At 72.5% G+C, this 55,997-nt stretch carries 54 protein-coding genes and 3 tRNA genes (2 of these 57 cut by a window edge); 27 read left to right on the top strand and 30 right to left on the bottom strand.

From position 1 onward, the window contains the following. The 3 genes in view from rph to TPA0908_RS07970 are tightly spaced (at most 10 nt apart) and all read left to right on the top strand, a layout consistent with a single transcriptional unit that may run on beyond the window. On the top strand, positions 1–453 hold the 3' portion of the coding sequence (gene rph, locus TPA0908_RS07980) for a ribonuclease PH (RefSeq protein WP_107162398.1). 276 nt of this gene lie to the left of the window's left edge; only the last 453 of its 729 coding nucleotides appear in the window; its start codon lies off the left edge, out of view; it ends in the stop codon at positions 451–453. Beyond that, positions 450–1,073 (top strand): RdgB/HAM1 family non-canonical purine NTP pyrophosphatase, encoded by a 624-nt coding sequence (gene rdgB / locus TPA0908_RS07975; protein WP_281936088.1) that lies wholly within the window; start codon positions 450–452, stop codon positions 1,071–1,073. Before rph ends, rdgB begins: the two co-directional genes overlap by 4 nt. Positions 1,074–1,083: 10 nt before the next feature. Further along, positions 1,084–2,307, top strand: a complete 1,224-nt coding sequence (locus TPA0908_RS07970) for a hypothetical protein (RefSeq protein WP_281936087.1) — start codon at positions 1,084–1,086, stop codon at positions 2,305–2,307. Positions 2,308–2,381: 74 nt separating this feature from the next. Here the strand turns inward: TPA0908_RS07970 and hutH are convergent, their stop codons facing one another. Genes hutH through TPA0908_RS07940 form a run of 6 tightly spaced genes read right to left on the bottom strand, consistent with a single transcriptional unit; the run spans position 2,382 to position 10,135 of the window. After that, the gene (hutH, locus tag TPA0908_RS07965; RefSeq protein ID WP_281936085.1) at positions 2,382–3,920 is read right to left on the bottom strand and encodes a histidine ammonia-lyase; all 1,539 of its coding nucleotides are present in this window, start codon (positions 3,918–3,920) and stop codon (positions 2,382–2,384) included. Then, positions 3,917–5,083 (bottom strand): imidazolonepropionase, encoded by a 1,167-nt coding sequence (gene hutI / locus TPA0908_RS07960; protein WP_281936083.1) that lies wholly within the window; start codon positions 5,081–5,083, stop codon positions 3,917–3,919. Before hutI ends, hutH begins: the two co-directional genes overlap by 4 nt. Continuing rightward, a complete protein-coding gene (locus tag TPA0908_RS07955) occupies positions 5,080–6,426 on the bottom strand; it encodes a formimidoylglutamate deiminase (RefSeq protein ID WP_281936293.1) in 1,347 nt (448 codons plus the stop codon). Before TPA0908_RS07955 ends, hutI begins: the two co-directional genes overlap by 4 nt. Then, on the bottom strand, positions 6,423–7,622 hold the full coding sequence (locus TPA0908_RS07950) for an allantoate amidohydrolase (RefSeq protein WP_281936081.1): 1,200 nt from the start codon (positions 7,620–7,622) through the stop codon (positions 6,423–6,425). The genes TPA0908_RS07955 and TPA0908_RS07950 overlap by 4 nt, the downstream gene beginning before the upstream one ends. After that, positions 7,619–9,274 carry a urocanate hydratase gene (gene hutU / locus TPA0908_RS07945; RefSeq protein WP_281936078.1) on the bottom strand — a complete coding sequence of 552 codons (1,656 nt, stop codon included), beginning with the start codon at positions 9,272–9,274 and terminating at the stop codon, positions 7,619–7,621. Before hutU ends, TPA0908_RS07950 begins: the two co-directional genes overlap by 4 nt. Before the next feature lie 12 nt (positions 9,275–9,286). Further along, positions 9,287–10,135: a MurR/RpiR family transcriptional regulator gene (locus TPA0908_RS07940; protein ID WP_281936076.1), complete on the bottom strand. Its 849-nt coding sequence runs from the start codon at positions 10,133–10,135 to the stop codon at positions 9,287–9,289. A 175-nt stretch (positions 10,136–10,310) separates the two neighbouring features. Here TPA0908_RS07940 and TPA0908_RS07935 point away from each other — a divergent pair, with 175 nt between their 5' ends. From TPA0908_RS07935 to TPA0908_RS07925, 3 genes are all read left to right on the top strand, one after another. Continuing rightward, complete coding sequence (locus tag TPA0908_RS07935; RefSeq protein WP_281936073.1) at positions 10,311–14,462, top strand: polymorphic toxin-type HINT domain-containing protein; 4,152 nt, start codon at positions 10,311–10,313, stop codon at positions 14,460–14,462. A gap of 127 nt (positions 14,463–14,589) precedes the next feature. Further along, positions 14,590–14,970: a hypothetical protein gene (locus tag TPA0908_RS07930; RefSeq protein ID WP_281936071.1), complete on the top strand. Its 381-nt coding sequence runs from the start codon at positions 14,590–14,592 to the stop codon at positions 14,968–14,970. Between the two features lie 137 nt (positions 14,971–15,107). Continuing rightward, on the top strand, positions 15,108–15,599 hold the full coding sequence (locus tag TPA0908_RS07925; protein WP_281936069.1) for a hypothetical protein: 492 nt from the start codon (positions 15,108–15,110) through the stop codon (positions 15,597–15,599). An 829-nt stretch (positions 15,600–16,428) separates the two neighbouring features. Here TPA0908_RS07925 and TPA0908_RS07920 read toward each other — a convergent pair. Continuing rightward, complete coding sequence (locus tag TPA0908_RS07920; RefSeq protein ID WP_281936067.1) at positions 16,429–17,037, bottom strand: dTDP-4-dehydrorhamnose 3,5-epimerase family protein; 609 nt, start codon at positions 17,035–17,037, stop codon at positions 16,429–16,431. Continuing rightward, entirely contained in the window at positions 17,034–17,924 is an 891-nt protein-coding gene (rfbA, locus tag TPA0908_RS07915; protein ID WP_281936065.1) for a glucose-1-phosphate thymidylyltransferase RfbA, read from the bottom strand. Before rfbA ends, TPA0908_RS07920 begins: the two co-directional genes overlap by 4 nt. A gap of 35 nt (positions 17,925–17,959) precedes the next feature. Between rfbA and rfbB the strand changes: the two genes are divergently transcribed. The 4 genes from rfbB (at position 17,960) to TPA0908_RS07895 (ending at position 21,359) form a co-directional block, all read left to right on the top strand. Further along, entirely contained in the window at positions 17,960–18,958 is a 999-nt protein-coding gene (gene rfbB, locus TPA0908_RS07910) for a dTDP-glucose 4,6-dehydratase (protein WP_281936063.1), read from the top strand. Then, positions 18,955–19,845: a dTDP-4-dehydrorhamnose reductase gene (gene rfbD / locus TPA0908_RS07905; protein ID WP_281936061.1), complete on the top strand. Its 891-nt coding sequence runs from the start codon at positions 18,955–18,957 to the stop codon at positions 19,843–19,845. The genes rfbB and rfbD overlap by 4 nt, the downstream gene beginning before the upstream one ends. A 119-nt stretch (positions 19,846–19,964) precedes the next feature. Beyond that, the gene (locus tag TPA0908_RS07900; RefSeq protein ID WP_107162727.1) at positions 19,965–20,261 is read left to right on the top strand and encodes a hypothetical protein; all 297 of its coding nucleotides are present in this window, start codon (positions 19,965–19,967) and stop codon (positions 20,259–20,261) included. 54 nt (positions 20,262–20,315) lie between these two features. Next, the gene (locus TPA0908_RS07895; RefSeq protein WP_281936057.1) at positions 20,316–21,359 is read left to right on the top strand and encodes an expansin EXLX1 family cellulose-binding protein; all 1,044 of its coding nucleotides are present in this window, start codon (positions 20,316–20,318) and stop codon (positions 21,357–21,359) included. Between the two features lie 54 nt (positions 21,360–21,413). On the opposite strand, the gene TPA0908_RS07890 is transcribed toward TPA0908_RS07895, so the two are convergent. From TPA0908_RS07890 to bcp, 4 genes are all read right to left on the bottom strand, one after another. Then, a complete protein-coding gene (locus tag TPA0908_RS07890) occupies positions 21,414–21,938 on the bottom strand; it encodes a GNAT family N-acetyltransferase (RefSeq protein WP_281936056.1) in 525 nt (174 codons plus the stop codon). 64 nt (positions 21,939–22,002) lie between these two features. Beyond that, positions 22,003–22,088: transfer RNA gene (locus TPA0908_RS07885), tRNA-Leu, on the bottom strand. After that, a complete protein-coding gene (locus tag TPA0908_RS07880; RefSeq protein ID WP_281936054.1) occupies positions 22,053–22,628 on the bottom strand; it encodes an HNH endonuclease signature motif containing protein in 576 nt (191 codons plus the stop codon). The genes TPA0908_RS07885 and TPA0908_RS07880 overlap by 36 nt, the downstream gene beginning before the upstream one ends. Positions 22,629–22,659: 31 nt before the next feature. Further along, positions 22,660–23,130 (bottom strand): thioredoxin-dependent thiol peroxidase, encoded by a 471-nt coding sequence (gene bcp / locus TPA0908_RS07875; protein ID WP_281936052.1) that lies wholly within the window; start codon positions 23,128–23,130, stop codon positions 22,660–22,662. Positions 23,131–23,254: 124 nt separating this feature from the next. Here bcp and TPA0908_RS07870 point away from each other — a divergent pair, with 124 nt between their 5' ends. The 4 genes from TPA0908_RS07870 to TPA0908_RS07855 are packed head-to-tail and all read left to right on the top strand — an operon-like array spanning position 23,255 to position 25,937. Continuing rightward, positions 23,255–23,977 (top strand): energy-coupling factor ABC transporter permease, encoded by a 723-nt coding sequence (locus tag TPA0908_RS07870; RefSeq protein WP_281936050.1) that lies wholly within the window; start codon positions 23,255–23,257, stop codon positions 23,975–23,977. After that, complete coding sequence (locus TPA0908_RS07865) at positions 23,974–24,387, top strand: PDGLE domain-containing protein (RefSeq protein ID WP_281936049.1); 414 nt, start codon at positions 23,974–23,976, stop codon at positions 24,385–24,387. Before TPA0908_RS07870 ends, TPA0908_RS07865 begins: the two co-directional genes overlap by 4 nt. A 15-nt stretch (positions 24,388–24,402) precedes the next feature. After that, a complete protein-coding gene (gene cbiQ, locus TPA0908_RS07860; RefSeq protein WP_281936047.1) occupies positions 24,403–25,173 on the top strand; it encodes a cobalt ECF transporter T component CbiQ in 771 nt (256 codons plus the stop codon). Next, positions 25,170–25,937: an energy-coupling factor ABC transporter ATP-binding protein gene (locus tag TPA0908_RS07855; protein ID WP_281936029.1), complete on the top strand. Its 768-nt coding sequence runs from the start codon at positions 25,170–25,172 to the stop codon at positions 25,935–25,937. Before cbiQ ends, TPA0908_RS07855 begins: the two co-directional genes overlap by 4 nt. Positions 25,938–26,045: 108 nt before the next feature. Here the strand turns inward: TPA0908_RS07855 and TPA0908_RS07850 are convergent, their stop codons facing one another. The 5 genes from TPA0908_RS07850 to TPA0908_RS07830 form a co-directional block, all read right to left on the bottom strand. After that, the gene (locus tag TPA0908_RS07850) at positions 26,046–27,110 is read right to left on the bottom strand and encodes an IS110 family RNA-guided transposase (RefSeq protein ID WP_281936026.1); all 1,065 of its coding nucleotides are present in this window, start codon (positions 27,108–27,110) and stop codon (positions 26,046–26,048) included. A 325-nt stretch (positions 27,111–27,435) separates the two neighbouring features. Next, positions 27,436–28,542 (bottom strand): hypothetical protein, encoded by a 1,107-nt coding sequence (locus TPA0908_RS07845; protein WP_281936024.1) that lies wholly within the window; start codon positions 28,540–28,542, stop codon positions 27,436–27,438. Continuing rightward, positions 28,539–29,255, bottom strand: a complete 717-nt coding sequence (locus tag TPA0908_RS07840) for a thioredoxin domain-containing protein (RefSeq protein WP_281936022.1) — start codon at positions 29,253–29,255, stop codon at positions 28,539–28,541. Before TPA0908_RS07840 ends, TPA0908_RS07845 begins: the two co-directional genes overlap by 4 nt. Then, positions 29,248–29,766, bottom strand: a complete 519-nt coding sequence (locus TPA0908_RS07835) for a MauE/DoxX family redox-associated membrane protein (protein WP_281936020.1) — start codon at positions 29,764–29,766, stop codon at positions 29,248–29,250. The genes TPA0908_RS07840 and TPA0908_RS07835 overlap by 8 nt, the downstream gene beginning before the upstream one ends. Before the next feature lie 30 nt (positions 29,767–29,796). Continuing rightward, positions 29,797–30,384, bottom strand: a complete 588-nt coding sequence (locus tag TPA0908_RS07830; RefSeq protein ID WP_281936018.1) for a sigma-70 family RNA polymerase sigma factor — start codon at positions 30,382–30,384, stop codon at positions 29,797–29,799. Between the two features lie 201 nt (positions 30,385–30,585). On the opposite strand from TPA0908_RS07830, the gene TPA0908_RS07825 reads away from it, so the two are divergent. The 3 genes from TPA0908_RS07825 (at position 30,586) to TPA0908_RS31765 (ending at position 34,050) form a co-directional block, all read left to right on the top strand. After that, positions 30,586–32,253: a copper resistance CopC/CopD family protein gene (locus TPA0908_RS07825; protein WP_281936015.1), complete on the top strand. Its 1,668-nt coding sequence runs from the start codon at positions 30,586–30,588 to the stop codon at positions 32,251–32,253. A 16-nt stretch (positions 32,254–32,269) separates the two neighbouring features. Continuing rightward, positions 32,270–32,998, top strand: coding sequence for a YcnI family copper-binding membrane protein (locus TPA0908_RS07820; RefSeq protein ID WP_281936013.1), 729 nt, complete (start codon positions 32,270–32,272; stop codon positions 32,996–32,998). A 143-nt stretch (positions 32,999–33,141) separates the two neighbouring features. Further along, complete coding sequence (locus TPA0908_RS31765; protein ID WP_281936011.1) at positions 33,142–34,050, top strand: hypothetical protein; 909 nt, start codon at positions 33,142–33,144, stop codon at positions 34,048–34,050. A gap of 106 nt (positions 34,051–34,156) precedes the next feature. Here the strand turns inward: TPA0908_RS31765 and TPA0908_RS07810 are convergent, their stop codons facing one another. Next, positions 34,157–35,440, bottom strand: coding sequence for a glycosyltransferase 87 family protein (locus TPA0908_RS07810; RefSeq protein ID WP_281936009.1), 1,284 nt, complete (start codon positions 35,438–35,440; stop codon positions 34,157–34,159). A gap of 73 nt (positions 35,441–35,513) precedes the next feature. Between TPA0908_RS07810 and orn the strand changes: the two genes are divergently transcribed. Next, positions 35,514–36,104 (top strand): oligoribonuclease, encoded by a 591-nt coding sequence (orn, locus tag TPA0908_RS07805; RefSeq protein WP_281936007.1) that lies wholly within the window; start codon positions 35,514–35,516, stop codon positions 36,102–36,104. Positions 36,105–36,194: 90 nt separating this feature from the next. Beyond that, a tRNA-His gene (locus tag TPA0908_RS07800) sits at positions 36,195–36,270 on the top strand. Between the two features lie 373 nt (positions 36,271–36,643). Here the strand turns inward: TPA0908_RS07800 and TPA0908_RS07795 are convergent. Further along, complete coding sequence (locus tag TPA0908_RS07795) at positions 36,644–36,958, bottom strand: hypothetical protein (protein WP_281936005.1); 315 nt, start codon at positions 36,956–36,958, stop codon at positions 36,644–36,646. A 347-nt stretch (positions 36,959–37,305) separates the two neighbouring features. Here TPA0908_RS07795 and TPA0908_RS07790 point away from each other — a divergent pair, with 347 nt between their 5' ends. Then, a complete protein-coding gene (locus TPA0908_RS07790; RefSeq protein ID WP_281936003.1) occupies positions 37,306–37,602 on the top strand; it encodes a hypothetical protein in 297 nt (98 codons plus the stop codon). After that, a complete protein-coding gene (locus TPA0908_RS07785) occupies positions 37,593–37,925 on the top strand; it encodes a tyrosine-type recombinase/integrase (protein ID WP_281936001.1) in 333 nt (110 codons plus the stop codon). Before TPA0908_RS07790 ends, TPA0908_RS07785 begins: the two co-directional genes overlap by 10 nt. A gap of 87 nt (positions 37,926–38,012) precedes the next feature. Here the strand turns inward: TPA0908_RS07785 and TPA0908_RS07780 are convergent, their stop codons facing one another. Together TPA0908_RS07780 and TPA0908_RS07775 are read right to left on the bottom strand one after the other, a co-directional pair. Next, positions 38,013–39,311 (bottom strand): L,D-transpeptidase, encoded by a 1,299-nt coding sequence (locus TPA0908_RS07780; RefSeq protein WP_281935999.1) that lies wholly within the window; start codon positions 39,309–39,311, stop codon positions 38,013–38,015. 191 nt (positions 39,312–39,502) lie between these two features. Next, complete coding sequence (locus TPA0908_RS07775) at positions 39,503–40,780, bottom strand: L,D-transpeptidase (RefSeq protein WP_281935997.1); 1,278 nt, start codon at positions 40,778–40,780, stop codon at positions 39,503–39,505. A gap of 187 nt (positions 40,781–40,967) precedes the next feature. On the opposite strand from TPA0908_RS07775, the gene TPA0908_RS07770 reads away from it, so the two are divergent. The 3 genes from TPA0908_RS07770 (at position 40,968) to TPA0908_RS07760 (ending at position 44,013) form a co-directional block, all read left to right on the top strand. Continuing rightward, positions 40,968–41,043 (top strand) — tRNA-Lys (locus TPA0908_RS07770). Positions 41,044–41,641: 598 nt separating this feature from the next. Then, positions 41,642–41,944: a hypothetical protein gene (locus TPA0908_RS07765; RefSeq protein ID WP_281935995.1), complete on the top strand. Its 303-nt coding sequence runs from the start codon at positions 41,642–41,644 to the stop codon at positions 41,942–41,944. Positions 41,945–42,357: 413 nt separating this feature from the next. Then, the gene (locus tag TPA0908_RS07760; RefSeq protein WP_281935993.1) at positions 42,358–44,013 is read left to right on the top strand and encodes a glycoside hydrolase family 44 protein; all 1,656 of its coding nucleotides are present in this window, start codon (positions 42,358–42,360) and stop codon (positions 44,011–44,013) included. A gap of 153 nt (positions 44,014–44,166) precedes the next feature. On the opposite strand, the gene TPA0908_RS07755 is transcribed toward TPA0908_RS07760, so the two are convergent. After that, positions 44,167–45,741, bottom strand: coding sequence for a cellulose binding domain-containing protein (locus TPA0908_RS07755; protein ID WP_281935991.1), 1,575 nt, complete (start codon positions 45,739–45,741; stop codon positions 44,167–44,169). 35 nt (positions 45,742–45,776) lie between these two features. After that, positions 45,777–46,898, bottom strand: coding sequence for a polysaccharide deacetylase family protein (locus TPA0908_RS07750; protein ID WP_281935990.1), 1,122 nt, complete (start codon positions 46,896–46,898; stop codon positions 45,777–45,779). Between the two features lie 131 nt (positions 46,899–47,029). Here TPA0908_RS07750 and TPA0908_RS07745 point away from each other — a divergent pair, with 131 nt between their 5' ends. Then, on the top strand, positions 47,030–47,785 hold the full coding sequence (locus TPA0908_RS07745) for a flavodoxin family protein (RefSeq protein WP_281935989.1): 756 nt from the start codon (positions 47,030–47,032) through the stop codon (positions 47,783–47,785). Here the strand turns inward: TPA0908_RS07745 and TPA0908_RS07740 are convergent. The 7 genes from TPA0908_RS07740 to TPA0908_RS07710 all read right to left on the bottom strand — a co-directional run bounded on the left by TPA0908_RS07740 (position 47,728) and on the right by TPA0908_RS07710 (position 53,887). After that, positions 47,728–48,261 (bottom strand): hypothetical protein, encoded by a 534-nt coding sequence (locus tag TPA0908_RS07740; protein WP_281935988.1) that lies wholly within the window; start codon positions 48,259–48,261, stop codon positions 47,728–47,730. The genes TPA0908_RS07745 and TPA0908_RS07740 overlap by 58 nt on opposite strands. Continuing rightward, positions 48,258–48,638, bottom strand: a complete 381-nt coding sequence (locus TPA0908_RS07735; protein WP_281935987.1) for a carboxymuconolactone decarboxylase family protein — start codon at positions 48,636–48,638, stop codon at positions 48,258–48,260. Before TPA0908_RS07735 ends, TPA0908_RS07740 begins: the two co-directional genes overlap by 4 nt. 2 nt (positions 48,639–48,640) lie before the next feature. Next, complete coding sequence (locus TPA0908_RS07730; protein WP_281935985.1) at positions 48,641–49,852, bottom strand: MFS transporter; 1,212 nt, start codon at positions 49,850–49,852, stop codon at positions 48,641–48,643. Between the two features lie 7 nt (positions 49,853–49,859). Next, positions 49,860–50,372 (bottom strand): aromatic-ring-hydroxylating dioxygenase subunit beta, encoded by a 513-nt coding sequence (locus tag TPA0908_RS07725; protein WP_281935983.1) that lies wholly within the window; start codon positions 50,370–50,372, stop codon positions 49,860–49,862. Then, positions 50,369–51,688 carry an aromatic ring-hydroxylating oxygenase subunit alpha gene (locus TPA0908_RS07720; RefSeq protein ID WP_281935981.1) on the bottom strand — a complete coding sequence of 440 codons (1,320 nt, stop codon included), beginning with the start codon at positions 51,686–51,688 and terminating at the stop codon, positions 50,369–50,371. The genes TPA0908_RS07725 and TPA0908_RS07720 overlap by 4 nt, the downstream gene beginning before the upstream one ends. After that, a complete protein-coding gene (locus TPA0908_RS07715) occupies positions 51,685–52,851 on the bottom strand; it encodes a glycosyltransferase (RefSeq protein ID WP_281935979.1) in 1,167 nt (388 codons plus the stop codon). The genes TPA0908_RS07720 and TPA0908_RS07715 overlap by 4 nt, the downstream gene beginning before the upstream one ends. A gap of 343 nt (positions 52,852–53,194) precedes the next feature. Next, positions 53,195–53,887 (bottom strand): winged helix-turn-helix transcriptional regulator, encoded by a 693-nt coding sequence (locus tag TPA0908_RS07710; RefSeq protein WP_281935978.1) that lies wholly within the window; start codon positions 53,885–53,887, stop codon positions 53,195–53,197. A gap of 95 nt (positions 53,888–53,982) precedes the next feature. Here TPA0908_RS07710 and TPA0908_RS07705 point away from each other — a divergent pair, with 95 nt between their 5' ends. Both TPA0908_RS07705 and TPA0908_RS07700 read left to right on the top strand, forming a co-directional pair. Next, complete coding sequence (locus TPA0908_RS07705; RefSeq protein ID WP_281935977.1) at positions 53,983–54,363, top strand: VOC family protein; 381 nt, start codon at positions 53,983–53,985, stop codon at positions 54,361–54,363. Positions 54,364–54,451: 88 nt separating this feature from the next. Further along, positions 54,452–55,997, top strand: the 5' portion of a protein-coding gene (locus tag TPA0908_RS07700) for a VWD domain-containing protein (protein ID WP_281935976.1). Its footprint extends 1,535 nt past the window's final position; only the first 1,546 of its 3,081 coding nucleotides appear in the window; it begins with the start codon at positions 54,452–54,454; its stop codon lies beyond the right edge, outside the window.

The following is a 55,997-nucleotide window of genomic DNA, read 5'->3' as shown; positions in this document are numbered from 1 at the left end:
CGGCTGATCGGTCGCAGCCTGCGCGCCTGCGTCGACCTCAAGGCGCTGGGCGAGAACTCCGTGGTGCTCGACTGCGACGTGCTCCAGGCCGACGGCGGCACCCGCACCGCCGCGATCACCGGTGCGTACGTCGCGCTGTACGACGCGGTGACCTGGCTGGCCGAGCGCAAGTCGCTGACCGGCAAGGTGGAGAAGGTGATGCACCGGTCGGTGTCCGCGGTCAGCGTCGGCGTGATCGGCGGCGAGCCGATGCTCGACCTCTGCTACGCCGAGGACGTGACCGCCGAGGTGGACATGAACGTGGTCTGCACCGGCGCCGGCGACTTCGTCGAGGTGCAGGGGACGGGCGAGGCCGGTGTCTTCGCCCGCGACCAGCTCGACGCGCTGCTCGACCTGGGCGTGGCGGGTTGTCTGGAACTGGCCGACGCACAGCGGAAGGCGCTGAACCTGTGACCGACAACAAGGTGCTGCTGGCCACCCGTAACCGCAAGAAGCTCGTCGAGTTGCAGCGGATCCTGGACGGCGCGCTCGGCGCCCACCGGGTCGCCCTGGTCGGCCTGGACGACGTGGCGGAATATCCGGAGCTGCCGGAGACCGGCCTGACGTTCGGCGAGAACGCGCTGATCAAGGCGCGGGAGGGCTGCCGGCGCACCGGCCTGCCGACCATCGCCGACGATTCGGGCATCGCGGTGGACGCGCTCAACGGCATGCCCGGCGTGTTCAGCGCCCGCTGGTCCGGCCGGCACGGCGACGACCGGGCCAACCTCCAGCTCCTGCTGGACCAGGTGGGCGACGTGCCGGACGAGCACCGGGGCGCGGCCTTCGTCTGCACGGTGGCGCTGGTGCTGCCGAGCGGCAAGGAGCACCTGGTCGACGGCCGGCAGCCGGGCCGGCTGCTGCGCGCGCCGCGCGGCGAGGGCGGGTTCGGCTACGACCCGATCTTCCTCGGCGACGGGCAGGAGCGGACCAACGCCGAGCTGACGCCGGCGGAGAAGGACGCGGTCAGCCACCGCGGCAAGGCGCTGCGGGAGCTGGCCAAGCTGGTCGCCAAGGTGCTCCCCGCGGCCGGCTGACGGCGTCCCCGTGACGGAGCGGACGACCGTGGACCTCGCGGGTCCAGGCGTGCTGTGGAGCCGGTGGGGGGTGCTCGGCGCGACTCTCGCCGCGCTCGGCCACGACGACGTCTGGTGGATCGACGCCGACGGGGCCCACCACGACGACCACGGGGGCAACTGGGGGCGGCTGGTCCTCCTCGCCGACGACCGGGCGGTGCTGTTCGGCTACGACCACGAGTACAGCGACACGGTGGACGCGAGTCCCCCGATCGACCTGCTCGCCGGCGCGCCCGCCTGGCTGCCCTGGGCGGAACTGGTCCGGCACGCCGACGACGACCAGCTCGGCTACGTCTACTGGCACGAGCACGGCGACTGGCACCGGGTCCGCTACCCGGACCGGGTCGCCGACGGCCTCCCGCAGACCGTCGGCGCCGTCCTCGACGCCGACCGCGCCCGCCGGGAACTGGCGGAGGTGGTCTTCGAGTGGGCCGGGCACGACGCCGACGGCGAGGCGGAACGGGCGGACGTGGCGACCCACGCCGACCGACTGCTCGCCGCCGCGGCCGGCCACGCGGTCGACGCGGCTGCGCTCACCGGTCTGCTCGGGCGGGTCCGGTCCGTTCCGGTCGATCTGGACGCCGCCCTCGCCTCGGCGGCGAGGGCCGGTCTCACCCCCGGCGCTGTCGTACCGGTCGTGCCGGCGAGTGCCGAGGTGCCGCACCGGCGGGTCCGGAAGCTCAGTGAGACGCAGCACGAACGGCTGGTCTGGGCGGCCATGGGTGAGGCGGCCGAGCTGCCCCGCCCGGAGCCGGCCGACACCGGGGCACTGGCGGCGCTGGTGGACTGGGCGCGCCTCCGGGCCCCGGGCGCGGACGGCCGGTCCTCCGTGGTCGTGGAGGCGCTGGACGGCGCGATGCGCCAGATCCCGGGCGAGTGCTGCCCGGTGGACCGGCCCGGGGACGGTTTCCGGGACCTCTTCACGCTGGTGAAGGAACTCCGGGCGGCCGAGGCCGACGCCCGGCACGGACGCTGGATCTTCCTGCGGGTGGCGACCACGTCGGACGGTTTCTCCGTCGAGCGCCGGTACGACTCCTGGCCGGACTGGATGGGGCCGCGGGACAGCGGCCCGTGGCTGTCCCACCTGCGCACCGAGATGCGGTCCCGGGCCGCCGAGTTCCGGCCCACCTGGACCGCGCTGCTCGACCCGGACGTCGCCTACCTCACCACCCCACCCCCGGACCCCGGCCGCTGATTCCCGGAAAGCGTGGCCATTCGACGTCGAACAGCCACGCTTTCCGTCAATCAGCGCGAAAGCAAGGGGAGGGCTCAGGCGAGGGGGCCGGTTGCGCGCTCGATGGCGGCGCGCAGGTCGGGGCCGGCGACGACGGATCGGGCCGCCTCCATCAGCGGGGCGAGGAAGACGTCCGGACCGGGGTCGCCGATCGTGTCGCCGAGCGCGTCCAACGCGGCCCGGCCGGCCGGGGACGGCTCCAGCGGCGCGCGGAGCTGGAGCCCGCGTACCGCCGCCAGCAGCTCCACCGCGAGCAGGCTGGCCAGGTTGTCCAGCACGGTGCGCAACTTCTTGGTGGCCGCCCAGCCCATCGAGACGTGGTCCTCCTGCATGCCGCTGGTGGGCAGCGAGTCGACCGAGGCGGGGGCCGCCAGCCGGCGGTTCTCCGCGACGATGCCGGCGGCGGTGTACTGCGCGATCATCAGCCCGGAGTTCACCCCGGCGTCGGGGGAGAGGAACGCCGGCAGGTCCCGGTTACGGGCCACGTCCAGCAGCCGGTCCACCCGCCGTTCGGCGATCGCGCCCACCTCGGCGGCGGCGATGGCCAGGTAGTCGGCGGCGAAGCCGAGCGGCGCGCCGTGGAAGTTGCCCGTCGACTCGACCCGCCCGTCCGGCAGCACCACCGGGTTGTCCACCACGGACGTCAGCTCCCGGCCGGCGACCACCTCGACGAAGTCCAGCGTGTCGCGGGCCGCGCCGGCCACCTGCGGCGCGCACCGCATCGAGTACGCGTCCTGCACCGCGTGGGCCAGGTCGTCGCGGTGCGAGTCCATCACCGCCGAGCCCTGGAGCAGCCGGTGGATGTTCGCGGCCGAGGCGGCCTGGCCGGGGTGCGGGCGGATGGCGTGCAGCTCGGGCAGGAACGGCCGCTCCGAGCCGAGCATCGCCTCGATGGCCAGCGCGGCGGTCACGTCGGCCATGGCGAACAGGTGCCGGGCGTCGGAGACGGCCAGCAGCAGCATGCCGAGCATGCCGTCGGTGCCGTTGATCAGCGCCAGCCCCTCCTTGGCGGCCAGCTCGACCGGGGCCAGCCCGACCCGGCGCAGCGCGTCCGTGGCGGGGATCCGGTCGCCGGCCGGGCCGAGCACCCAGCCCTCGCCGAGCAGCACCAGCGCGCAGTGCGCCAGCGGCGCCAGGTCACCGGACGCGCCCAGCGAGCCGTGTTCCGGCACCCACGGGGTGATCTCGTGGTTGAGCAGGTCCACGAGCGCCTCGGCGACGAGCGGGCGGACGCCGGAGCGGCCGAGCGCGAGCGAGCGTACCCGCAGCAGCATCATGGCGCGCACCACCTCGCGGGGCATCGGCGCGCCCACCCCGGCCGCGTGCGAGCGGATCAGCGCGTGCTGCAACTCGGCTCGCCGCTCGGGGGCGACGAACGTGTTGGCCAGCGCCCCGAACCCGGTCGAGACGCCGTACACCGGGCGGCCGGCGGCCTCGATGCCGTCCACGATGGACCGGCTGGTCGCCATCGCCTCGACGGCGGCGGGGTCGAGCACGACCTTGGCGGTGCCGCGGGCGACCGCGAGCACGTCGGCGGGGGTGACCCCGGTGGACAGGATGGTGACGGTGGTCATCGTGGCACTCCGTTGTGCAGAACCTGGCGGATCAGTGGCACCCCCGGCCGGTAGGCCAGGTGCAGGTGGGTCGGCGCGTCGAGGACGACCAGGTCGGCCCGGGCCCCGACGGTCAGCCGCCCGACGTCGGTGCGGCGCAGCGCCGCCGCCCCGCCGGCGGTCGCCGCCCACACCGCCTCCGCCGGGGTCATCCCCATCTCGCGTACGGCGAGCGCGACGCAGAACGGCATCGACGAGGTGTACGACGAGCCGGGGTTGCAGTCGGTGGCCAGCGCCACGGTGACACCGGCGTCGAGCAGCCGGCGGGCGTCCGGGTAGGGCGACCGGGTGGAGAACTCGGCGCCGGGCAGCAGCGTGGCGACCGTCTCCGAGCCGGCGAGCGCGTCCACGTCGGCGTCGGTCAGGTGGGTGCAGTGGTCGACGCTGGCCGCGCCCAGTTCCACGCCGAGCCGGACGCCCGGCCCGGGGCCGAGCTGGTTGGCGTGCAGCCGGACGCCCAACCCGACCGCCTGCCCGCAGGTGAGGATCGCCCGGGCGTGGTCGGCGTCGAACGCGCCCCGCTCGCAGAACACGTCGATCCAGCGGGCGTACGGCGCGGCGGCGGCCAGCATCGGCCCGCACACCAGGCCCACGTAGTCGTCGGGCCGGTCGGCGTACTCGGCGGGCACCACGTGCGCGCCGAGGAACGTGGTGTCCTCGGTGAACTCGGCGGCGATCCGCAGCGAGCGGGCCTCGTCGGCGACGCTCAGGCCGTACCCGCTCTTGATCTCGACGGTGGTGGTGCCCTGCCGCCGCATCTCCGCGCGCAGCCGGCCCACGGTGGCGCGCAGGTCGTCGTCGGAGGCGGCGCGCGTCGCGCCGACGGTGGTCCGGATGCCGCCGCCGGTGTACGGCTCGCCGGCCATCCGGGCGGCGAACTCGGCGGCCCGGTCACCGGCGAAGACCAGGTGGGCGTGGCTGTCCACGAAGCCGGGCAGCACCGCCGCGCCGGCGGCGTCGACGCGCCGGCCGGCGGCGGGCGCGTAGCGGGCCGGACCGACCCAGGCCACCCGCCCGTCCTCGACCAGCAGCGCGGCGTCGCGGCGGACGCCCAGCGGGTCACCGCCCCGGCCGTCGTTGGTGACCAGCTCACCGATGTTGTCCACGAGCAGGCTGCCGGTCATGACGTGACCACCGCGATCGAGTCCCGCAGCTCGGTGGGGACGTCCACCGTCAGGTGCCGGCCGTCGGCCACCACGGTCCGGCCGTCCACCACCACCTGCGTGACGTCGGCGGCGGTGGCCGCGAAGAACACGCCGACCGGCGGCACCCCGGCGGTGCGGGCGCTGTCCAGCCGTACCGTCACCAGGTCGGCCCGGTCGCCGACGGCGAGCCGGCCGGCGTCGCCCCAGCCCAGCGCGACGTGGCCGGTCACGGTGGCGGCGGCGAGCAGCTCGGCGGCGGTGAAGTGCCCGCGTCTGCGGGTGCGCAGCCGTTCGTCCAGCTCCACCGCGCGGGCCTCCTCGAACAGGTCGACCACGGCGTGGCTGTCGCTGCCCAGGCTCAGCGGGCTGCCCGCCTCGGCGATGCGCCGGGCCGGGCCGATCCCGTCGGCCAGGTCCCGTTCCGTGGTGGGGCAGAGGCAGACGCCGGTGCCGCTGTCGCCGAGCAGCGTCACGTCGGCGGCGGTCGGGTGGGTGGCATGCACGGCGGTGGTGTGCCGGCCGAGCGCCCCGTGGTCGGCCAGCAGCCGGGTCGGCGTGCAGCCGTGCACGGCCCGGCAGGCGTCGTTCTCGGCCGGCTGTTCGGAGACGTGCGCGTGCAGCGGCAGCCCGTGCCGGTCCGCCCAGCCGGCCACGGTGGCGAGCTGCCCGGCCGGCACCGCGCGCACCGAGTGGATCGCCGCGCCGCGTCGCACGTGCCCGTCGGTCGGGCGGAACGCGTCGACGCGTTCCGCCCAGCGCAGCGCGTCGCCGTCGTCGAACCGGCGCTGCGGTCCGACCAGCTCCGCGCCGTCCACGCCCGCCGTCAGATACGCGGCGTCCAGCAGCGTGAGCCGGATCCCGGCGTGCGCGGCGGCCTCCACCAGCGCCTCGGACATCACGTTCGGGTCGTCGTACCGGGTGCCGTCCGGGCCGTGGTGCAGGTAGTGGAACTCGCCGACGCAGGTGATCCCGGCGAGCGCCATCTCCGCGTACGCGGCCCGGGCCAGCGCCAGGTAGGAGTCGGGGTCGAGGCGGGCGGCGACCGCGTACATCGGGTCCCGCCAGGACCAGAAGTCGCCCCGGCCGGCGTGGGTGCGCCCACGCAGCGCCCGGTGGAACGCGTGCGAGTGGGCGTTGGCCAGGCCGGGCAGCGTCAGGCCGGGCAGCCGGACGGCGTCCACCGTCACCCCGGCGGCCGGCGGACCGCCACCGGTCAGCGGCGTGACGGCGGTGAGCCGCCCGTCCGTCGCCTCGATCAGCACGTCCGGCGTGGGTTCGGCGTCCTCGGGCAGCCAGGCGTACTCGGCCAGCCAGCGGGTCAGCGGCATGCCAGTTCCTCCAGCACCCGGGCCAGGGCGGTCACCCCGGCCGCGCAGTCGGCGTCGGTGGCGGACTCGGCCGGGGAGTGCGACACCCCGGTCGGGTTCCGCACGAACAGCATCGCGGTGGGCAGGTGCGCGGCCAGCACGCCGGCGTCGTGGCCGGCGCCGGTCGGCAGCGTCGGCGCGTCGAGCAGCGCGACCAGCCGCCGCGCGAGCCCGCCGTCGAACGCGACGAGCGGCGTCGCCGACTCCCGCGTGCAGGTCAGCGCCGTGCCGTCCCGGCCGGCCCGCTCGGTGGCCTTGGCGCGTACCGCCTCGACCAGGCCGTCCAGCGTCGCCGCCTCGGCCGCCCGGGCGTCCAGCCAGCCGGTGACCCGGGACGGGATCGCGTTGGTGGCGTTCGGCTCGACCGACACCCGGCCGACGGTGGCGTGCGCGTCGCGCAGCCGGGCCTCCTTGTTCGCCGCGAGCACGGTGAACGCGTAGGTGAGCATCGGGTCGCGCCGGTCGGCCATCCGGGTCGTACCGGCGTGGTTGCCCTCGCCGGTGAAGTCGAACCGCCACCGGCCGTGCGGCCAGATGGCGGACGCCACCGCGACCGGCGCGTCCGCGTCGACGAGCGCGCGGCCCTGCTCGACGTGCAGCTCCACGAAGGCCGCGAAGCGGCCGAGCAGCGCCGGGTCGGCGCCCGCCGGCCGCCCGCCCAGCGCGTCGGCGAAGCTCACCCCGGCCTGGTCGCGCAGCCCGGCCGCGCGGTCGACGTCGATCTCGCCGGTGAGCAGCCGCGACCCCAGGCAGGGTACGCCGAACCGGGCGCCCTCCTCCTCCACGAACGCGGCCACCACGACGGGCCGGTCCGGGGTGGCCCCGGCGGCCCGCAGCTCGTCCACGGCGAGGAACGCGCTGACGATGCCGAGCGGCCCGTCATAGGCGCCGCCGTGCGGCACCGAGTCGAAGTGGCTGCCGGTGAGCACCGCGCCGCCGGTCGCCGGGTCGCCCCACCAGGCGAACAGGTTGCCGTTGCCGTCCTCGCTGACCGGCATGCCCCGCCGGTCGGCCTGCTCCCGGAACCAGCCGCGCAGCCTGCGCTCCGGCTCGGTCAGCGCGTACCGCAGGTAGCCGCCGCTGCCGGCGTCCCGCCCGACCGGGGCGATCTCGTCCCACAGCTCCCGGAACCGGTCGGCCAGGTCGCTCACGAGTCACCCTCGGCCATCGGAACCCGGACGCCGGTGCGCTCCGCGACCTCGCGGGCGTCGTCGTAGCCGGCGTCCACGTGCCGGATCACGCCCATCGCGGGGTCGTTGGTGAGCACCCGCTCGATCTTCTGCCCGGCGAGCGCGCTGCCGTCGGCGACGCAGACCTGCCCGGCGTGGATGGACCGGCCGATGCCCACCCCGCCGCCGTGGTGGATGGACACCCAGGACGCGCCGCTCGCGGTGTTGACAAGCGCGTTGAGCAGCGGCCAGTCGGCGATCGCGTCGGAGCCGTCGGCCATCGCCTCGGTCTCCCGGTAGGGGCTGGCCACGCTGCCGCAGTCCAGGTGGTCCCGGCCGATCACCACCGGCGCGCTCAGCTCACCGGAGGCCACCATCTCGTTGAACCGCACCCCGGCGCGGTCCCGCTCGCCGTAGCCGAGCCAGCAGATCCGGGCCGGCAGGCCCTGGAACGCGACCCGCTCGCCGGCCATCCGCATCCACCGGGCGAGCGACTCGTTCTCCGGGAACAGGTCGAGGATGGCCCGGTCGGTGGCGGCGATGTCGCGCGGGTCGCCGGAGAGCGCCGCCCACCGGAACGGGCCCTTGCCCTCGCAGAACAGCGGCCGGATGTACGCCGGCACGAAACCGGGGAAGTCGAACGCCCGCTCGTACCCGCCGAGCTTCGCCTCGCCCCGGATCGAGTTGCCGTAGTCGAACACCTCCGCGCCGGCGTCGAGGAAGCCGACCATCGCCTCGACGTGCTTCGCCATCGACGCCCGCGCCCGGTCGGTGAACTCGGCCGGCTTGGCCGCCGCGTAGTCCCGCGCGTCGCCCGGCTCCACCCCTTCCGGCAGGTACGACAGCGGGTCGTGCGCGCTGGTCTGGTCGGTCACGATGTCGATCTCGACGCCGCGCGCCAGCAGCTCGGGGAAGACGGTGGCCGCGTTGCCGACCACGCCGACGCTGAGCGCCCGCCGGTCCCGCTTCGCGGCCAGCGCCCGCTTCACCGCGTCGTCGAGCGAGTCGGCGATCTCGTCCAGGTAGCGGTCGTGCGCCCGGCGCTCCAACCGGGTCCGGTCCACGTCGACGATCAGGCAGACGCCGCCGTTCATGGTGACTGCCAGGGGCTGCGCCCCGCCCATCCCGCCGCAGCCGGCGGTGAGCGTCAGCGTGCCGGCGAGCGACCCACCGAAGCGCTTGGCGGCGACCGCGGCGAACGTCTCGTAGGTGCCCTGGAGGATGCCCTGGGTGCCGATGTAGATCCACGACCCGGCGGTCATCTGCCCGTACATGGTCAGGCCGAGCGATTCGAGGCGGCGGAACTCCGGCCAGGTGGCCCAGTCGCCGACCAGGTTGGAGTTGGCCAGCAGCACCCGCGGCGCCCACTCGTGGGTGCGCAGCACGCCGACCGGCCGGCCGGACTGCACCAGCATGGTCTCGTCGTCGCGCAGCTCGGTGAGCGTCCGCACCAACGCGTGGTAGGACGGCCAGTCCCGGGCCGCCTTTCCGGTGCCGCCGTAGACGACCAGGTCGTCGGGGCGCTCGGCCACCTCCGGGTCGAGGTTGTTCATCAGCATCCGCAGCGCGGCCTCCTGCGGCCACCCCTTCGCGGTGCGTACGGTGCCGCGGGCGGCGCGGACGGGCTGGTGCATCTCGTACTCCTCTCAGCCGAGGAACAACTGGCGGCGGGCGGCGGACGACTCGAACGCCTCGAGCCGGGCCTGGGTCTCGGCCGGGGCGGCGTCGCAGATCGCCTGCAACACCACCATGGCCAGCGTCATCGGGGCGGTGTGCAGGTCGAAGACGAGGTCGGTGCCGACCGCGGCGGGCAGCACCACCTCGGCGTGGTCGGTGGCCGGGCTGACCGGGGAGTCGGTGATGGCCACCACCGTCAGCCCGGCGTCGCGGGCCTCGCGCAGCGCGTCGAGCGTCTCCCGGGGGTAGCGGGGCAGCACGAACGCGAGCAGCGCGGTGGCGCCGGCGGCGACGGCCTGGTCGAGACGGTCGGCGAGCAGGCTGCCGCCGTCGTCGAGGACCCGCACGTCCGGGTGCACCTTCGCGGCGAAGTACGCGAAGTACGCGGCCAGCGGCGCGGCGGCGCGCAACCCGAGCACCGGCAGTGGTCGGGTGGCCGCCAGCAGCCTGCCCACCTCGGCGATCCGGTCGGCATCGGCGAGTTGCCCGGCGAGCCGGTCGAGGTTGTCCCGCTCGGCGTGCACCGCCCGTTGCAGGGCGTTCCCGGCCGCGGCCGGCTCGGTCGTCCCGGTGGCGGCCAGGTCCCGCAGCCGGCGGCGCAGCGCGGGGTAGCCGTCGTGCCCGAGCGTCATGGCGAACCGGGTCACCGACGGCTGGCTGACCCCGGCCAGTTCGGCCACCTCCGCCGCGGACAGGTACGCCGCCGCGCCGGCGTGGCGTACCAGGCAGTGCGCGATGCGGCGCTGGGTCGGGGTGAGCCGCACGCCGTGGAAGAGGTCGAGCAGGCGGTCGGCGCTGGACGCACCGGTTTCATTCACCCGCTGACTCTATGCATCAAATATTTCACTGGCAAGAAGAGGCTGCCGTGCCGCTGCCGACCATGAGGACCCACGCGATGGTGGTCACCCTCAGTCATCTTGCTGACGCCCCTTGTGAAGGACGTCAACCATCTATACGGTTCACCTGCCTTGTCTTGCTGCCACGGGGGTTGACTTGACCAAGCAGCCGTTTCCTGCTGCCCTGTTTCGATCGAGCCGTTCTGCCCAGGTCTGGGCCGGCAGGGTCTCGACATTTCTCGTTCTCATCCTTGTCGCGACTCTGCTGCAACCCTTCACCCCTGCTCAGGCGGAAACGAATCCCCCGAGCAGGGAATGGACCGTCGCCTACCTCTTCTCGAACGGTCCATCGGTCCGACGGGCTGCGGAAGCGGCCCTGCTCGGAACCGATGCGGACCTGAGAGCTTTCCGCGACTCCTTGCGCGAGGAGGCCCAGCGGGAGGATGAGCGGGCGGCGGCCCAGACGTTGGCATCGATGGACGGACCGGCGATGCGTGCGGCCGCGCTCGAGGTTCTCGCGAGCACACCGGAGGCGATCCGCGCCTTCGTCAACGGGGGCTGGGAGACCGCCTGGGCCTCGGACGAGCGTGTGCGGGCCTACCGGCTGTTGGAGTCAGGCGGCCCGACTGTCCGGGCTGCTGCGCAGGCAGCGTTGAACGGCACGCCAGAAGAACTGACGAAGTTCTTGGCGGAGGGTCGATTCGCGGCGGCGCAAGCCGACGACCGGTTGGCGGCGACGCGGATGCTGACCGGCGGGGCGAACAACAGCGGCCCGGTACTCGACAGCGCCGCACAGCAGGCGCTGGCGGGTACGGCGGATGAGCTACGGGAGTTCATCACAGCCGGCCAGTTCGTGGCTCGGGCCCGAGACGCGGAGTTGGCATCGATCCGGAGTCTGACGGAGCAGGCCAAGGACGCCAGTGAGACGACCTCGCGGGAGGCGCTGGCCGCCACCGAGGCATCGGACCGGGCAGCAGCGGCGGCCGAGGAGGCGAAGAAGGCGGCACAGACCGCCGCTACCGAGACGGCTGCAGCCGGTGGTGCTGCCAAGAAGGCATCCGCGGCGGCTGGGCGGGCGGCGGATGCCGCAGACAGTGCGGCTGAAGCGGCGGGTGAGGCGGTCAGCGCCTCGAATGCGGCGATGCGGGCGGCGCGGGTGGCGTCTGATGCGGCGCGGAAGGCGACGACGGCGGCGTCGTTGACGGCACAGGCCGCCACGCGCGCTCAGCGCGCCGCGGCGGACGCGCGGACGGATGCGGGTAAGGCGGCGGCGGCGCGCCAGGCGGCGCAGGCGGCGCGGGATGCCGCGCGTAAGGCGCGTGAGCTCGATCAGGTGAAGGTCGAACGGGACCGCGCGCTCGCCCAGGCGAAGTCGGCAAGTACTGCGGCGAAGGGTGCGAGCGCGAACGCGGACATCGCGGCGGCTGAAGCTCGGCGGGCTGGTTCTCAGGCGGGTGTTTCTGCGGAGCAGGCGAAGCGGGCGCGGGATGCGGCTGCGCGGGCGCAGGCGCAGGCGGCGGCGGCGTCGCGGGCGGCTGATCGGGCGTATGCGTTGGCGCAGGCGGCGGCGAAGGCGTCGGATGAGGCGTTCGAGTTCGCGCGGCGGGCGGCGGCGCATGCGGAGGCGGCGGCGGATGCGGCGGATGCGGCTGCGGCTGCGGCGGGTGATGCGGCGAAGGCCGCGGTGGAGTCGGCGAAGCATGCGGCGGCTGCGGTGTTGGCGTCGAACACGGCGGTGGAGGCGGCGAACAAGGCTGTCGAGTTGGAGCGGTTGGCGCGTGCGGAGGACGACACGCGGTTAGCGGAGTCCACCGAGCAGGGCGTGCTGGGGGCGCAGGAGGCCCTTGCCGTTGAGCAGACCGCCAAGGCTAGTGCTGGCGCGGTCGCTGCGTGGAACCGCAAGTTGTTGTGGGACACAGCGGAGGAGGATCGGGTCGATCCGGCGACGCGGCAGTTGCTGACGGAGGCGACCGCGTCGGGTGTCACCACCGAGGTCATGCTCGACCGTGGCCGCCGCGCCGCGATCAACCTGCTGACCACCGGCGGTGAGTGGACACGCGCTGCTGCTGAGGAGGTTCTCGCCGGCGGTGAGGTGGAGCTGCGGTCGTGGCTGACGGATGGTCGTCGGCTTGCGGTTGGTCAGGATGATCGGGCGCGGGTGTGGCATCTGGTCGACACGTTGCCGGACGGGAATGAGAAGTCGGCGGCGCAGGTGGCGTTGGCTGGTGACGACGCGGCGGTGCAGGCGTTTTTGCGGACGCGGAGTTATCCGGGTAAGGCGACGCTTGATCGGCAGGCGGTCTACAAGATTTTGGAGACGGCGGGGCCGACGCTGAAGGCGGCTGCGGAGCGGGCGTTGGCGGGGACGAACGCGGATCGGCACGAGTTTCTGCGGTCGGGTCAGTACGCGGCGCGGACGGCTGATGACCGGCTTGAGGCGTATCGGGTCATTGACGCGGGTGGTCCGCAGGTGAAGGCGGCCGGGCAGGTGGCGTTGGCGGGGCCGTCGTCGTACATCTCGTATTTCTTGACGGCTGGTCGTTTTCAGGCGGCGCAGCGGGATCAGGAGCAGGCCGCGCATGTGGCGGCGGTGCAGGCGTTGATCGCGCAGGCGCAGCGGTACGCGCAGAGCGCGGTGTCGGACGCGGCGGAGGCGAACCGGGTCGCGGCGGTCGCGGCGGGTAAGGCGGCGGAGGCGCAGACGTATGCGCAGCAGGCGGCGGCGTCGGCGAACAAGGCGGCGCAGTATGCCACCGATGCCAACAACTCGGCGGTCGCGGCGAAGAACTCAGCCGACCAGGCTGCTCAGTCGGCTGTTACCGCCCGCAACGCGGCGAACTCGGCCCAGGCCAGCGCCGACCAGGCCGCCCAATCCGCCGCCACCGCGTCGGCGGCGTCCCGGCGAGCCAAGCAGGCTTCGGAGGCTGCTTCCCAGGCGAGTTGGGATGCCCGGCAGTCAGCCATCCGTGCCGGCCAGGATGCCTTGGCCGCCGACCTCGCGGCCAAGGAAGCCAGTCGGATCTACACGACCCGGCTGAAGGAGTACGAGCAACAGCGGCGGAGCACGGCGCCCGGAAGCGGCAGCGGCGGGACCGGTACTGCTCTGGAGGAGCACAAGACCTGGGGCTGTCTGGTACCCAAGCCGTCGCTGACGAAGGACTGCCTGAAGGTCTACGGCGACTTCGCCCTTGCCGTGACCAGGCCGGCCATCTGCGACGTCCCCGCCAACATGGATCGACCGGGCTGCCTGATGGTGGGCGATCTCAAGGCCTTCGTCAATGAGAACCCCGAGCTGGTACTCGACATGTTGCAGCTGGTGCTCATGGCGTGCGGGCTCGCGCCGGGCGCTGGGGAAGCGTGCGACGGTGTCGACGCGGCGGTGTCGTTCGCACGGGGCGACTGGGTCGGCGGTCTTCTGTCGATCGGGTCGATGGTGCCCTTCGCCGGCTACTTCGCCACCGGCGCGAAGGCTGGCAAGGCGGCGGACAAGCTCCGCGAACTGCAGAAGGTCACCGAGGCGCTGTCGAAGTGCAACAGCTTCGCGCCGGGCACCAAAGTAGTGATGGCGGACGGATCGACCAAGCCGATCGAAGATGTCCGAGTCGGGGAGGAGGTCCTTTCGACCGACCCCGACTCCGGAAGAACCGATCCGAAGAAGGTCGACGGGCTGATCTACGGGTTCGGTGAGAAGCAGCTCGTCGATCTGACATTCGACGTCGATGGCGCCGACGGCGACGCTGCGGTGTCCATCACTGCTACCTCTAACCACCCCTTCTGGGTGCCGGACGCCAAGGCCTGGGTCGAGGCGGTCTCCCTCTCGCCCGGACAGTGGGTACGCACCGCCAGCGGGACCTGGCTGCAGGTCGACTCGGTAGCGAAGAGGCTGGTCCGGTCCGAGGTCTACAACCTCAGCATTGCTGGCTATCACACCTTCTATGTCGCCGCCGGCGCCGCCAGCTTCCTTGTCCACAACGCCGGGATCTGTGGGAACCGAGCAGTAGCCGAGGGCGACTGGCAGCACGTGCTCGACCGTCACCGAACGGGCGGGAGCCTGGTGGACGACGAGGCGGGGATCTTCACCGGCAAGGAGAAGATCGTGCGGCAGCGGGTCGTCGACACCATCAACCGGGGAACGCCGAGGAACAACACGCCCGACCCGAAGACGGGAGAGCCCCGACCCGGCAAGATCTACCAGTGGGACCACGGCGTCAAGGTAGGCGAGAGTGGCCCGGCCAACGGGAGGCAAGAACTGCGGAGCATCTGCGCGGTCGTGAACGAGGGCAAGTTGGTGACCGCGTATCCGTGCTGATGCCACGCCGCTTTCATGGCCTCGACGTGAGGAGGATTGGGTGCTTGTCCTGACATTTTCGCTGCCTCCGGCTGACTCTGGGTGGGGCCGGACGTGGTCGCTTCCTCCGGACGCGGATCCGGCTCACATGTCCGAGATGGACCTCCGCTACAAGTATTTTGCCGCCAGGGTGAAGATGGCGGTCGGCGAAATCGCCGTCGTCTCGCCCGGGGGGCACGTTCAACTCGTGGATCTCGCCCTCTCCTTCAAGGGTGCCGAAGCGCGCCTGGGGCGCGGCGAGGATGCATCATTCGGCTTCACGGAGAAGCCCGAGGTGATTCACTTCCGCACGGCTGGGTCAACTGTCCACATCGAGTCCTCCGAGAAGCCCTATCGGGTGGACGTGGAGACACGAGCCCTTGTGTCGGAACTCGCGAAGTTCAGGAAAGCGGTATACGACTGCATCACGAAGGCGGTCCCGCAAATTGTTGCGAACGAGTCGATCCGACAGATTCACTCAACGGAGTGAGGCTCAGTAGTGGCGTGCGGGGCTCGCGGTTCACCTCGCGGACCCCGGCCTTGCCGTGACTCCTGAATCCACCCGGCAAACAGTCCGTGGTCCTTCCTGGGCCTCGATTTACCTCCACATCACCTAGGCGGGAGTTCATGAGAAGAGCTGCAGCATTCGGCGCGGCGATTGCTATGTCCGGGGTGGCCGTGTTCGCGGCCAACTCCGGGTCGTTCGCCGCGGACACTCCGTCGTCGCTTGAGGAGGATTTCAACTACCCGGGCGCCGCCAAGATCCTGGCGGACCACGGGCTCAAGCTGTACAAGGGTGACGGTCACATCATCTGGACCGGCACCCGGTCGATCGAAGACGACCAACCGTGCACCCCGGACGAGATCCAGGTCGAGCAGATTCCCGACGTCAGCGGCTTCTACCACTGCTTCAAGGTGCTGGGAACGTCCGGCTATCTCACTCTGGAGATCCCCGGGACCTTCGGCGTCCGGGCCGGAGACGAAATCGTCGAGGCGACGGCGAAACTGCCGGGCGGGGACAGGAAGTTCACCATCCCGGCGAACGAGCCGGTGGCGATCGATCCGGGCAGCGGCGGGGACCTGCCGCAGGCGATCCTGGTCGAACTTCGGGTCAACTGACCAAGGAAAGCGCAATTATGGTGGACCGTCGCCGGTTGGCGGCGGTCCGTCATTTTAGCCGAACGACCGCGACCTCTACGACGTGGCGACGTTCCCGGAGACGCTGGGGCTGAGCCGACGCGGCTGAGTGACGGTGCTCGACGGGCAGGTATGCCCGGTGACCATGACGACGCTCGACGGTGCCGCCGCCGGCGACCAGCGGGGGCAGGAGGCGGTCACCAACGCGGCGAACGTGCTGGCGCAGGCACCCGACGGCCACCGTCCGGCAGTAGATGGGCATCATCGGCCGCGCGCGCCGCAGATGTGGGAGGCCGGGTCGGCCAGCGGCGCCCCCGGCAGCTACGCGAGCACCCCGGCAACGCCGGGACGGTCGGCCGGTCTGCGCGACTCTGGCACCGGCACAGAGCTAGCTCCCGCCACGTCCGCCCCTGTCGCTCCGACGCGGATCGGGCGGTCGCCTCCGGCGCGTCGCTGGCCGGAGGAACGTTGTGCCTGAGCGACATGCCTCACAGTCATAATGATGACTCTCTGGTATATCGCTTAAGAATCGGTTCGTTCTTTCGCCGGGGCCACGCACGGTAACCAGCGGGTCAAGCGCGGCCGAGGCGGCGACCGTCGTCACCGACCCGCTGCGCGACGCGTGACCTAGCGGCGGCCGCGCTGTTCGGCGGCACCACCACGCAGACGGCACCGCCCTTGGTGACGCCCCCATCAGGTCGAATCGCAGCACGGGCGCCCCGCTGAACGGTCGCGCGGTGACCGCCACGCCGCCACCGCCGGCGGCCGGTACGTCGGCCCCCGGCGGCCGGTCGCCGAACGGTGAGCCGGCTCAGGGTGACGGGCGGGTGTCCAGCCCGGCGTAGAAGGAGCGGCAGGCGTTGTAGTCGGGCAGCCGGCCCGCCGCGCGCGCCTCGGCCAGGCTCGGCGCGGCCGCGTCCCGCGCGGACAGCAGCGGCGTCGCGGTCGGCCAGTCGATGGCGAGGGCCGGGTCGAGCGGGTGCACGGTGTGCTCGGCCGCCGGCCGGTACGTGGCGGAGCAGAGATAGCTGAGCGTGGCGTCATCGGTCAGCGCGCAGACGGCGTGCCCGAGCCCCTCGGCGAGGTAGACGGCCCGCCGGTCGGCGTCGTCCAGGCGTACCGCCTCCCACCGGCCGAAGGTCGGCGAGCCGACCCGCACGTCCACCACCACGTCCAGCACCGCCCCCCGGACACAGGTCAGGTACTTCGCCTGGCCGGGCGGGACGTCGGCGAAGTGGACGCCGCGCACCACGTCCCGCGCGGAGACCGAGAGGTTGGCCTGGGCCAGCCGCAGCGGATGCCCCACCGCCTCGGCGAGCCGGTCGTGGCGGTACCACTCCAGGAAGCGCCCGCGCGGGTCGCCGTGCTGCTGCGGCGTGACCTCCCAGGCCCCCTCGATGCCCAGCGGCCGGATCTTCACGAGCCGCTCCGGACGGCGCCCGGCCGCTCGGCCAGCAGGCCCAGCAGGTAGTCGCCGTAACCGCTGCGGGTCAGCGGGTGGGCCAGCGCCCGCAGCCGCTCGTCGTCGATCAGCCCGGACCGCCAGACCACCTCCTCGACACAGCCGATCTTCATGCCCTGGCGTTCCTCGATCACCCGGACGAACTCGGCGGCCTGCATCAGCGAGGTGAACGTGCCGGTGTCCAGCCAGGCGGTGCCCCGGTCGAGCACCGTCACGGACAGCTCGCCCCACCCACGGTAGGTCTCGTTCACCGCCGTGATCTCCAACTCGCCCCGGGCGCTGGGCGTCAGCTTGCGGGCGATGTCGACCACCCGGTTGTCGTAGAAGTAGAGGCCGGGCACCACGTACCGGGAGCGGGGCCGGGCCGGCTTCTCCTCGATCGACAGCACCCGGCCGGCCGCGTCGAACTCGACCACGCCGTACGCCGCCGGGTTGGCGACCGGATACGCGAAGACCCGCCCGCCGGCCGGGTCGCCGTGCTGCGCGAGCTGCCGGCCGAGACCGACGCCGTGGAAGATGTTGTCGCCCAGGACCAGCGCCACCGACCCGTCACCGATGAAGTCCGCGCCGATCAGGAACGCCTGCGCGATGCCCTCCGGCCGGGCCTGCTCGGCGTACGTCAGCCGCAGCCCCCACTGGCCGCCGTCGCCGAGCAGCCGCTCGAACTGCGGGCGGTCCTCCGGCGTCGTGATCACCAGGATCTCCCGCACCCCGGCCATCACCAGCGTGGACAGCGGGTAGTAGACCATCGGCTTGTCGAACACCGGCATGAGCTGCTTGGAAACGGCCCGCGTGATCGGCCAGAGCCGGGATCCGGTGCCACCGGCGAGAAGGATTCCGCGCACCCGCGGAGCGTACCGTCGCGTAAACTCCACGATCCGTGAGGATCCTCGTCACCGGCGGCGCCGGCTTCATCGGCTCGGAGTACGCGCGGATGCTGCTCGGGCGGCCCGGCGGCGACGGGGCGTGGACGCCGGACCCTGTGCCCGCCGCGGTGACCGTGCTGGACAAGCTCACCTACTCCGGCAACCCGGCCAACCTCGACCCGGTACGCGACGATCCCCGCCTGCGCTTCGTGCACGGCGACGTCTGCGACGCGGCCCTCGTCGACGACGTGGTCGGCGGCCACGACGTGATCGTCCACTTCGCCGCCGAGTCGCACGTGGACCGGTCCATCACCGGCGCGGCCCCGTTCGTCACCACGAACGTGCTCGGCACCCAGACGCTGCTCGACGCCGCGCTGCGCCACGGCACCCGCCGCTTCGTGCACGTCTCCACCGACGAGGTGTACGGCTCGATCGACGTCGGCTCCTGGACCGAGGCGTGGCCGTTGGCGCCGAACTCCCCGTACTCGGCCTCGAAGGCCGGCGCCGACCTGCTGGCGTTGGCCTACCACCGCACCCACGGCCTCGACGTGGTGGTGACCCGCTGCGCCAACAACTACGGGCCGTACCAGTTCCCGGAGAAGGTCGTCCCGCTCTTCGTCACCAACCTGCTCGACGGCGGCACCGTGCCGCTCTACGGCGACGGCGGCAACGTCCGGGACTGGCTGCACGTGCACGACCACTGCCGCGGCATCGCGCTGGTGCAGGAGAAGGGCCGCGCCGGCGAGGTCTACCACATCGGCGGCGGCACCGAGCTGACCAACCGCGAGCTGACCGGCCGGCTGCTGGCGGCCTGCGACGCCGGCTGGGACCGGGTGGTGCCGGTCCCCGACCGCAAGGGCCACGACCGCCGCTACTCGCTCGACATCACCAAGATCCAAAACGAGCTGGGGTACGCCCCGAGCATCGACCTCGACCGGGGCCTGGCCGACACCGTGCGCTGGTACCGGGAGAACCGGGCCTGGTGGGAGCCGCTGAAGGCGGCGCACCGGTGACCCGGCTGCTGGTCACCGGCGCCGGCGGCATGCTCGGCCGCGACCTGGTGACCGTGCTGCGCGCCCGCCCCGACCGGTCCGTCACCGCCGCCACCCGCGCCGACCTCGACGTCACCGACCCGCACGCGGTACGGGACGCGGTCGCCGGACACGACGTCGTGCTCAACGCCGCCGCGTGGACCGATGTGGACGGCGCCCAGACCCGGGAACGGGACGCCACCGCCGTCAACGGCGACGCGGTCGCGCACCTGGCCCGGGCCTGCGCCGCCACCGGCGCCCGACTGGTGCACGTCTCCACCGACTACGTGTTCGGCGGCGACGCCACCCGACCGTACCCGGAGGACGCGCCGACCGGCCCGGTCAACGCGTACGGGCGCAGCAAGCTCGCCGGGGAACGGGCGGTGGCCCGGCTGCTGCCCGAGCGCGGGTACGTGGTGCGGACCGCCTGGCTCTACGGCGCCCACGGGCGCAACTTCGTCACCACCGTGCTGCGGCTGGCCGCCGACCGCGACCGGCTCGACGTGGTGGCCGACCAGCACGGGCAACCGACCTGGTCGTACCGGCTCGCCGAGCGGCTCGTCGCGCTCGCCGACGCGGCACTGGCCGGCGACGCCGCGCCGGGCGTCTACCACGGCACCGCGTCCGGCGAGACGACCTGGTACGGCCTCGCCCGCGCGGTGTTCGCACTGTCCGGCCTGGACCCGGCGCGGGTCCGCCCGACGACCGGCGACCGCGTTCCGCGCCCGGCGCCCCGCCCCCGCTACAGCGTGCTGGCCCACGACCGGTGGGCCGCCGCGAAACTGCCGCCGCCCGGAGACTGGCACACGGACCTGGCCGAGGCGCTGGCCGACCTCGACGGCCGGCCCGGAACACCTCCGCCAGGATGACCTCGTCCGGACGGACGACGTCGCCCGTCGGTCGGCCCGCCCGCCCGGCGCGGGCCTTGCGGCCGACCCACGCAGGATCGATGATTGCCGAAACGACCGGATCGGACCGAGGAGTCGAGATGCAGGTGATCCACCAGCCGCGGGTGGCGTGGGACACGGCCCGGGTGATCGGCGACGCGCTCCGGGACGACGCGCTGTTCGGCTGGCTCCACCACGAACTCGGCGACCTGTTCGGGCCCGCCGCCGGGGACGCCCTCGTCGAGAGCCGCAACCGGGTCCGCTGGGCCGGCGACGCCCGCCTCCCGGTCGAGACCGGCCTCTGGCGGGTCCGCCTGGAGGACGCGCTGCGGCAGCGCCCGGAGCTCGCCGACGAGCTGGCCGGCCTCGCCTCGGTCGCCCGCGCGCACCGGCCTTAGCTTTCGCTTAGCCCGCTTGTCCGGCGACCACCCGGTCCGGCAGCATCGACCGGCGTGACCGACGGCAGCGCGCCCCACCCCTCCACGTCCACCGGCGACGGGCATCCGCCCACCCGGACCGGTCGTCGCCGTACCCCGGCCCGGGCCCGCCGCCGGCTCGCCGCCGCCGGCCTGGCCACCCTCGCCGCCGTGGTCGCGGTGACCCTCGCGGTACGCGGCGGCGCGGCCCCCGCCTGCGCCGCCCCACCCCGCGCGGCCCTCCCGTTGGCCGTCGTCCCGGCCCGCGCGGCCCTTCCGTTGGCCGCCCCGCCGGCCGGTGGCGTCACGCACACCGGCAAGGCCACGTTCTACGACTCGAAGGGCGCCGGCGGCAACTGCTCCCGGCCCGCCGCGCCCGCCAACCGGCTCTACGTCGCGCTCGGCCCGAGCGAGTACGCGGCCGGCGCGTCCTGCGGCGGCTTCCTCGACGTCACCGGCCCGCGCGGCACCGTCCGGGTGCTCGTCATGGACCAGTGCCCGGAGTGCGCCCCCGGCCACCTGGACCTCTCCGCCGAGGCGTTCGCCCGGATCGCCGACCCGGTGCAGGGCGTGGTGCAGGTCCGCTACCGGGCCGTGGTCGACCCGCCGCTGCCCGGCCCGCTCACGTTCCGCCTCAAGGAGGGCGCGTCACAGTGGTGGTTCGCCGTCCTGGTCGGCGACCACGGCAACCCGCTGCGCTCGGTGGAGGTCCGGCAGAACGGCTCGTGGCGCGCGGCGGCGCGCGAGGACTACAACTACTGGCTGATCCCGTCCGGCGCGGGCCCCGGCCCGTACGCGATCCGGGTCACCGACGTGTCCGGCCACCGGGCCACCGCCACCGGCATCCGGATGCTCCCCGGCCAGGTGCAGCGCAGCACCACCCGGATGTACGGCGGCGGCACCGCGACCACCACCCGTACCGCGAAGCCGTCCCGCTCGCCGTCGTCCCCCCGCCCGACCCCGACCCCCAGCCGTCCCGCCTCCCCACCCCCGCCTACGCCACCCTCGGCCACCCCGCTCCCGGCCTCCCCGTCCCCGCTGACGCCCCTCCGCGAGGCCGCCGCCCCCACCTGCACCTGACCACCCCCACCCCGTGCACCAGCGCCCTTTCTCGGGGCGGGTGGTGGGTGGGGGTCAGGGGAGGGGGAGGTCTTGCCACATGAGGATCTCGTCGCGGGAGTCGGTGGGGGACAGGCGTAGGGCGGCGGGGAGACGGCCGACCTCGCGATAGCCGAGGCGGCGGTAGAAGCGGTCCAGGCCGAGCCCGTCGCGGACCGTCACGTGCAGCGCCGTCACGCCCAGCGAGCGGGCCACCCGCTCGGCCTCACGCATCAGCGCCGCGCCGTGCCCGCGTCCCTGGGTGTCGGGGTGCACCATGACGCGCTTGAGCACCCGCCAGTGCGTCTTGAGGTGGAAGCGGTTGTCGCTGATGATCAGGACGGCGACGAGCCGGTCACCCTGGTAGCCGGCGAGCAGCCGGTCCGGTCCGTCGGCGACGTCGGCGAGCGTCGACTCGGCGACCGGGCGCACCTCGGCGGCGCTCACCGGGGCGACGAAGCCGACCGCGCCGCCGGCGTTGGTCGCCGCCACCCAGAGAGCGACGAGCCGTTCGCGCAGCTCGGGGGTCAGGTCGGGGTCGAGCACGAAACGCAGGTCCACGCCGCCATCCTGCGGTGGCCGACCCGGCGACCGCGCGTGTTGGTGACGCGGCCGACATTGTTGATGGTGCGGGAGGGGGGTTTCGAACCCCCACGTCCTCTCGGACACAGGCTCCTAAGGCCTGCGCGTCTGCCGTTCCGCCACTCCCGCCGACCTGCTGAGTCTAAGGCGGGGGCCGGCGTGGTGTGCAGCCCGGCCCGTGCCGGAACGACGGACGTCGCCGGCCTTGTTGCGGCCCGCGAAGGTGTCGGTCTGGCTGTGACAGTTCGGGCAGAGGATCCGCAGGTTGGGCGGCCGGTTGTCGAGGAAGTCACCGTTGATGTGGTCGACGTGCAGGGTCAGTGGGCGGCCGAACCAGACCGGCCCGCAGCGGCACTGCTCACATTCCTGCGGCACGCCGATGTCGCCCAGCGCCCACTTCAGTCGGGTGCCGGGAGTGCGCCGTGAGCCGGCCGGAAGTCGGAGGAGCAGTTGTGACGACGTCGTTCGTCGCGGGCTCGGCTGTCCCTTGTTGTGGGCCTGCCTCGTGAAGTGTGAGGTGTCGACGCCGAAGCGTTTGAGCTGCCGGCTGATGTGCGCGTGCGACCCGCCGCTGATCCGCACCCCGAGCAGTCGCATGACCTCGGTGACGCTGTGCGCCTGCGCGGCGGTCGCGGCCAGCAGTTCGGGGGAGTACCGGTAGCGGACCACCCGCCGACGGTAGCGGCGGCCTCCGACAGCGTCAGTCGAGACCGAGGTCGCGGCGCAACTTGGCGACGTGCCCGGTGGCCTTGACGTTGTAGAGCGCCCGCTCGATCTTGCCGTCGGCGTCGATGACGAACGTGGAGCGGATCACGCCGGTGACGGTGCGCCCGTACGACTGCTTCTCGCCGTACGCCCCGTACGCGGTCAGCACCGCCTTGTCCTCGTCGGCGACCAGCGGGAACGTGATCGCGTCCCGCTCGCGGAACTTCGCCAGCTTCGCCGGCTTGTCCGGGGAGATGCCGACCACCTGGTAGCCGGCGGACTGCAACGAGGCGAGCGAGTCGCGGAAGTCGCACGCCTGCTTCGTGCAGCCGGGCGTCATGGCAGCCGGGTACGCGTACAGGATGACCTTGCGACCACGCAGGTCGGCCAGGGAGAGCGTCCCGCCGTCGTCGGTGGGGAGCGCGAAGTCGGGGGCGGGGTCGCCGGGGCTCAGGCGGTCGGTCATGGCGGGAACGATACCGCCGCGCGCGGGCCGGAGGCGGGCGGCGACGCGCGGCCGGACGGTGATCATCACCATGGCTTGTTGCAAGGGATTGGCAACAACGACTCACGGGAAATAGGCTCTGCCCGTGGAAACCCTGGCGATGCACATCTCCAACGGGATCATCGACGGTCCCGTCGCCGCGATCTTCGCGGCCTTCGCGCTCGCCGCGCTCACGTTCTGCGTGCTGCGCGGCCGGGCCGACCTCGACGACCGGCTGGCGCCGATGGCCGGCCTGGTGGCCGCGTTCATCTTCGCCGTGCAGATGCTCAACTTCCCGATCTTCACCGCCGGAGTGAGCGGCCACCTGCTCGGTGGCGCACTCGCCGCGCTGCTGGTCGGCCCGTGGGTGGGCGCGCTCTGCGTCGCCGTGGTGCTGGTCGTGCAGGCCCTGGTGTTCGGTGACGGCGGGGTGGCCATGCTCGGCCTCAACATCACCAACATGGCTATCCTGGGCACCGCCGCCGCGTACCTGCTGATCGCGCTGCTGCTGCGGGTGCTGCCGCGCACCCCGGCCGGGCTGGCGGTCACCGCGTTCGTGTCCGCGCTGGTCAGCGTCGTGGTCGCGTCCCAGGGCTTCGTGCTCCAGTACTGGCTGGGCGGCACCACCGACCTCGGCGGCAACCTCGGCGGGCTGGCCGGCACGATGGCCGTCGCCCACCTGCTGATCGGCGTCGGCGAGGGCCTGATCACCGCGACCACGGTGGTCACCGTCGCCAAGGTCCGCCCCGATCTGGTGTACGCGTTGCGCGCCCTGAAGAAGCCGGCCGTACCGGCTCTCGCCGTCCCGGTCGCCGGAGGTGCCCGATGAGCAAGCGTTCCTGGCCGTTCCTCCTCGGTGGCCTGCTGATCGCCCTGCTGCTGGCCGGCGTGGTCAGCAACTACGCCTCGTCCCACCCGGACGGGCTGGACTCCTCGCTGCTCAAGGGCTGCACGGTGAACGCCGACGACGAGATCACCGGCGGTAGCTGCCCGGCCCAGCAGGCGAAGGACCACGAGTTGGCGGACAGCCCGCTGGCCGACTACGGCGTCCGGGGGATCGGCAACGACTTCCTCTCCACCGGCCTGTCCGGCGTGCTCGGCGTGCTGCTCACGTTCGCGCTCGGTGGCGGCCTGTTCTGGCTGGCCCGCCGCCGCGGCCCGGCAACCGGTGGCCCGGCAACCGCTGGTCCTGCGGGCGGCGACAGCGGGACCACCGCGCAGCCCTCCGGCACCCGCTGAGCCGGGGAGCGACGAATGGGCGCCGGGCACGGGCACGTGCTCTACCGCGAGTCCGGCTCGCCGGTGCACCGCCTCCCGCCGGAGGTGAAGATCACCGCCATGGTGCTGTTCACCGTGGCGGTGGTGGCCACGCCGCGGGAGGCGTACTGGGCGTTCGGCGGGTACGCGCTGCTGGTCGTCGCCGTGGCGGCGCTGGCCCGGGTCGGCCCGCGCTGGCTGCTCGGCCGGGCGCTGATCGAGCTGCCGTTCGTGCTGTTCGCGTTCGCGCTGCCGTTCCTCGGCACCGGTGAGCGGGTCGGGGTGGCCGGGCTGAGCCTCTCCGTCGACGGGCTGCACGGCGCGTTCAACATCCTGGCCAAGGGCACGCTTGGCGTACTCGCGTCGCTCCTGCTGGCCGCGACCACCACGACCCGGGACCTGATCCTCGGCCTGGACCGGCTGCGCTGCCCGCAGATCCTCACCCAGATCGCCACGTTCATGCTGCGCTACCTGGAGGTGCTGGTCGGCGAGGCCCGGCGGATGCGGCTGGCCCGGGTGTCCCGGGGCGACGACCCGCGCTTCCTCTGGCAGTTGCGCGGCTTCGCGGCCGGTGTCGGCGCGCTGTTCCTGCGCGCGTTCGAGCGCGGCGAGCGGGTCTACCTGGCGATGGTCTCGCGCGGCTACACCGGCCGGATGCCGGCGGTGTGGCAGAGGGCCGGCGCGGCCACCGCCGGGCAGTGGGCGGTCGCCGCGACGGTCCCGGTGATCGCGGCCTCCATCGCGGCCGCCGCGCTCGTCCTGCAATGATCGGGTACGTGCAGCCGCCGCTCTCCCTGGACGTCCGTGGCGTCCGGTACGCGTACCCGGACGGTCACGTCGCCCTGCACGGGGTTGACCTGACCGTGCCGCGCGGCGACCGGGTGGCGCTGCTCGGGCCGAACGGCGCCGGCAAGACCACGCTGGTGCTGCACCTCAACGGCATCCTCACCCCGACCGAGGGCACGGTCGAGGTGGGCGGCCTGACCGTCTCCCGCGACCGGGGCACGCTGGCCGAGGTGCGCCGCCGGGTCGGCATCGTCTTCCAGGACCCGGACGACCAGCTCTTCCTGCCCACGGTGGCGGAGGACGTCGCGTTCGGCCCGGCCAACCTGGGGTTGCGCGGGGCCGAGCTGGCGGAACGGGTCGACGAGTCCCTGGCGGCGGTGGGCATGACCGAGCATCGGGACCGGGCGCCGCACCACCTGTCGTTCGGGCAGCGGCGGCGGGTGGCGGTGGCCACCGTGCTCGCGATGCGGCCGGAGATCCTGGTGCTGGACGAGCCGTCGTCGAACCTCGACCCGGCGGCCCGCCGGGAGCTGGCGGAGATCCTGCGCGCGCTGCCGGTGACGCTGCTGATGGTCACGCACGACCTGCCGTACGCGGCCGAGCTGTGCCCCCGCGCGGTGATCCTGGACGGCGGCCGGATCGTGGCCGACGCCCCCACCCCGGACCTCCTCGCCGACGCCCCCCTGCTCGCGCAGCACCGCCTGGAACTCCCCTACGGCTTCACCCCGCACCTCCCCCGCCCCTGACCCCGCCCCCGCCCCCCGAAGCTCGGCGATCTTGCACTTTCCGCCCCGACAAAACGAACATAAGCCGCAGCGCGCGGGCCGCAACTGCAAGATCTGTGAAGGTGTTTGTCAAGCGGTGGCTTCGAGGGTGCGCCAGATTTGGCGGGCTATGTAGCGTTTGAGGCTGCGGGTGATCTCGGCTGGGGTGCGGCCTTCGGTGGTGCGGCGGTTGGTGTGGTCCTTGGTGGGTTGGTGGCATCGTTGTCGGGTTTTGGCGATGGTGTGTAGGGCGGCGTTGAGGGTGCGGTCGCCGCCTCGGTTGAGGCGGTGGCGGGTGATGCGTCCGGAGCTGGCGGGAATGGGGCTGACGCCGGCGAGTGAGGCGAAGGCGGCCTCGTTGCGGAACCGGCCGGGGTGCGACCAGGCGCTCAGCGCGATCGCGGCGGTGACGGGGCCGATACCGGGTTGCTCGAGCAGGGTCGGGCAGAGTGTGTCGACCAGGATCCGGATCTCGGTGAGGTTGGCTTTCAGGAGCTGGTCGAGGCCCACGATCTGCGCGGCGAGGGCTGCCAGTTGAGTGCGGCGCAACCGGTCGAGACCGCTGCCGCTGGTGGTGGTGAGGGTGGTGGCGTGTTGGACCTGTCGCAGGGTGCTCAACCCGCGCATCTGCGTGCGGAGGTCGTCGTCGGCGGTGAGGATCACCGATTTGAACAGGTTGACGGTGGCGGTGCGGGTGTCGCTGTAGTGGCGGCGGCAGACGTGTAGCAGGCGCAGGGCTTCCCGGTCGCCGTCGGTGCGGGGTGCGGCGACGTGGTCGGCGGCCAGGACGCCACGAGCGGCGTGCACGGCGTCCAGCGCGTCGGACTTGCCGTCTCGCCGGCGGCGTCCGGCAACGGGTTTGGGGGCTTCCAGGACGTCCTCACCCGCGGCACGCAACACGCGCAGCAGACCGACACCGTGACTGCGAGCGCTGTCCAGGGCCCAGGCCCGCCGGCCCGTTCCCAGCATGATCGTCTGCCGTCCGGCCCAGGCCAGCAGGACCCCGGCGCCCTCGTCGGTGGCCGGCACGGTGATCTCGGCCAGCACGGTACCGACCGGGGTGAGGACCGCAGCGGTGTGTGTATCGGTATGGGTGTCCACACCGATGACCGCGTCGACACGGTCGGCCAGACGTTCTGCCAGGATGGAAGGCACGGACGGTTCTCCCTTGCACGGGACGACGTTCGGACGGCGTCGGCCCGGGAGCGATCACCCGGCGGCACATCTGTGATGAGTCACGCGACACGGGCTGCACACCCTTCGCGGACAGGCTTCTGATCAGGCCAACAAGGTGGGCCGGGCCGACGCCGGCAACCCACGAGGACAAGTCGCCTCCACGGCACACCTGGCGGCGGCCAGATCTTGCATGAGTCACTCGTGGCTTACCAGCGTCGAACCCTACCGATACCAATCTCTCCCAGAACCGGCTCACCTATAGAAGCGTCGCCGGGCCGGGCCGGGGTGGGTGGGGTGGGGTGGGTTAGGGCACTGGGGTTGCGTGGGGGTGAGCGGGGCGGGGGGTGGGGGTGGCGGTGCGGGTGGCGGTGCGGAGGCGGAGCAGGCCGGCGGCGACCGCGCCGGCGCCGGTGGCCAGCGCCACGGTGACCAGGACCCGGATGAGCGTGGGTGGGCCGGCGGCCGGGGGGACCGAGCGGGCCAGCACGGCGAGGTTGGACACGCCGGCGAACAGCGTGAGGCAGGCGCCGGCGAGCGCCAGCGTGAAGTCGGCGGCCGGCCGGCGGGCCAGCGCGTACCCGCCGGCGGCCAGCGCGCCGAGGCCGGTGAGCAGCGTCCACACCTGGCCGGTGACCAGCTCGGCGAGCAGACCGCCGGCTCCGGGCGCGCCGGTGTCGAGCGCCCGGCCGACGGTGAGCGCCACGGTGGCCGCGCCCCCCACGGCGAGCAGTCCGCCGACCGCACGCAGCGCGCGGACGCCGGCAGCCGTGCCGCCGGGCACCAGCCCGGCCGCGCCGAGCGTCAGGAAACCGAGCGTGGCGGCCACCCACCACGGGTACGGGTCGGGCGGCGGCACCCAGTCGAGCGTGCCGCGTACCTCGGTCGGGGTGTCGCCGGCGCGCAGCGGCACCACCCAGTCGCGGACCCGCTGGACGCGGCCCGGATCGGCGGCGACGGCGGCGGGCGGGCCGTCGGAGCGCCAGAGCGTGCGCTGGTCGTGCCAGCGGTAGGTCGGCCCGTCGGCGATCCGCCGCCAGGCCGGCGCGGCGGCCGGGTCGGCCTCGGCCGGCAGCCGCGTCTCCCCGGCGATGGTGCGGTTCAGCCAGGTGGCCGGCGAGCGGCTGTTCTCGAAGACCCCGCCGGGGCCGATCCGCAGGTACGGCTCGCCGGAGTAGCCGAGCACGGTGACGTCGGCGTCGCCGCGGTTGGTCAGCTCCAGCCGCGCGCCGGCCTCCACCATCCGGGCGGTCAGCCCGGCCCGCTGGGGGCCGACGCCGGTGACGGTGGCCCGGTAGTCGGTGCCGTCCGGCGCGTCCGCGCCGTGCGCGGCGGCCGGCGAGGCGAACGCGAGCAGGGCGGTGGTCGCGGCGGCGACCAGCAACCCGGCCCGGCGCAGCGGTGCGGGGATCACTTGCCGGCCGCCGCCACGGCCGCCTTGATGCCGTCCGGGCTCTTGTCCGCCAGTTCGGTGCCGTTGACCTTGATGGTGGGGGTGCCGGTGACGCCGGACCGGCTGGCCTCGTCGGTGACGTGCCCGGTCCACGCCGTGTACGTGCCGTCGTTCACGCAGGAGCCGAAGTCGTCCCGGTTCAGCCCGACGCCCACGCCGATGTCGATCAGCTCGTCGTTGCTGAGCCCGGCGCTGCCCTCCTTCGGCTGCTTCGCGAAGAGCTGGTCGGTGAACTCGCGGAACTTGCCGCCCTTCGCGGCGCAGCCGGAGGCGGCCGAGGAGCGGGTGGAGTACTCGGTGGTGGAGAAGCGGTTCAGGAACGCGACCGGGTGGAAGACCACCTTGGCCTTGCCCTCGCTGACGAGCTGGTTCACCGTCTCGCCGTTGACCTGCTGGAACTGTTTGCAGACCGGGCAGAGGTAGTCCTCGTAGAGGTCGATGGTGACCGGGCCGGAACCGTCGACGATGCCGGTGCCGGCGTCGTTCGCGCCGGGCGGGGCGGTGAAGTCGTCGGACTTCTGCGAGGAGTAGACGGCCCAGCCGATGCCGCCGGCGATGACCAGCACCAGCACCGCGGCGATGGTGGTGAAGAGCGTGCGCTTGCGGCGCTTCTCCCGGGCGATCTGCTCGCGTACCACGCGCGAGGCGTCCTTGCGGCCCTTGCGGCTACTCATCGTCGTCCTCCACGGTGTCGCCCGCGAGCCACCCGTCCACCGAGAACGGGGTGCGGGGCCAGATCAGCAGGAACCCGGCCAGCGCCAGGAACCCGAGGTCCCGGAGGATCTCCGGGAGGTAGCTCGGCGTCTCGCCGGCGCCGAGCTGGCCGCCGCTGCCGAAGCACCCGCAGTCGATGGCCAGGCCGCGGGCCCAGGCCGAGGCGATGCCGGTGACGAAGACCACCAGCAGCGCCGCGGAGACACCGGCGCTCACCCGGGTGGCGAGCCCGGCGAGCAGCAGCAGGCCGAGGGCCAGTTCCACGAACGGCAGCGCCGCCCCGATCACGGTGGCCACGTCGTACGGCATCACCTGGTAGGCGTTCACGGCCCGGCCGGAGGCGGCCAGGTCACCGACCTTGGCGCCGCCGGCGACCAGCCAGACGGCGGCCAGGCCGAGGCGGGCCGCGACGCCCAGCCAGGGGCGCAGCGCCGGCCAGCGCGCGGCGGCAGGGGAGGGGTGCACAGTCATTCGTCGTCCGGCGGTCACGAAAGGTTCCCGCTATCCGGCCCGCGTGTCGCCGACGGCGTCGACAAGTTCGTCGCGGGCCCGGGCGACCCGGGAACGGATGGTGCCCACCGGCACCCCCTCCACGTCGGCGGCCTCGGCGTAGGAGAGGCCGAGCAGTTGGGTGAGCACGAACGCGGAGCGTCGCTCGGCGGACAGCCGGCGGACCAGGTCGGTGGCGCCGAGCTGGCCGGCCGGGTCCGGGTACGGCCGGTCGGTGGCCGCCTGGGCGGCGAGCCGCTCGTCGAGCCGGCGGCGGCGCACCAGGGTACGCAGGTGGTCGGCGCAGGCCCGTCGGGCGATGCCGAGCAGCCAGGTGCGAGCGGTGGACCGGCCCTCGAAGCCGGGCAGCGCGCGCAACGCCCGCAGGTAGGTCTCCTGGGTCAGGTCGTCCGCGCTGTCCGGGTCGACCAGGGCGGCGGTGAAGCGCCAGACCTCGGCCTGGGTGGCCCGGACGAACGCGGCCCGCGCGTCCGGGTCGCCGTGCCGGGCCGCCAGCGCCCAGTCGGTGACCGTCTCCCGCGCAGCCCCGGGCCCCGCCCGGAGGCGGTCGGCGGCGGTGTCGCGCGGGGCGGGGATCACGTCAGACGAGGTTACGCGGCGTACCTGTGCCGGACAGGGTCCTTCGGCCCATTCCGTGGTCCGGCACACGCCGGGAACTTTTCCCACCCACTCACCGACTACCCCCGCATGACCTCCGACCAGCACGCGGGCCGGGCACCTCACCGTGCCCGCCGGAGGTCGGCTCGCCGGAGGCCGCGCGGTTCGGGAACCATGGCGGTCATGAATGCTGCCGTACGCCGCCCGCCCGGGGCCGTCGCCGCCCGCTCCGGAGCCGCCGCCGGGCTGCTGCTCCTCCTGCTCGCCCTGCTCCTCGCCCCGGCCACTCCGGCCAGCGCCCACGCGGTGCTGGTGAGCAGCAGTCCCGCCGCCTCCGCGGTGGTGCCCGAGGCGCCCGCCCAGGTGGTGATCACGTTCAGTGAGGGGGTCCGCAAGGTCCCCGGGAAGGTGCGGGTGATCGCCCCGGACGGTTCGCGGGCCGACCGGGGCGAGCCGACGTTCCGGGGCGCCGAGGTCAGCATCCCGGTGGACCCGTCCGGCGGGCGCGGCACCTACCTGGTGAGCTACCGGGTCATCTCGGCGGACAGCCACCCGGTCTCCGGCGCGTTCACCTACTCGGTCGGCGCCCCGTCCGAACCGCCGACCGACACCGGCTCGGACAACCGGGCGAACCCGGTGACCGAGAACGCGGTCAAGGTGGCGAAGTACGCCGGCTACGTCGGTCTGCTGCTGCTGGTCGGCCCGGCGTTGGTGCTGGCCGCGCTCTGGCCGCGCCGGCTGTCCCGGCGAGGGCCGGCGCGGCTGGCCTGGGCCGGGCTCGGCGTGCTGGCGGTGGCCACGCTGGCCGAGCTGTGGCTCCAGGTGCCCTACACCAACGGCGGCGGCCTGTTCGACGTCACCTCGGCGGGCCTGGGCGACGTGCTGGGCAGCGCCTACGGCACCACCCACCTGGTCCGGCTGGGCCTGCTCGCGGCGGCGGCGTTCCTGCTCCGTCCGCTGTTCGCCGGGCCGGTCGGCCGCACCGACGGGATCATCCTGGCGGTCCTGGGCGGGGCGGCGCTGTTCACCTGGCCGCTCGCCGGCCACGCCGCCGCCTCGCCCGCGCCGGCGGTCTCGGTGGTGGTCGACGCCGTGCACCTGGGCGGCATGGCGGTGTGGCTGGGCGGCCTGGTGATGCTGGCGGTCTTCCTGCTGCGCCGTGCCGACGAGCGCGAACTGGGCGCGATCCTGCCGATCTGGTCCCGCTGGGCCGCGCTCGCGGTGGCCGCGCTGCTGCTCGCCGGCACCGTGCAGGGGCTGATCGAGGTGGCCACCCCGAAGGCGCTCGTCGACACCACGTACGGCCGGCTGCTGCTCGCCAAGATCGCGCTGTTCGCGCTGGTGATCGGCGTGGCCGCGTACTCCCGGGCGTTGGTGCGGCGGCGCGTCGCCGCCGGCCGGCCGGGCGCGATGCGGCGGGCCGTGGTGGCCGAGCTGGTGATCACCGCGGTGGTGCTCGGCCTGTCCGCCACGCTGGTGCAGACCACCCCGGCGCGGACCGCGGGCACCGGCGTGACCGGCGGCTCGGTCGACTACTTCTCGACCACGCTGAGCAGCCCGAAGTATTCCCTCCAGGTGGAGCTGGACCCGGCCGAGACCGGCAACAACTCGCTGCACCTCTACGCCTACACGACCGACAACCGGCCGCAGGCGGTGCAGGAGTGGAAGGTCACCGCGGCGCTGCCGTCGGCCGGGATCGAGCCGATCACGGTGCCGCTGCTGCCGCTGAGCGACAACCACGCCACAGGCGAGGTCAGCCTGCCGGCCCGGGGCGACTGGCAGCTCCGGATCACCGTCCGCACGTCCGACATCGACCAGGCCACGGTGACCGCCACCGTGCCGATCAAGTAACGGAAGGTTCCCTCTGATGATCCGTCTCCGGCGTTCCGCGACCGCCGCCGCGCTGACTCTCGCCGCCGTCTCCGCGACCGTGCTCGGCCTGGCCGGGTCGGCCTCGGCGCACGTCACGATCAACCCGAAGGAGGGGACGCAGGGCGGCTACGGCCGGTTCGCGTTCCGGGTGCCGAACGAGAGCGACACGGCGTCGACCGTCAAGGTCGAGGTGAACCTGCCGGAGAACGCGCCTGTCGGTTCCGTCTCCACCATGCCGGTGCCGGGCTGGACGGTGGCGGTGGAGAAGCGCAAGGTCGACCCGCCGGTCGAGGTGCACGGCAGCCAGCTCACCGAGGCGGTCTCCAAGCTCACGTTCACGGCGGCGCCCAGCGGTGGCGTGAAGCCGGGCGAGTTCCAGGAGTTCCCGGTGTCGATGGGGCCGCTGCCGCCTGTCGACACCATGGTGTTCAAGGTGCTCCAGACGTACTCCGACGGCAACGTATCCCGCTGGATCGAGGAGCCCACGCCGGGCGCGGAGGAGCCGGAGAACCCGGCCCCGGTGCTCGCGCTGGCCGCCGGTGGGGCGTCCGCGTCCCCCGGCGCGAGCGCGCCGGCCGTCGCGGCGGACGACGACGATGACGACGCCGACTCCGGGGCGGCCACCGCGTTCGGGGTGGCCGGGCTGGTCGCCGGCCTGGCCGGCCTGGTCCTGGGTGGGCTGGCGTTCGCGCGAACCCGGCGGGAGCCCACCGCGAAGTCCTGAGCACGGCACGGCCACCGGCCCGGCGGAAGTGATCCGCCGGGCCGGTGGCCGTCGGTGGGCCGGGTGCGGTGGATATCCGGCGATCGGCGGAGCGTCGTCGGTAAGGTCGGCCGGGTAGTTGGCTACCGAGAGGGACGACGCGAATGCGTTTCGTGCGCACGATCGCCGGCATGCTGCTGCTGGCCCTGGGAATTCCGGCGCTGCTGCTGGGCGCCGGGCTCTGGCTCACCGCCCGGCACGCCGATCCGGCCGGCGGCTTCACCGCCCGCTTCGAACCGGTCCGCACGCCCGCCCGCGCGGTCGTGGTGACCGACGTGGACGCGCTGCTGCGGGCCGACCTGCCGGCGGCCCGCACCGGGCAGGTCCGGCTGCGACTGGCCGCGCGGGACGCCGGTGGCCCGGTGTTCCTCGGCCTCGCCCCGACCGACCAGGTGCGCCGGTGGCTGGCCGACGTCCCGCACAGCACCGTGCGGCGCGTCGCGGTGACCCGGGGCCCGCTGCCGGTCCGGCTCGACCCGGCCACCGCCGGCGTCGCCACCGCCGTCCCGGCCGGGCAGTCCTTCTGGGTACGCCAGGGCGTCGGCTCGCTCCAGTGGCACCCCGCCGAGCTGGGCGACCGGTCGTTGAGCCTGGTGGTGATGCGCGCCGACGGCGCCGGCGGGCTCGACCTGAGCCTGCGGGGCGAGGCGCGGGCCGGCTGGTTCCCGGGCGTGGCGTGGGCGTCGCTGGCCGGCGGGACGCTGCTGGTGGTCCTGGCGGTGCTGGTGCTGCTGCGCCCGCACCGGCCCCGGGAGGTGGTCTTCGTGGTCGAGCCGGACCAGGTCCCGGTGCTGGCCGGGCGGCTCGGCATCAGCTCGCTGAGCGAGCTGGGCCGGCAACCGGACCGGGCGTCCGGCCCGGACCGGCAACTGGTCGCCGTCGGCCCGGTCGCCGGTGAGCGGAGCCGCGCGGCGATCTCCTCCGCGCCGAGCCGGCGCCCGGCCAGCCTGGCCGACCTGCCGGCCGGCCGTGACTGGTCGTGGCCGCCGATCTCCCGGCGGGACGACAGGTGATCCCGGCACGACGGCAGGTGGCCCTCCGCGCTGCCGACGCGGAGGGCCACCGTCACCGGGGGAATTCGGTGCTACCTGGGAGAAAACAGAGGTAGTTGGGACAAGATTAGCGCCGAACGCCACCGTTTGCGAGGTCTGTCCGTTCAACGACCGTCGCGGTTCGCCGGCGGACCGGCAGCACCGCCAGCAGCAGCAGGCTCAGCAACACGTACGCGTTACGCGTGACGAAGTCGACCGGGTCGTCGGTACGCGCCGGACCGGCGCCCCAGTCCTGGAACGTCACCACCCCGTACACGATCACCACGCCGGTGCCCACGGCCAGCGCGAGCAGGCCACGACGCCGGCGGATCCCGGCCGCCGTCGACCGGTCGGCGTCCAGCGCGGCGTCCACCAGCACCACCACCGCCGGAATGAACCAGTACAGGTGGTGGGTCCAGGTGATCGGGGAGATCAGGCCGCCGACCAGGCCGGTCAGCGTCAGGCCGGCGAGCGCGTCCCCGGCCCGCGCCGCGCGCGCCGCCCGCCACAGCCCGTAGCCGGCGACCAGCAGCGCGAGCACCAGCCACGGCAGCCGGCTCGGCTCCTCCGGCGCGGTGATCCGGCTGAGCAGCCCGAACAGGGACTGGTTGCCGGTGTAGTCGGTGCGACCCACCCGGTCGGTGGCCCACAGCTCATGGGTCCAGAACCGCCACGAGTCGTTCGGCGCGACCGCCGCCGCCAGCAACGTGGCCGCCGTCGCGGTCGCCGCCGCCACCGCCGCGGCCCGCCACCGCCGGGCGGCCAGCAGATAGAGCACGAAGATCCCGGGGAACAGCTTGAGCGCCGCCGCCAGCCCCACGCCCACGCCGGCCCAGCGCCGCCCCTGCGGTACGGCGAACAGCAGGTCGGCCAGGATCAGCACCACCAGCAGCATGTTGATCTGCCCGAAGGTGATCGTCTCCCGGGTGCTCTCCACCGCCAGCACCAGCAGCACGGCGACGGTCAGGCCGAACACGCGGGGCAGGCCGTGCCGCCGCAGCACCGGCGTCACCAGCCAGCGGGTGGTGACCACCACGCCGGCCACGGTCAGCACCGTGAACGCGGCGATCGTGACCCCCAGCGGCAGCAGCGCGAACGGGCGCAACAGCAGCGCCGCGAACGGGGGATAGGTGAAGTAGAGCGCGCCCTGCACCCGGTCCGGCTGGACGTAGTCGTAGAGCGGGTGCCCGGCCGCCCACCAGTCCATCGCCCGCATGTAGATCTTCAGGTCGAAGTAGTCGTGCACGAAGCCGGGCAGGTAGAGCGCCGGCAGCATGGCCGCCAGCGCCAGCACCGTGACCACCCGCCGAGCCGTACGCCCGCCCGCGTCATCCGGGGTGACGGCGGGTGGGGCGACGGGTTCGGCTGGCACGGGGAAACCCTAGCGGTCCACCTGGCCGACCGGGCCGAGGCGCGGGCGGGTCGGCGGCGCGTAGTCTGTCCCGGTGGCTGATCTTCTCGTCTGGATCGATTGTGAGATGACCGGGCTCGACCTCGGCCGGGACGCCCTGATCGAGGTCGCCGCGCTCGTCACCGACCCCGACCTCAACGTGCTCGGGGACGGCGTGGACGTGGTGATCCACGCCGACGACGCGGCGCTCGCCGGCATGCCGGAGATCGTGCGCACCATGCACGCCAAGTCCGGCCTCACCGAGGAGGTACGCCGGTCCACGGTCACCCTCGCCGAGGCCGAGGACCTGGTGCTCGACTACGTCACCAGCCACGTGAAGGACCCGAGGACCGCGCCGCTGTGCGGCAACTCGATCGCCACCGACCGGGGCTTCCTGGCCCGCGACATGACCCGGCTCGACGCCCACCTGCACTACCGCATGATCGACGTCTCCTCGATCAAGGAGCTGTGCCGGCGCTGGTACCCGCGGGTGTACTTCGGCCAGCCGCAGAAGGGCCTGGCCCACCGCGCGCTGGCGGACATCCGGGAGAGCATCCGGGAGCTGGAGTACTACCGGCGGACCCTGTTCGTGCCGCTGCCCGGCCCGGACGTGGAGACCGCGAAGGCGATCGCCGCCCAGCTCTGACGTCCGGGTCGGAACCCGGTGGACGGGGCGGGGCCGGGTGTGGCTATTATTGGTCCGCGCACCGCCCGGGTGACCGGAGCGGCGAGCATGGTGGCTGTAGCTCAGTTGGCAGAGCACCGGGTTGTGGTCCCGGTTGTCGTGGGTTCAATTCCCATCAGTCACCCCAAGCGTTACCCCAGTTCAGGGCCGGTTTTCACCGGCCCTGACGCGTATCCGGGGAGTACGGCGGGGGCAGTCACAGGCGGCGCATCCCGCCGACGGCCACGCCGACGCGGAACGCCCCCACGGTCTGCCGGCTGCGGGGCAGCCGATGAGGTCGCAGACCAGCAGGTAGAGGGTGGCGGTGCGGGCTGGCTGCCAGCGGTAGCGCACCTCATGCCGATGCCCCGCCTTCACCATGAGCTGGCACTCCACCGGCCGACCCGAGGCGGCGACCGCCACCGGAGCGTTCGCGGCACCGGCACCTCGGTGGGGAACTCCAACGCCACACGAACAACGCCCCGCTCACCTGCGGGTGGGCGGGGCGTTGCGTTGGATGGTCAGACCGCGTGTAGCTCTCGGACGCTGCGGTCGGTCGCCACGTACTGCGGCCAGTCGTCCGTGTGGCACTCCGCGGCGTGCAGGGCGGTGCGTACCTGCGACAGAAGGATGTGGACGGCGCTCTCGAAGTCGTCGGCTTCGATGCTCGTGGCGAACTCCACGGTGCGATCGGCCAGGCTGGCAGCCATCTGCACCTCGCAGTCCAGGTTGTCGAGGTGTTCCTGCACGGCGTCGAGGAACTCCTCGTACTGCGCGTCGGTGCCGTGTGGCGTACTTTCGAGCGTCATCTGGATCGCGATGCGATGCTGCTGCATGATCATCCCTTCTCCCAGCATGTGGCTCGTTTGAGCTGCCCAATAAGATCTTTTAGGTAGTTCGCACCAGAGGGGGTGCACTTCACGGTCTTCCAGTGCTTTTCAGGGCATGGGCAGTACAGCTTGAAGTACCTGTTGCCCCCGCCGTCAACTCTCCAGTTCTTGCGCTCAGCCTCGCGGAGAACGTCCTCAAGTTCTTTAACGCTGTGCTTGGGGCGTGACACTCGGTAAACGCTCCTTGCCTCTTGAGGTTACCTACCCGGAAGATCCACTAACAGACGCGGTTGGTCACAGACGCGCCAACGAGTGAAGAGGGCATCGGACGCGGAGCGTAGGGTCTCCGATCGGTGAACCGTGACCGCTTCGTCGGCAAGGCGACACCGAGGTCAGGCGCGCGCCCGTTCGTCGCGCCACCGCCACGCCAGCTCCAGGCACCCGGTGCCGGCTGGCGCGACGCGGCCGGAGCTGAGCAGCTCGCGAACGCCAGCCTCAGTGAACGGGATTCTCTCCGCCAGAACCGCGCCTTCGTCGTTGCGGTCGACGAAGGCGCAGGCGAGATGGTCGAATACCTCCGCGTCGATCACCAGGACCGTCAGGACTTCGCTGACGAGGGTGAGCGCGGAACTTCCGGCGGGTGTGGCTGACGGCGGTCGCCGCCGCGGGGGTGGAGGGGCTGCGGTTCCACGATCTGCGGCACAGCCACGTCGCGTGGTTGCTGTCGGCGAAGGAGCCGCCGTCGTTGACGGCGATCCAGCGGCGTCTGGGGCACGCGTCGATCACGGTCACGTCGGACCGCTACGGGCACCTGGTGCCGGCGGTGGATGAGCGGATCGCGGCGGCGTTGGATGCGGCGTTGCCGCGTTCGGGCTGGGGCAGACTGGGAGCAGTGAGCCCGACGCAACCCGTCCCAGCCGGACGCAATCCGAGGCATCTAGCACGGGAAACGGTGGTCACCGCTGTGACCTAGATGCCACGGCGGTTTCAATTCCCATCAGTCACCCCAACGACGAAGCCCCCTCCTCCGGGAGGGGGCTTCGTCGTGTGCGGGGTCCGGTCAGGCGGTCGGCTCGGCGCTGGGCGTCCCGGCGGCCGGGCTGGCGTCGTCGCCCGGCTCGGCCGGCGGCTCGTACGGCAGGGCGCTGCCCTTGACGTACTCGTCCCAGCTCATGTTCCAGTCGGTCCAGCCGTTGCCGTTCTGGAGCTTGCGCTCGGTGCCCTTGACCGTGATCGGGTCGCCGAGGCGGGTGTTGGCGAACAGCCAGTTGCCGTCCTTCATCGAGACGTTGACGCAGCCGTGCGAGACGTTCGAGCGTCCCTGCACACCCTCGGACCAGGGGGCCGCGTGGATGAACTCGCCGCCCCAGGTGAGCCGCTGCGCGTAGTCGATCTCGGTGCGGTAGCCCTCCTCCGGGCCCAGCTCCTCCATGGTGTCGAAGACGGTGTGCCGGAGCTTCTCGATGACCACCATGGTGCCGCTGGACGAGGGGGTGCTCTTCTTGCCGAGGCTCACCAGGATCGTCTTGACGACCTTGCCGTCCTTGGTGACGGTCATCCGCTTGGTGCGGTTGTCCACCGTCATCACGAACGACGGGCCGATCTTCACGTCGACGGTCAGGTCGGAACGGCCGTACCAGCCGTCGCCCAGCGGCAGCCCGTTGGCCCGCACCTGGTAGGAGACCGTGCTGTTGGCCTTCCAGAACGTCTTGGGCCGGTAGTGCACCTCGGTCGGGCTGATCCAGCGCCAGATGCCCTCCTGGGCCGGCTGCGCGGTCACCGTCATCCGGCGCTGCATGTCGTCGCGGTAGTCCTCCGGGATGGCCCGGCCGAACTTCACAATCAGCGGCATGCCCACGCCGACGACCTGGTTGTCGCCGAGGAAGCTGGTCACCCGGACCTGCTTGGCGGGCTTGGCCATCACGGTGAACGTGCTGGTGGCGGTCGCCGGCTTGCCGTCGTCGCCGGTCGCCGTCACGGTCGCGGTGTACGTCTGGGCGTAGTCCAGCGCGGCGGCGGGCTCCCAGCTCTTGCCGTCGGCGGCGAGGGTGCCCTCGACCGCCTTGCCGGTGGCGTCCTTCAGCTCGACGGCGGTCTCCTGCGCGTCCTTCGTGGTGAAGGTGATGGCGGTGGTGGCCGGGACGTCCTTGGCGTCGGCGGCCGGCTCGCTGATGGTGGCCGCCGCCTTCGGGGCCTTCTCACCGCCGTCACCGCCGCCCTGCCAGCTCGACGGTTTGTCGCCGCCGCCGGTGCAGGCCGTCAACGCCATGGTGGCGACGAGCACCGCGGCGGCGAATGCGCGGCGCCCGCCGCGGCGGGCGCTCCCGCCCCGGATCGGTTCGTCCTGGCCAGCTCGCATGATTCCCTCACAAGTGTGCTGCGCGGTCCCGATCGTCTCTGGTCAGACGCGTCGGACCGGGTACTCGTTGCCGGAAGTGAACCGGAACACCCCGGTGACGGTGTAACGATTCTGTCGTCGTCCGGCGCTTCGTTGCTGGGGACGAGTCCCGGCGCCGCCGCAAGCGGCCGCGTCCGACAACGGTACGCCGCTTAGAACGGCGCGCCCTGCCCGCCCTTCGGCACCGGCAGGGCACTGCCGGCGACGAACTCCGACCAGCTCAGGCTCCACGCCGTCCAGCCGTTGCCGGGCGCCAGCCGCCGTTCGGTGCCCTTCACCGTGATCGGGTCGCCGACAAGCGTCTTGCCGAACAGCCACCGACCGTCGGCCATCGACACGTTGACGCAGCCGTGCGACACATTCCGGCGGCCCTGCACCCCCTCCGACCAGGGCGCGGCGTGGATGTACTCACCACCCCAGGTGAGCCGCTGGGCGAAGTCGATCTTCGTGACGTACTGGTTGTTCGGGTCCGGCTCGTCGCGGGTGTCGAAGACGGTGGACTCCTTCTTCTCCATCACCACCATGGTGCCGCTGGAGGAGGGGGTGCTCTTCTTGCCCAGGCTCACCGGCAGTGTACGGATCACCGCGCCGTTCTCCGAGACCGTCATCTTCTTGGTGGCGTTGTCCACCGTCATCTCGAACGCGCGGCCGATCTTCGCGGTGGCGTTCCGGTCGACGTTGCCGTAGCGGCCGTTGCTCAGCGGGATGCCGGCCAGCGCCAGCCGGACGGTGAGCGTGGTCCCGGTCTTCCAGTACTCCGGGGCGCGGTAGTAGGCCTGGGTGCCGTTGGCCACCCAGTACCAGGCGCCGGGCTGCGGCGGATCGGTCTGCACGAACATGCGCTTCTGCACCGCGGCCCGGTCCTTCTTCGGGATGCCCGGCGAGAACTCGGCGACCACCGGCATGGCCACGCCGTACGTCTTGTCACTGAACAGGTAGAGGCCGGAGCCGATGGTGGACTTCGGCTTGCCCATCGTGGTGAACGTGCTGGTGCCCTGGTGGGTCGCGCCGTCCGTGCCGGTCCCGGTGACCGTGGCGGTGTACTTCGTGGCGTACTTCAGTGGGGAGGACGGCACCCAGCTGGAGCCGTCGCGCCGCATCCGCCCGTTGACCGCCGTGCCGTCGGCGGTGGTCAGGACGACCTTCGACACCGTGCCGCCGCCCGGGACCCGGGCGCTGATCTCGGTGCTGGCCGGCCGGCCGGTCGCGCCGTCGGCCGGGCTCACCGACAGCGGCGACGCGGCGGGGGCCGCGTCGCTCGACGGGGTGCCCGTCGGATCCGGCGCGGTGGACGAGACGCCACCGACCTCCTGCTGCTGGCCGGGCACGAAGGCCGGCTTCTCCTCGCCGCCGCCGCACCCGGTCAGTGCCAGCGACGCCGTGAGGACCAGGACGCCCACCATCGCCCCGGCCCGCGCGAACCTGCCCATGCCCACCCCTGTCGTAGCGTGCCTGGCGGACATCGTGCCCCATCGACGCCAGGACGCCCGTCCCCGCAGGGGCCCGGCTGTCGGTTTTGGTCGTTTTTGCCGGTTAAGCTCGTCCGAAGGGTGGACCCCGGTATCGGATTGGAACCCCGCTCAGCGGGCATGCTAAGGTTCTTCCCGTTGTCAGCGAGCGCCGCTAGCTCAACTGGCAGAGCAGCGGACTCTTAATCCGCGGGTTCGGGGTTCGAGTCCCTGGCGGCGCACCAACGAGCAAGGCCCTAGCCTGGTGGTTCCATCGGGTCGGGGCCTTTTTCGCGTACGCGGACAGGGGGCGGTCGTCGGCGGGTGCTCGGGAGCCGTTGGACCGGGCTGGCTCGGTGACACGTGGGATGTGCCGGATCCAGGACGAGGCATTGCGGGTCTACGGCCGTACCGATCGACGTGGCACTCATTGCCCTGAGGCCGGTTGATGTGTCTCGCGCGGGGCCGGCGGGCGACCGAGGCGGCGGTGACCGCGCGTGACGCCGTCGCCGGCCTACCCGAGGCGCCCGACGAAGAGCCTGCTCGCGCCGGCTGCCGCAGGCGAGACATTGCCGCAAGCGAAATATTGATTAGTATCTGTTCCTATGGTGCGGTCGACGTCGGCGCTCTGGTCGGAAGGGCGAACGCCGGCCCCCGCGGCTGGACGCCGGCTGCCAGCTCGACCGCCTCGACGAGGTGAAGCGGCACGCCCGGCCCGTGTCGCAGCCGTACGAGCGCCTCGGCGACCCAGCCGGTGTCGCCTGAATTCACTCGACCCCAACCGTGTTCCGGAACAGTTGGGACACCTGGCAGCCGACCACCATCTATTCGAGGAGCAGAATCATGTCCACGGTCCGACGACTCACCGCCGCTACGGCGCTCGCCACGGCGATGCTGGCATCGAGCCTCGCCGTCGCCTCTCCGGCCTCGGCTGACCCGCCGCCGGGGGTGCAGGTCTTCACCGGCTACGGCATCAGCTCGATCCCGCAGATCGCGCTGATCAATGCTCAGAACCAGGCCCGCAACCTGGCCTACGCCGCGGGCTATCCGGAGCCGTTCATCCAGTGCTCCAACGGGGCGTCCTGGGTGAGCCAGCCGATGCCCAACTTCTACTCGGCGCAGGCCCAGATCATCTGCGCCGCCTGAAAGCTCCGCCGGGTGGCCGGGCTGAAGAGTTGATCGGCCCGGCGGTGATGTCGGAGCTCCCGTTGCTCTGGTGGCCCTCGGTGGCATGATCGGGAATTAACTACGGCTGGTCGACCTTTCATGGCTGAAATTCCGGATTCGCCGCTGGTCTTGATCCGCGGGTTCGGGGTTCGAGTCCTGACGGCGCACCAACGAGCAAGGCCCTGGCCTGGCGGTTCACGCCGGGTCGGGGCCTTCTTCGCGTCCGGACGCTGGATGTGGTGCTTGCCTGTGCAGTGTCGCGGTTGGCCGCTCGCCACCCGCGATGAGAATCAATGCATTGTCAAACATCGATGGATTGACTGGATATAGACGAACGGTAATATATTTGTGAGTTCGGTCCGTCCCGGGCTGATCGGCGGCGGGAGTCTCTGATGGGTATGCAACGACGGCGCAAGCCACGTCCGACCACGGCGGTCGGTGTGGCCGGATCACTCGTGGTGGGGTTGTTGGCCACCCCGGCGGTCGCCGGTCCGGCGTCAGCCGCCGACGGGCTCACCCTGGCCGTGGACGCGTCCGCCGCGCGGCACGCGATCAGCCCCGACATCTACGGCATGAACGGCGGCGACCCCGCGCTCGTCGCGGAACTCCGCACGCCGGTGGCCCGCTGGGGTGGTAACGCGAGCAGCCGCTACAACTTCAAGAACCACACCTACAACACCGGCAGCGACTGGTACTTCGAGAACATCGTGGCCGGGCCGGACAACACGGTTGAGGCGTTCGTCCAGCGAAACCGGGACCAGGGGACGAAGCAGGTGGTCGCCGTGCCGTTGATCGGATGGGTGGCGAAGGACTCGCCCTCGTCGCACCCGTTCGCCTGCGGCTTCCCGGCCACCCGTTTCCCGGAGCAGGACTCGTTCGACCAGTGGGACCCCAACTGTGGCAACGGCCGGCACGCCGACGCGAACCTGGTCGGGGCGGTCCCCTCGGACACCTCGATCCCGGCCGACGCGTCGTTCGCGGGCGAGATGGTGTCCCATCTCGTGAACCAGTTCGGCCCGGCCGCACGGGGCGGCGTGCCGATCTACGAACTCGACAACGAGCCGGTGTTGTGGAGCTCCACCCACCGCGACGTGCATCCCGATCCGGTGAGCTACGACGAGTTGGGCGGCAAGGGCACGGCGACCGCCGCGGCCGTCAAGGCCGCCGACCCGCGGGCGGCGGTGCTCGGGCCGTCCGGCTGGGGCTACTGCGAATGGGTGGCGTCCGGCGTGGACGGATGCGCGCCGGGTGCGGATGCGGCGGCGCACGGCGGGCTCAACCTCTCCCAGTGGTATCTGAAGAACATGAAGGACTTCAGCGACGCCCATGGCGGGAAGCGCTTCCTCGACTACTTCGACCAGCACTACTATCCGCAGATCAGCGGCGGTACGGACCCGGATGCCAACGCGCTGCGGCTGCGCTCCACCCGGTCGTTGTGGGATCCGACGTACGTGGACGAGTCGTGGATCGGTCCCGGCGGGGTGAACGCACCGCCGTTGCAGTTCATCCGCCAGATGAAGGCGTGGGTCGCGCAGTACTACCCCGGTACGAAGGTCGCCATCACCGAATACAACTGGGGCGCGCTGGACGACATCAACGGCGCGCTCGCACAGGCCGACGTGCTCGGCATCTTCGGGCGTGAGGGTCTGGACCTGGCCACCATCTGGGGCGAGCCGAAGCCGACCGACCCCGGTGCGTACGCGTTCCGGATGTATCGCAACTACGACGGTGCCGGGAGCAGATTCGGGGACGTGAGCGTGTCGGCGGTCAGCAGCGACCAGGGGAAGCTCGCGGTCTACGCCGCGCAACGCTCGTCCGACAAGGCGCTCACCCTGATGGTGGTCAACAAGACGGGCGACGATCTCACGTCACGGCTGGCGCTCGCCGGATTCCACGGCAGGGACAAGGCGCAGCGGTTCACCTACGGCCCGGCCGATCTCACCTCGATCGTCCGGGGTGAGGATCTCCGGGTGACCCGTGGCGGCGTCAGCGCGACGTATCCGGCGAACTCCGTGACGCTGCTCGTCCTGCCGCAGCGCCGACACTGAACCCGTCGGACCGATGCCGGTGGATCCTCGGGTACCGACTCCGGGATCGTGAGATGCCGCTTCGGTGACCCGAGGAGTCCGGATCCGAGCGAGGTGCGCAACCCCGTCGAGGCGGGCCCGTTGCCGGGCCCGCCTCGAACGTGTCGTCCTGCGCTACCAGGTCAGCGGCAGTGCGCCGATGAACCGGGTGAGCGCGCCGGCGATCAACTGGTCGTCGCGCCGCGACGGGTGCCAGTCGCAGCCCAACTTGTCCAGGCCGAGCGCGTTGTCGTCGTAGTAGAGCGAGCGGACCCGGGTGTCGCCCGCGTCCGTCCGGGTCCGGACGACCTGCTGCACGGAGCTGGCGAGCGGCGTGCCGGACAGGTCCGGGTAGGTGAGCACGATGAACGTGTCGGGGCCGTAGCGGGCCCGCAACTTGTCGAGGAAGCCCAGGTACGCGGTCCGGAAGTCGGCGGCGAGCTGGTCGGGGGTGCTCCACCGCTCACCGGCGTGCAGGGCGGTGGAGAAGTCGTTGATGCCCAGGCCGACCACGACCAGTTGTGGTTGCCAGGTGGCCGGCTTCTGCCACACGGTGCTGTTCCAGAGCGCCTGGAGGTCGGTCTCGTAGTAGGTGCGGAAGTTGTCGGTGCCCCCGCCGTTGTAGTTGCGCACCATGCCCAGGCCGGACCAGGCGATGAGCTGGAAGTCGGCGTCCAGGCTCTGTGCGGTGAGCGCGCCGAACGTGACGTCGGCGTTGGAGTTGCGGGTGACCCCGCCGTTGGCGGAACAGTCCCGGGTCGTCGACATGTTGCCGTAGCCGGCGGTCCACGAGTCGCCGATGAATTCGATCTGCCGGCTGCGGGCGGCGGGCCTGGCCAGGATCACGCCACCGGGTGCGGCGACGAGACCACCGAACTCGCCGGCCGCCCACGGGCTCTCGGTGCGTTTGACGAGCCGTACGGTGTGGATGGCGTCGGTGAGGTTCCGGACCCAGTAGGTGGTCTGCCCGGGGGTGACCAGGGTGGCGACGGTCGTGCCGTCGATCTGGACGGCGTAGTCGTTCTGGCTGTCGTTGAGCACGATCCCGACGCCGGTGCCCCGGAACCGCCCTTCGAAGTAGGTGCCGGGCCAGGTGTACTGGACGCTGCTCCCGACCGCCCGGACGCGCCCCACCGTGTTCGTCTGCGCGGCGGACGGCGGCGGCGGGCTGGTGGGCGGCGGCGTGGGCGTGGTGGTGGGTGGCCAGTGGGTCTCTGGCGGGCCGGTGGGCGGTGGCGGGTCGGTGGTCGGCGCCGGGGTGGTCGGCGCAGGCGTGGTGGGGGTCGGGCTTCCGGTGCACGGCACGCCGTTGAGCGCGAAGTCGGTCGGCGCCGGGTTCGACGAGTTGTTCCACGAGCCGCTGAAGCCGAACTGCGCGCCGGCACCGGTGCCGAGGTTGCCGTTCCAGCCGGTGTTGGTCACGGTGACCCGGCCGCCGGACTGGGCCACCGTGCCGTTCCACAGTTGCCCGACCACCTGCCCGGCGGTGAACGACCAGGTCAACCGCCAGTTGGTGAGCGGATCGCCGAGGTTGGTGAGGTCGACGTTCGCGCCGAAGCCGCCCGGCCACTGGCTGGTGACGGTGTAGGCGACCCGGCAGCCGGCGGCGGCCTGCGCGGAGACGGTGGTGGTGAGTGCGGCGGTGACGGCGACGGTGACGGCGGTGGACACCGCCACCGCCGACCGGAGCCGGGTACGGGTGGGTGGCATCTGTGCTCCTGCGGGGCGACGGGATGACGGGCGCGCTACGCGCCGGAGCAGGTGATTCCGCTCGGGGCGGGAGAACTGCTGCCGTTGGCGAGGAAGCCGAAGCTCGTCGACCCGCCGGCGTTGAGGGCCCCGTTGTAGGCGGCGTTGCGCACGCTGACCGGGCCACTGGCGCCGGTGGCCACGCCGTTCCACACGTTGCTGATGCTCTGTCCACCGGCCAGGGTCATCCGCACCGTCCAGCCGCTGATGGCCGCCGTGCTGCTCACCGTCACCTCGCCCTGGAAGCCGCCGGTCCAACTGCTCACCAGGCGGTAGGTGGCGGTGCAGACACCCGAGGGGTCCGGCGGCGGCGTGCTCGGCGGTGGCGTGGTGGGCGGTGCGGTGGTGGGCGGCGGCGTGGTGGTGGGCGGCGGGGTGCTGGGCGGCGGGGTGGCGCCGTCCGGGGCGACCGCGCGGCCGGTGGCCGGCGAGATCATGCCGGCGCACAGGCCGCGGTTGGCGAGATCGCTGACGATCCGCGGGATCGCCGCGATCGTGTTCGCCGGCCAGTCGTGCATCAGGATGGACCCGCCGGCCTGGAGCCGGCTGGCGTTCTGCACGATCTGGTCGGTGCTGGCGTTGTTCCAGTCCTGGGAGTCCACGTCGGCGTTGATCTCGGTCAGCCCGAACTGGGCCTCGACCGCCCGCAGCGTCGCGTTGGACTCCAGGTACGGCGGCCGGAACAGCTTCGGGGCCGCGCCGGTGGCCTGCTGGATCGCCTGCTGCGTCTGGGAGATCTCCGAGGCCATCTGCGCCTGGCTGAGCTGGGTCATGTGCGGGTGCGTCCAGCTGTGGTTCCCGATCCACATGCCGGCGTCCCGCTGCGCCCGGACCAGCGCCGGGTTGCTCTGCGCGTTCTGGCCGACGTTGAAGAACGTCGCCCGTACGCCGGCTGACCTGAGCGTGTTGATCAGTGTGGTGGTGTTGCCCGGGGTGGGCCCGTCGTCGAAGGTCAGGGCCACGTAGCCGGTGCAGGCGGCGGCCATCGAGGGCGCGGCGGTGACGGCCAGGCCGGACGTCACGGCGGTCAGCAGCGCGGCGGTGGCCGCCGCCACCAGCGTCGGGCGACGCGAGGATCGGGTGGGGGCAGCCGTCGGTCCGGCCGGGAAGGGTGTCATCGGTGGTTTCTCCCGCTGGCGTTCGAGGTGCTGCTCGGCGCCGTCACGGCTCGCTCCGCCCGGGAGACGGTCCGCGACTCGGCTCAGCGGCCCGCTGGCAGCGACGTCGGGTGGGTGCCCACGGTTCGCCGGTGTCGGCGCACCGCGAGGTTCGGCATGTGGCCAGCCCGGCTCCGGTGGAGATTATCCCGCTATGCTTCGACGATCGTCAATTCCTGGAGGACCTCCGAATGAAGATCGTTGCGTTGTCCTGCACCCAGAAGCGCCTGCCGTCGGTGACCGACGCGCTGCTGGAGGCAGCGATCAGCGGCGTCGTCCGGGAGGTCGACGGCGCGGAGATCCAGCGGATCCGGTTGATCGACCATTCCATCGCCATGTGCGAGGGCGAGGACACCTGTCTCGATCCCGAGGTGGGCCGATGCCCGATCGACGACGACTTCGCGCACGTCGTCGAGCTGGCCGAGGGTGCGCAGGCGATGCTGCTCGCCATGCCGGTGTACGCGGGGAACGTCCCCGCGGTGCTGAAGATCTTTCAGGAGCGCCTGAAGAGCTTCATGAACGCCCGGCAGCGACCGTTCGGCAACCTGCTGGTCGGGACCATCGTGCATTCGCGCACCATGCTGACCGAACCGGCGCTGGGCGCGTTGTTCCCGTGGTACCTGCGGTTGCGGAACCGGAATGTGGCGTCGGCCTGCTTCACCCGTAACGATCATCAGGACCTGACCCGCACCGCGGCGTTCGACATGTGTGTGGCAGTGGGCCGGCAACTCGGCATGACGCTCGCCGGCAGCCGGTCGCCGGCCGACGAGCGCACGCTGCTGCCGGTGGTTCAGCCGCCGGCTCGCCCGCGGTGCGGCGATCCGTCCGTCTCCTCGCCCGGGACGTGAGACTCCGCACGCCAGGTGCACCCGTCGCCGGCCCGCACACACGACACCCTGACGTCGGGGTCCAGGTAGCGGGCGGCGATGGTCTCGTGGAGGGGCTGGCAGTACGTGCACGGTGAGGAGAGCGTCAGCACGACGCCGGCGCGGGCGGCCTTTCTGCGGTAACGCAGGATCCCGCAGTCGGTGTTGCGCAGGACGGTGCCCGAGGGCTGACGCTCGCTGGTCACCGCCGAGTCGTACAGCAGCAGTTGACGTTGCAGCCGGGTCATGAAGTGGTCGGTGGCGGACACCCCGGCGGGCCGTTGTGCCCGGAGCAGCGCCGCGGTGATGCGGGAGTTCGCCCGGATCCACGCCGTCAGCCCCGCCTCGCCGTGCTCGCCCAGGACGAACTCCTCGGCGGCGGCCTGGGCCTCGAAGAACCGCTGGCGCCACAGGTCGACCTTCTCGTCCGGGTCGAGGGGGGACGGCTGACCGGTCACGCGGTCCTCCCGGTGGCGTCGTCCAGTTCGGCGAAGACCTCCTGGGCCACGCGCAGCCCGTTGTTGGCGACCGGCCAGCCACCGTAGTAGGCGAGCTGGATGATGACTTCGACGATCTTCTCCCGCGACATCCCGAGATGCAGGGCGGCACCGATGTGGCCGCGCAGCTCCCAGTCGGTCCGGGCCAGCGCGACAGCGGTCAGCGCGACCAGTTCGCGCTCCTCGACGCTCAGGTGCGGGCGGGTCCAGATCTCCCCGAACAGGTGGTCGACCGTGATCCGCAGGAACTCCGGGTAGGAGCCGGGGCGCGGCTCACGTCCGAAGACCTGCTGGAACATGGCCTCACCCCGCTCGTGGCGGTCAGCCGACTGATCCATCGTCAACTCCTTCGGGTCGGACGAACGGTGGTCAACGTGCCCGACGCCACGAAGGCGACGGCCAGCAGCGCGGCGCCGCTGGCGAAGGCGGCCGGAACGTTCACCCGCTCGGCGACGAGCCCCACGACGACCGGCCCGGCCACGGCGCCGACGTCGGTGCACATCGAGAAGCCGGCGACGCCGCTGCCGGCCCGGCCGGCCACGACGTCACCGACCAGCGCGGCCGGCGCGGCGTTGAGCAGCGCCGATCCCGCGGCGTACGCGCAGAGCAGCGCGACGAGCCAGGCGTACCGGTCGACGAACGCCAGGGCGGTGACGGAGGCCGCCGCCACACCGGTGCCGGTGATCATGGCGGCCCGGCGGCCGGCCCGATCGACCATCCGGCCGGCCGGCACGATCAGCAGCGCCTGGACGGCGGCGGACAGGGTGAACGCCCATCCCACCCATGACACGTCGTGTCGCCACGCCACCACGACCAGCGTGGGGACCAGTGCGCTGCGCAGTCCGAACAGGACCCAGCCCTGCGCCAGCGCGGCGAGGCAGGCCACCACGTAGCGTCGGTCCCGCAGCAGCGCCGGTAGTCCGATCACCGGACGGCCGGGCTCCGCGCCGGCGGTCTGGCCGGTGCGCAGCAGCGCCGGCGTCAGCACCGCGGCGGCCAGCAACATCGTGGCGTACGCCAGGAACGGCGTGGCGAGGGTGACGAGCGCGAGGAGGCCGCCCAGTGCCGGTCCGCAGACTCCGCCGAGCAGGAAGCCCGCCTCGAACACGGCGCTGGCCCGCCCCCGCCGGTCGGCCGGCGCGACCGCCAGGAGCATCGCCAGCGCGGACACCGAGAACAGCACCGAGCCGACGCCGCCGAGGCCCCGGAACACGAGCAGCTGCCCGTAGGACCCGGCGAAGGCCGTCAGCGCCGAGGAGACCGCACAGAGCAGCAGGCCGGCGACCAGGACCCGCCGCTCCCCGAAACGCACGCCCAGCCGGCCGCAGAACGGGCTGGCGACCAGCCGCATCAACGCGAACAGGGCGACGAGCGCGCCGATCCGGGTCGGCCCGGCCCCGAACGTCGCCGCGTACACCGGGAGCACCGGGAGCACCAGCCCCAGGCCCAACATGACGCATCCGCCGACGACGCTGAGGACGTAGACCTCGCGCGGGAGACCCGGTCGGGCGGCGGCGACGGGTGGGACGCTGCCCGGCACGGCCGTCTTCACTGCCCGGTCACAGGATGATGCTGAGCTTTCCGTGCTCGACCAGCGTCTCGTGGTCCAGCACCACGACCCGGCGCCGGGCCCGGAACGACCCGCCCTCGGCGACCAGCTCGAACCGGTACTTCCCGACGTAGGCGTCGGAGCGCCCGTGCCCGAACCGGTGTACGACGACATTGGCCGCCACGTCGAGGTGGGTGCCCCGGTCGGTCAGGATCTCCACGTTGCTGACCAGCCGGTTCGTCCGCGATCGTGGGTTCTCGCACCACACCTCGCCGGTGAGGAGCTGGTCGATGCGCTGGCGCAGGCGGGCGGCGTCGTCGTCGATGAGCCCGAGCACGTTCGCCCCCTCGTCGCGGACGTCGGTGGCCGGCACCCGGTAGCGGATGTCGTCGGTCAGCATCTCGTCGTACCACTCGCGCAGGCGCCACTCGTCGAGCAGTCGCGCCTCCCGGAAGAGGAACTGGTTCACCCGGTGCCACAACCGCACCTGGGCCGATTCGTCGACGGTCAGCTCGATGGTCATCGCGGTTCCGCCCCCTGCCGCTCCGCCGGCCGAGCGATCTCGTGGTGATCGTCGTCGCCGTGCATCAGCCGATCCCACTGGCGCCAGAACTCGCGGGCGGGAAGCTCGTCCGTCGTCTCCGGTACGGCCCTGTTCATGCCGCGGGACAGGTCCGAGTAGCGGACCGACCGGTTGAGGTAACCCCGCTGGCAGGATTCGATGATCTCGATGTCGTCGGGGGTGGCGAAGCCGGCGGGACCGAGGAACGTCAGGTAGTGGCTCTTGCGGAGTTCCCGGATGTCCGGCTCCTCGTCCTTCGGGGCCAGCGCGACCGAGGTGATGGCCATCCGGTCGGGGGCGATCGGGTCGATCTTGCGGATCGTGATCGCGATCGCGTCGATGATCATCAAGTTGGGGAAGATCAGCAACGCGCGGTTGGTGCCGGTGATCCGCTCCGCGCGCTCGGCGCCGAACCTGTCGACGAACCGGGCGGCCGTCGCCTCGATCCGCGGCCGGACCTCCGGGCTGAACATCGGCGTCCAGTACGCGAGCGGGCGGGCCGCCGCCGGTGGCAGCTCGTTGGCGCCGTGTCCCAGCCCGAGGGCGCAGCCGAAGCCGCCTCGCCGTCGTGGTGGCACCGACCCCAGCGACTCCATGTAGCCGACGTAACGCTTGTGCAGGGCCCGGAAGTGGTAGATGTCGACGCTGTTCTCCATCATGAGTTTCCAGTTGGCCCGCGCGCCGTGGAGCTGCGCGCCCTGGATCACCTCCATCCCGACCTCGGACTGGTCGTCGATCAGGTCGAGGTACTCCGTCGCGCCCGCCAGGTACTCGGTCAGGGTGCGCCGCTGCTCGGGGTCGAAGGTGACGAACACGAATCCGCGGTAGGCGTCACCACGGTGCTGCGTGAGGCCGTGGTCCGCCTTCCGGAAGCCCGGTCCGTACCCGTCCGGGATCGGGACCCCGACCAGGTCGCCCCGGTTGGAGAACGTCCAGTCGTGGTAGGGGCACCGGAACGACCTGGCCTGCCCGGCCGGCTCCGCGCAGATCAGCGCCCCGCGGTGCGGGCAGCTGTTCGCGAACACCCGGATCACCCCGTCGGACCCGCGGGCCATGACCACCGGCCGCCCGCCGACGTCACGTGCCACGTAGGAGCCCGGTCCGGGCACCTCCGACTCGTGCCCGACGTACAGCCAGCAGCGGTCGAAGATCCTGGTCATCTCCCGGGCGGCCAGCTCGTCGTCGGTGTACGCGCGGCGGTCCACCCGGAAGGAGTGGCGCTCCCGGTCGTCGAGCACGATCGGGTCGCCCGCCGGTCGCCGTGGCTCGGTGGTCACCGCTTCTCCTCGCGCCGGAGCGTCCCGGCCGTGTCGAGGACCAGCTCCGCCGTCCGCGCGGCGGAGTCGCCGCACTCCGGCTGTGCGGCGCGCAGCCGGGCCCGGTAGTCCCGGGTGGGGTCGAGCAGGTCGGTGACGGCGTCGGTGACCGCCCGCGCGGTGACGTCGGCCGGCGCCAACGCGGTCCCGAAGCCCGCGCCGCCCACGAAGTGCGCCTGCACCGGCTGATCCACCGCCAGCGGGATCACCAGCATCGGTGTCGCCGCGCGGATCGACTCGGCCACGGAGTTGTACCCGCCGTGGGTGACGAACACGTCGGCGCGTTCGAGCACCTCGCGTTGCGGCAGGTACGGGGCGGTGAGCACGTCGTCGGGCAACGCGAGGTCCTCGGCGAGGTCGCCGACCGCGGCGATCACCTGGGCGCCGGTGGCCGCCGCGCCGGTGATGACCGTGCGCAGCAGGTCGGGTCGCCGGTAGAAGATCGTGCCGAAGGAGACGTACACCACCGGACGGCCCGGCTCGATCCGGTCGAGGCCGGCGAAGGCCACCTCGTCGCCGCGGGTTCCGGCCGCGCCCGGCAGCCCGATCAGCCGCACGCCGTCGTCGGTCACGCCGTCGTTCCCGATGAGTGCGGGAATCGTCGGCATCAGATTGAGAATCGGCGATCGCGCCGAATGGGTCCGGGTCGACCACCGCACCCCGTGCCGGGTCAGATAGTCGCCGACCTGCTCGTCGTAGGCCCAGCGTCCCCGTCGGTGTTCGCGCGGGCAGACGCCACCCAGGTTGGCCCAGATCATCCCGTACGGAATGCCGGAGGTCTCGGTGCCGACCATGGCCGACGCGGTGACCGGCAGCGAGTCGACGAGCACGAAGTCCGGTGCCGTCGCGCGCAGCGCGTCGGTCGTCTGGTCCGCCACCGGGGACGCCTGGAGCATCGCGCCGATCTTCGCCGGATCGTCGCTCCACGGCGCCATCTCGACCTTCCCGATCAGGTGGACCGGCGTGGTGCCGAGGGCCTGGCGGCGCTGGTCGTCGAGCATGCCTCCGTCTGCTGACAACAGCAGCAGCGTGACCTCGCCGCCGGCGGCGCGGAGCGCGTTGACCACCGGAACGTACGGGTTCAGATGACCGTGCTGCGTCGTGGTCAGGAGGGCGACGCGCATCAGATCTCCGATCCGTCGGGAAAGCGGTGTCAACTCGTCCTCAAGCGCGCGGAAAAGGCGCGTCAGCGAAAGGAAAGGCTGAAATGCGGCCCGTTTTCCGGCGTTGCGCAGAGCCTGCCGGGAGGAGGGATCGATGTCAATGCTTCGTGTCTGTCATCCGTCTTCGGTTGACGGCGTGCAAACGTCGTCAGGGCTTCGGATGATTGGCACTTGAGTGTTTCGGACGAATCTGAGTGGTTGGACGCATTTGGTCGACAAAAGGCAATGCCGGGTGCGCTCTCGCCGTTGCCTTTGGCGATCCAGCCCCCGCGGGACGGACTACGAGAGCGGTCTCAGCCGCCGCCTACGGCTGGGGTGGATGTTCGCCGACGGGCGACTGGCGGGCCACCGCGCGCAGTAGCCGGTCGAGCGCGCCGCGGTCGCCGCTGAACGTGGCGCGGCCATCGCGCAGGGCTGTGTCGAGGGTGTCCGGTGCGTCCAGCGCCGCGTTGAGGGTCGCCGGGTCGGTCCGGAGGTCGTACTCCGGTGCGGGTGGCCCGCCCGGCGCGATCTCTGTCCGGCCGGCGGCGGTGCGGACGGTCCAGACCCGTCCGGCCAGCTCGACGCGACCGGTCGACGGCGGGTCGCCGGGGTCGGGGCGGCCGGCGGTGCGCAGGAACAGCAGCACCGAGGTGGCGCCCACGGTGGGCTGGGGCGGGAACGGCGCGCGTAGTCCCCACTCGCCGAGGGCGATGACGATCGGCTCCAACCGCCGCCCCCAGTCGGTGAGCTCGTAGACCCAGGAGGCGGCCGGCGGTGGCAGCCGGTGCCGCCGGACGACACCCCGCTCGGTGAGTTCGCGGAGCCGGTCGGCCACCAGGTTGCTGCTGGCCGAGGCGAGACTCTGGCGCAGGTCGGTGAAGCGTTGCGGGCCGAGAATCAGCTCCCGCACGACGAGCAGGGCCCAGCGTTCGCCGACGACGTCGAGGGCGCGGGCGATGCCGCATCCGTCACCGTAGCTGCGGTTGGTGGGCACGTTGTCCTCCCGGTACGACAAGTTGTCAATGTAAACCAAGCGGTTGTTCTTCACAACCTACGCCGTTACGGTGAGGGTCCACGCGGACGACGCAACGAAGGGGACCGGTCGGGACGATGGGCAATCCAGTTATCCATTTCGAGATCATCGGCAAGGATCCGGAGCGGCTCCGGGGTTACTTCGGTGACCTGTTCGGTTGGCGGTTCGAGACCGGCGGTCCGGTCGCGCCGTCGGTCTCCGAGGCGGGCCGGTACGGCTTCATGGACGCCACCGACGAGACCGGGCAGCGGATCCCCGGCGGCATCGGAGGCGGGCCGGGCTTCGACAGTCACGTCGTCTTCTATGTCAACGTGCCGGACGTGGAGGCGGCACTGCGGCGGGCGGAGAGTCTCGGCGGCAGGCGGGTCATGGGGCCCGAGCGCAACGCCGCCGGTCTCGTGGTCGGCCACCTCACCGACCCGGAGGGCAATCTGATCGGCCTCGCCGCCCTGCCGTGACGCGTCCGCCGGGCGCTCGTCCGCCGCTGAGCGACCGGTCCCCGACAGAGCCAGGGAATCGTGGTGTCGCGCCCCTACAGTCCCCTCCATGAAGTGGACGGTGCGATTCACGACCGGGCTCGCCGTACTGGCGACGGCCCTGGTGGCCGGGGCGGTGAGCGCCGCCGCGGCGCCCGCCGACGGTGGCCTCGGCCTGGCCCTGCGCCCACCGACGGCGGACTACCGCGCCGGCGACCAGGTCCGCCTGGATCTCACCGTCACGAACACCACCGCGGCGGCGTGCGCGCTGCCTACCCAGGCCGCCGGCACCGTCCAGGTGACCCGGGTACGCCGGGACGGGCGCGACCTCACGCCGGTGCTCGCCCGCAGCTTCCACGACGACGGGATCGCCGCCGCCGCCACCGCCGGCCTGACCACGGTCGAGCCGGGCGCGACCGCGACCGTGGCGCTTACCGGCCTCCGGGTGCACGACGGCGACGCGCCCGGCGACGTGGTGCTCCGGTCGGTGGCCGCCACTGCGGACGGCGGCGGCCTGGACTCGCTCTGGCCGGTCGGCGCCGCCGGCCGGTACGAGATCACGGCCGGCTACGTGACGCTGCCGGTCACCGGCGCGGCGAACCCCTGCCCGGGCGCGACGGAACTGCGGACCACCACGTTCACGATCGGCGACGGCGGCGCGCCCGTCCGCCGCTGGCTCTGGCCGGCCGCCGGGGCACTGCTGCTGGTGCTCCTCGTCGGCGCGCTGGTGGTCCTGCTGTGGGTACGCCGCCACCGTCGGCCGGCTGCCGCCGGCGTGGCACTGCTGCTCGTCGCGGTCGGCGCGCTGGTCGGCGGCGGGTCGCGGCCCGCCCGGGCCGACTACTCGGTCGACCCGACCGCCGGCGTGCCGGTCAGCGGCGTCGACTTCCAGGCCGCGGTCGACGGCTGCCTGGCCGGGTTCGCGCTGCCCGGCGGCGACCCGGCCGGCCTGCTGCCCCGGTTGAAGGACAAGAAGAGCCCCAAGGTGCGGATCATCCCCACCCCGGGCGGCTCGGGCGCGTTCGAGACGCCGGAGAGCGCCGACGGCAAGGGCTCGTCCACGGTCACCTGGAACCCGGCGTCCACCGACCCGTACGAGGACGGGGTGGCCCGGAACCCCTGCGCCGCGCTCTACCACGAGCTGAACCACGCCGACGACATCTCCCGCGACGCGGTCCCGGCGGGCCAGTGCGGGAGCACCGGGATCCCCACCGCGGAGGTGAAGGCGACGCTCGCGGAGAACCGCTACCGGGCGGCGAAGGGCCTGCCGCCGCGCACCCAGTACAAGGGAAACCCGCTGCCGAAGAGCCTCGACGAGTGCAAGAAGCCGGCGAAGAAGACGCCCCCGCCGAAGGGCCCGGTGAAGCTCTGCGAGGACGGGGCCGACTGCGGCGGCAGCAACGGCGACCCCCATCTGGTCACCTTCGACCGGGTCTACTACGACTTCCAGGCCGTCGGCGAGTTCACGCTGGTCGCCGCCGTCGGCGGTGACCCGCTGGAGGTGCAGGTCCGGCAGGTGCCGATGGCCGGCACCCGCACCGCCTCGGTCAACTCCGCGGTCGCGTTCCGGGTCGGCGCCCACCGGCTGGCGCTCACCCTCACCGACGGCGCCACCC

Origin of the sequence: Micromonospora sp. AKA38 (assembly GCF_027925725.1) — a bacterium.
Lineage (GTDB): Bacteria > Actinomycetota > Actinomycetes > Mycobacteriales > Micromonosporaceae > Micromonospora.
The sequence above is the reverse complement of the archived record's forward strand: the minus strand, read 5'-3'. Positions and strand labels throughout refer to the sequence as shown.

Coding starts and splice junctions, on each gene's coding strand:
- TPA0908_RS07715 (WP_281935979.1), bottom strand. CDS start 52,851: ATGCGCGTCGCCCTCCTGACCACGACGCAGCACGGTCATCTGAACCCG.
- TPA0908_RS07705 (WP_281935977.1), top strand. CDS start 53,983: ATGGGCAATCCAGTTATCCATTTCGAGATCATCGGCAAGGATCCGGAG.
- TPA0908_RS07755 (WP_281935991.1), bottom strand. CDS start 45,741: ATGCCACCCACCCGTACCCGGCTCCGGTCGGCGGTGGCGGTGTCCACC.
- TPA0908_RS07750 (WP_281935990.1), bottom strand. CDS start 46,898: ATGACACCCTTCCCGGCCGGACCGACGGCTGCCCCCACCCGATCCTCG.
- TPA0908_RS07775 (WP_281935997.1), bottom strand. CDS start 40,780: ATGGGCAGGTTCGCGCGGGCCGGGGCGATGGTGGGCGTCCTGGTCCTC.
- hutH (WP_281936085.1), bottom strand. CDS start 3,920: ATGACCACCGTCACCATCCTGTCCACCGGGGTCACCCCCGCCGACGTG.
- TPA0908_RS07840 (WP_281936022.1), bottom strand. CDS start 29,255: ATGAGTAGCCGCAAGGGCCGCAAGGACGCCTCGCGCGTGGTACGCGAG.
- TPA0908_RS07760 (WP_281935993.1), top strand. CDS start 42,358: ATGGGTATGCAACGACGGCGCAAGCCACGTCCGACCACGGCGGTCGGT.
- TPA0908_RS07900 (WP_107162727.1), top strand. CDS start 19,965: ATGCAGGTGATCCACCAGCCGCGGGTGGCGTGGGACACGGCCCGGGTG.
- TPA0908_RS07735 (WP_281935987.1), bottom strand. CDS start 48,638: ATGGATCAGTCGGCTGACCGCCACGAGCGGGGTGAGGCCATGTTCCAG.
- TPA0908_RS07765 (WP_281935995.1), top strand. CDS start 41,642: ATGTCCACGGTCCGACGACTCACCGCCGCTACGGCGCTCGCCACGGCG.
- TPA0908_RS07925 (WP_281936069.1), top strand. CDS start 15,108: ATGAGAAGAGCTGCAGCATTCGGCGCGGCGATTGCTATGTCCGGGGTG.
- bcp (WP_281936052.1), bottom strand. CDS start 23,130: ATGACCGACCGCCTGAGCCCCGGCGACCCCGCCCCCGACTTCGCGCTC.
- hutI (WP_281936083.1), bottom strand. CDS start 5,083: ATGACCGGCAGCCTGCTCGTGGACAACATCGGTGAGCTGGTCACCAAC.
- TPA0908_RS31765 (WP_281936011.1), top strand. CDS start 33,142: ATGCGTTTCGTGCGCACGATCGCCGGCATGCTGCTGCTGGCCCTGGGA.
- TPA0908_RS07820 (WP_281936013.1), top strand. CDS start 32,270: ATGATCCGTCTCCGGCGTTCCGCGACCGCCGCCGCGCTGACTCTCGCC.
- TPA0908_RS07865 (WP_281936049.1), top strand. CDS start 23,974: ATGAGCAAGCGTTCCTGGCCGTTCCTCCTCGGTGGCCTGCTGATCGCC.
- TPA0908_RS07835 (WP_281936020.1), bottom strand. CDS start 29,766: ATGACTGTGCACCCCTCCCCTGCCGCCGCGCGCTGGCCGGCGCTGCGC.
- TPA0908_RS07780 (WP_281935999.1), bottom strand. CDS start 39,311: ATGCGAGCTGGCCAGGACGAACCGATCCGGGGCGGGAGCGCCCGCCGC.
- TPA0908_RS07855 (WP_281936029.1), top strand. CDS start 25,170: ATGATCGGGTACGTGCAGCCGCCGCTCTCCCTGGACGTCCGTGGCGTC.
- TPA0908_RS07795 (WP_281936005.1), bottom strand. CDS start 36,958: ATGCAGCAGCATCGCATCGCGATCCAGATGACGCTCGAAAGTACGCCA.
- cbiQ (WP_281936047.1), top strand. CDS start 24,403: ATGGGCGCCGGGCACGGGCACGTGCTCTACCGCGAGTCCGGCTCGCCG.
- TPA0908_RS07725 (WP_281935983.1), bottom strand. CDS start 50,372: ATGACCATCGAGCTGACCGTCGACGAATCGGCCCAGGTGCGGTTGTGG.
- hutU (WP_281936078.1), bottom strand. CDS start 9,274: ATGCACCAGCCCGTCCGCGCCGCCCGCGGCACCGTACGCACCGCGAAG.
- TPA0908_RS07930 (WP_281936071.1), top strand. CDS start 14,590: ATGTCCGAGATGGACCTCCGCTACAAGTATTTTGCCGCCAGGGTGAAG.
- TPA0908_RS07825 (WP_281936015.1), top strand. CDS start 30,586: ATGAATGCTGCCGTACGCCGCCCGCCCGGGGCCGTCGCCGCCCGCTCC.